Source organism: Mycobacterium heckeshornense (genome assembly GCF_016592155.1).
Taxonomy (GTDB): domain Bacteria; phylum Actinomycetota; class Actinomycetes; order Mycobacteriales; family Mycobacteriaceae; genus Mycobacterium; species Mycobacterium heckeshornense.
The window spans coordinates 4,066,387-4,121,917 of the sequence record NZ_AP024237.1 but is presented as its reverse complement, the minus strand read 5'-3'; the positions used below and the strand labels follow the sequence as shown (position 1 = coordinate 4,121,917).

General features: G+C 66.0%; 64 protein-coding genes (2 of these 64 running past the window's edge). 50 read left to right on the top strand and 14 right to left on the bottom strand.

Annotation, left to right across the window (positions count from 1 at the left end):
* The 5 genes from fusA to MHEC_RS19895 all read left to right on the top strand — a co-directional run.
* A protein-coding gene (gene fusA, locus MHEC_RS19915) for an elongation factor G (protein ID WP_048890282.1) crosses the window boundary here: on the top strand, positions 1-999 show its 3' end. 1,107 nt of this gene lie to the left of the window's left edge; the window shows 999 of its 2,106 coding nt (coding positions 1,108-2,106); the start codon falls outside the window, past its left edge; its stop codon occupies positions 997-999.
* A gap of 81 nt (positions 1,000-1,080) precedes the next feature.
* Positions 1,081-2,271, top strand: a complete 1,191-nt coding sequence (tuf, locus tag MHEC_RS19910) for an elongation factor Tu (RefSeq protein ID WP_003923354.1) — start codon at positions 1,081-1,083, stop codon at positions 2,269-2,271.
* 116 nt (positions 2,272-2,387) lie between these two features.
* On the top strand, positions 2,388-3,212 hold the full coding sequence (locus MHEC_RS19905; RefSeq protein WP_048890370.1) for an SHOCT domain-containing protein: 825 nt from the start codon (positions 2,388-2,390) through the stop codon (positions 3,210-3,212).
* A 69-nt stretch (positions 3,213-3,281) separates the two neighbouring features.
* Positions 3,282-4,109 carry a mycofactocin-coupled SDR family oxidoreductase gene (locus MHEC_RS19900; RefSeq protein ID WP_048890281.1) on the top strand — a complete coding sequence of 276 codons (828 nt, stop codon included), beginning with the start codon at positions 3,282-3,284 and terminating at the stop codon, positions 4,107-4,109.
* Positions 4,110-4,160: 51 nt separating this feature from the next.
* A complete protein-coding gene (locus MHEC_RS19895; protein ID WP_048890280.1) occupies positions 4,161-5,351 on the top strand; it encodes an NAD(P)/FAD-dependent oxidoreductase in 1,191 nt (396 codons plus the stop codon).
* On the opposite strand, the gene MHEC_RS19890 is transcribed toward MHEC_RS19895, so the two are convergent.
* The 4 genes from MHEC_RS19890 to mftR all read right to left on the bottom strand — a co-directional run bounded on the left by MHEC_RS19890 (position 5,348) and on the right by mftR (position 8,859).
* Entirely contained in the window at positions 5,348-6,634 is a 1,287-nt protein-coding gene (locus MHEC_RS19890) for a VOC family protein (RefSeq protein ID WP_048890279.1), read from the bottom strand. The genes MHEC_RS19895 and MHEC_RS19890 overlap by 4 nt on opposite strands.
* Positions 6,631-7,152, bottom strand: a complete 522-nt coding sequence (locus MHEC_RS19885; protein ID WP_048890278.1) for an RNA polymerase sigma factor — start codon at positions 7,150-7,152, stop codon at positions 6,631-6,633. The genes MHEC_RS19890 and MHEC_RS19885 overlap by 4 nt, the downstream gene beginning before the upstream one ends.
* 64 nt (positions 7,153-7,216) lie before the next feature.
* Positions 7,217-8,266: a DUF2332 domain-containing protein gene (locus MHEC_RS19880; RefSeq protein ID WP_048890277.1), complete on the bottom strand. Its 1,050-nt coding sequence runs from the start codon at positions 8,264-8,266 to the stop codon at positions 7,217-7,219.
* Complete coding sequence (gene mftR, locus MHEC_RS19875) at positions 8,263-8,859, bottom strand: mycofactocin system transcriptional regulator (protein ID WP_048890276.1); 597 nt, start codon at positions 8,857-8,859, stop codon at positions 8,263-8,265. The genes MHEC_RS19880 and mftR overlap by 4 nt, the downstream gene beginning before the upstream one ends.
* A 98-nt stretch (positions 8,860-8,957) precedes the next feature.
* On the opposite strand from mftR, the gene mftA reads away from it, so the two are divergent.
* From mftA to mftG, 7 genes are all read left to right on the top strand, one after another.
* Entirely contained in the window at positions 8,958-9,047 is a 90-nt protein-coding gene (gene mftA / locus MHEC_RS19870; RefSeq protein WP_039891439.1) for a mycofactocin precursor MftA, read from the top strand.
* Positions 9,032-9,349 carry a mycofactocin biosynthesis chaperone MftB gene (gene mftB / locus MHEC_RS19865; protein ID WP_048890275.1) on the top strand — a complete coding sequence of 106 codons (318 nt, stop codon included), beginning with the start codon at positions 9,032-9,034 and terminating at the stop codon, positions 9,347-9,349. The genes mftA and mftB overlap by 16 nt, the downstream gene beginning before the upstream one ends.
* A complete protein-coding gene (mftC, locus tag MHEC_RS19860) occupies positions 9,346-10,515 on the top strand; it encodes a mycofactocin radical SAM maturase (RefSeq protein WP_048890274.1) in 1,170 nt (389 codons plus the stop codon). Before mftB ends, mftC begins: the two co-directional genes overlap by 4 nt.
* Before the next feature lie 3 nt (positions 10,516-10,518).
* Positions 10,519-11,712, top strand: a complete 1,194-nt coding sequence (gene mftD / locus MHEC_RS19855; protein WP_048890273.1) for a pre-mycofactocin synthase MftD — start codon at positions 10,519-10,521, stop codon at positions 11,710-11,712.
* Positions 11,713-11,842: 130 nt separating this feature from the next.
* The gene (gene mftE / locus MHEC_RS19850) at positions 11,843-12,595 is read left to right on the top strand and encodes a mycofactocin biosynthesis peptidyl-dipeptidase MftE (protein ID WP_048890272.1); all 753 of its coding nucleotides are present in this window, start codon (positions 11,843-11,845) and stop codon (positions 12,593-12,595) included.
* On the top strand, positions 12,592-14,004 hold the full coding sequence (gene mftF / locus MHEC_RS19845) for a mycofactocin biosynthesis glycosyltransferase MftF (RefSeq protein WP_048890271.1): 1,413 nt from the start codon (positions 12,592-12,594) through the stop codon (positions 14,002-14,004). The genes mftE and mftF overlap by 4 nt, the downstream gene beginning before the upstream one ends.
* A gap of 8 nt (positions 14,005-14,012) precedes the next feature.
* Positions 14,013-15,458, top strand: coding sequence for a mycofactocin dehydrogenase MftG (gene mftG, locus MHEC_RS19840; RefSeq protein WP_048890270.1), 1,446 nt, complete (start codon positions 14,013-14,015; stop codon positions 15,456-15,458).
* Here the strand turns inward: mftG and MHEC_RS19835 are convergent.
* Positions 15,375-17,042 carry an MFS transporter gene (locus MHEC_RS19835; protein ID WP_048890269.1) on the bottom strand — a complete coding sequence of 556 codons (1,668 nt, stop codon included), beginning with the start codon at positions 17,040-17,042 and terminating at the stop codon, positions 15,375-15,377. The genes mftG and MHEC_RS19835 overlap by 84 nt on opposite strands.
* Before the next feature lie 190 nt (positions 17,043-17,232).
* Here MHEC_RS19835 and MHEC_RS19830 point away from each other — a divergent pair, with 190 nt between their 5' ends.
* Positions 17,233-17,814, top strand: a complete 582-nt coding sequence (locus MHEC_RS19830) for a TetR/AcrR family transcriptional regulator (protein WP_235434747.1) — start codon at positions 17,233-17,235, stop codon at positions 17,812-17,814.
* Here the strand turns inward: MHEC_RS19830 and MHEC_RS19825 are convergent.
* A complete protein-coding gene (locus MHEC_RS19825; RefSeq protein WP_048890268.1) occupies positions 17,753-19,003 on the bottom strand; it encodes a cytochrome P450 in 1,251 nt (416 codons plus the stop codon). The two genes, MHEC_RS19830 and MHEC_RS19825, sit on opposite strands and share 62 nt — an antisense overlap.
* A gap of 168 nt (positions 19,004-19,171) precedes the next feature.
* Here MHEC_RS19825 and MHEC_RS19820 point away from each other — a divergent pair, with 168 nt between their 5' ends.
* From MHEC_RS19820 to sppA, 28 genes are all read left to right on the top strand, one after another.
* A complete protein-coding gene (locus MHEC_RS19820) occupies positions 19,172-20,749 on the top strand; it encodes a carboxylesterase/lipase family protein (RefSeq protein WP_071700286.1) in 1,578 nt (525 codons plus the stop codon).
* Positions 20,750-21,132: 383 nt separating this feature from the next.
* Complete coding sequence (gene rpsJ, locus MHEC_RS19815) at positions 21,133-21,438, top strand: 30S ribosomal protein S10 (RefSeq protein ID WP_003873519.1); 306 nt, start codon at positions 21,133-21,135, stop codon at positions 21,436-21,438.
* Between the two features lie 15 nt (positions 21,439-21,453).
* Positions 21,454-22,107 (top strand): 50S ribosomal protein L3, encoded by a 654-nt coding sequence (gene rplC / locus MHEC_RS19810; protein ID WP_048890267.1) that lies wholly within the window; start codon positions 21,454-21,456, stop codon positions 22,105-22,107.
* Complete coding sequence (rplD, locus tag MHEC_RS19805) at positions 22,107-22,763, top strand: 50S ribosomal protein L4 (protein WP_048890266.1); 657 nt, start codon at positions 22,107-22,109, stop codon at positions 22,761-22,763. Before rplC ends, rplD begins: the two co-directional genes overlap by 1 nt.
* Complete coding sequence (rplW, locus tag MHEC_RS19800) at positions 22,763-23,065, top strand: 50S ribosomal protein L23 (protein ID WP_003923377.1); 303 nt, start codon at positions 22,763-22,765, stop codon at positions 23,063-23,065. The genes rplD and rplW overlap by 1 nt, the downstream gene beginning before the upstream one ends.
* Positions 23,066-23,094: 29 nt before the next feature.
* Entirely contained in the window at positions 23,095-23,937 is an 843-nt protein-coding gene (rplB, locus tag MHEC_RS19795; protein WP_048890265.1) for a 50S ribosomal protein L2, read from the top strand.
* Positions 23,938-24,004: 67 nt separating this feature from the next.
* Positions 24,005-24,286, top strand: a complete 282-nt coding sequence (rpsS, locus tag MHEC_RS19790) for a 30S ribosomal protein S19 (protein WP_003923380.1) — start codon at positions 24,005-24,007, stop codon at positions 24,284-24,286.
* Complete coding sequence (gene rplV, locus MHEC_RS19785) at positions 24,283-24,858, top strand: 50S ribosomal protein L22 (protein WP_048890264.1); 576 nt, start codon at positions 24,283-24,285, stop codon at positions 24,856-24,858. Before rpsS ends, rplV begins: the two co-directional genes overlap by 4 nt.
* The gene (gene rpsC, locus MHEC_RS19780; RefSeq protein WP_048890263.1) at positions 24,858-25,688 is read left to right on the top strand and encodes a 30S ribosomal protein S3; all 831 of its coding nucleotides are present in this window, start codon (positions 24,858-24,860) and stop codon (positions 25,686-25,688) included. The genes rplV and rpsC overlap by 1 nt, the downstream gene beginning before the upstream one ends.
* Before the next feature lie 3 nt (positions 25,689-25,691).
* Entirely contained in the window at positions 25,692-26,108 is a 417-nt protein-coding gene (gene rplP, locus MHEC_RS19775) for a 50S ribosomal protein L16 (RefSeq protein ID WP_003923384.1), read from the top strand.
* Positions 26,108-26,341, top strand: coding sequence for a 50S ribosomal protein L29 (gene rpmC, locus MHEC_RS19770; protein WP_048890262.1), 234 nt, complete (start codon positions 26,108-26,110; stop codon positions 26,339-26,341). The genes rplP and rpmC overlap by 1 nt, the downstream gene beginning before the upstream one ends.
* Entirely contained in the window at positions 26,338-26,721 is a 384-nt protein-coding gene (rpsQ, locus tag MHEC_RS19765) for a 30S ribosomal protein S17 (RefSeq protein ID WP_099868723.1), read from the top strand. Before rpmC ends, rpsQ begins: the two co-directional genes overlap by 4 nt.
* A 39-nt stretch (positions 26,722-26,760) precedes the next feature.
* On the top strand, positions 26,761-27,327 hold the full coding sequence (locus tag MHEC_RS19760) for an MBL fold metallo-hydrolase (protein WP_048890260.1): 567 nt from the start codon (positions 26,761-26,763) through the stop codon (positions 27,325-27,327).
* 74 nt (positions 27,328-27,401) lie between these two features.
* Positions 27,402-29,753, top strand: coding sequence for an arylsulfatase (locus MHEC_RS19755; RefSeq protein ID WP_048890259.1), 2,352 nt, complete (start codon positions 27,402-27,404; stop codon positions 29,751-29,753).
* A gap of 244 nt (positions 29,754-29,997) precedes the next feature.
* Positions 29,998-30,423, top strand: coding sequence for a hypothetical protein (locus tag MHEC_RS19750; protein WP_235434741.1), 426 nt, complete (start codon positions 29,998-30,000; stop codon positions 30,421-30,423).
* Between the two features lie 4 nt (positions 30,424-30,427).
* Positions 30,428-31,303, top strand: a complete 876-nt coding sequence (locus MHEC_RS19745) for a formylglycine-generating enzyme family protein (protein WP_048890258.1) — start codon at positions 30,428-30,430, stop codon at positions 31,301-31,303.
* 55 nt (positions 31,304-31,358) lie between these two features.
* The gene (locus MHEC_RS19740) at positions 31,359-32,885 is read left to right on the top strand and encodes an HNH endonuclease signature motif containing protein (protein WP_048890257.1); all 1,527 of its coding nucleotides are present in this window, start codon (positions 31,359-31,361) and stop codon (positions 32,883-32,885) included.
* A 272-nt stretch (positions 32,886-33,157) separates the two neighbouring features.
* Positions 33,158-33,526 (top strand): 50S ribosomal protein L14, encoded by a 369-nt coding sequence (gene rplN, locus MHEC_RS19735; protein WP_003920623.1) that lies wholly within the window; start codon positions 33,158-33,160, stop codon positions 33,524-33,526.
* Positions 33,527-33,844, top strand: coding sequence for a 50S ribosomal protein L24 (gene rplX, locus MHEC_RS19730; protein ID WP_003920621.1), 318 nt, complete (start codon positions 33,527-33,529; stop codon positions 33,842-33,844).
* Positions 33,844-34,407: a 50S ribosomal protein L5 gene (gene rplE / locus MHEC_RS19725; RefSeq protein WP_048890256.1), complete on the top strand. Its 564-nt coding sequence runs from the start codon at positions 33,844-33,846 to the stop codon at positions 34,405-34,407. The genes rplX and rplE overlap by 1 nt, the downstream gene beginning before the upstream one ends.
* A gap of 4 nt (positions 34,408-34,411) precedes the next feature.
* Complete coding sequence (locus MHEC_RS19720; RefSeq protein ID WP_003920619.1) at positions 34,412-34,597, top strand: type Z 30S ribosomal protein S14; 186 nt, start codon at positions 34,412-34,414, stop codon at positions 34,595-34,597.
* A 51-nt stretch (positions 34,598-34,648) separates the two neighbouring features.
* Positions 34,649-35,047 carry a 30S ribosomal protein S8 gene (rpsH, locus tag MHEC_RS19715; protein WP_048890255.1) on the top strand — a complete coding sequence of 133 codons (399 nt, stop codon included), beginning with the start codon at positions 34,649-34,651 and terminating at the stop codon, positions 35,045-35,047.
* A 15-nt stretch (positions 35,048-35,062) separates the two neighbouring features.
* On the top strand, positions 35,063-35,602 hold the full coding sequence (gene rplF, locus MHEC_RS19710; protein WP_048890254.1) for a 50S ribosomal protein L6: 540 nt from the start codon (positions 35,063-35,065) through the stop codon (positions 35,600-35,602).
* Between the two features lie 41 nt (positions 35,603-35,643).
* Complete coding sequence (gene rplR / locus MHEC_RS19705; protein WP_003920616.1) at positions 35,644-36,012, top strand: 50S ribosomal protein L18; 369 nt, start codon at positions 35,644-35,646, stop codon at positions 36,010-36,012.
* 38 nt (positions 36,013-36,050) lie between these two features.
* A complete protein-coding gene (rpsE, locus tag MHEC_RS19700) occupies positions 36,051-36,731 on the top strand; it encodes a 30S ribosomal protein S5 (RefSeq protein ID WP_048890252.1) in 681 nt (226 codons plus the stop codon).
* Between the two features lie 2 nt (positions 36,732-36,733).
* Complete coding sequence (rpmD, locus tag MHEC_RS19695) at positions 36,734-36,940, top strand: 50S ribosomal protein L30 (protein ID WP_048890251.1); 207 nt, start codon at positions 36,734-36,736, stop codon at positions 36,938-36,940.
* Positions 36,937-37,377 (top strand): 50S ribosomal protein L15, encoded by a 441-nt coding sequence (gene rplO / locus MHEC_RS19690; protein ID WP_048890250.1) that lies wholly within the window; start codon positions 36,937-36,939, stop codon positions 37,375-37,377. Before rpmD ends, rplO begins: the two co-directional genes overlap by 4 nt.
* A 174-nt stretch (positions 37,378-37,551) precedes the next feature.
* Positions 37,552-39,351: a signal peptide peptidase SppA gene (gene sppA / locus MHEC_RS19685; RefSeq protein WP_048890366.1), complete on the top strand. Its 1,800-nt coding sequence runs from the start codon at positions 37,552-37,554 to the stop codon at positions 39,349-39,351.
* Here sppA and MHEC_RS19680 read toward each other — a convergent pair.
* Complete coding sequence (locus MHEC_RS19680; protein ID WP_048890365.1) at positions 39,348-40,256, bottom strand: SAM-dependent methyltransferase; 909 nt, start codon at positions 40,254-40,256, stop codon at positions 39,348-39,350. The two genes, sppA and MHEC_RS19680, sit on opposite strands and share 4 nt — an antisense overlap.
* A gap of 8 nt (positions 40,257-40,264) precedes the next feature.
* Positions 40,265-41,179, bottom strand: a complete 915-nt coding sequence (locus MHEC_RS19675) for a class I SAM-dependent methyltransferase (protein ID WP_082169625.1) — start codon at positions 41,177-41,179, stop codon at positions 40,265-40,267.
* A gap of 101 nt (positions 41,180-41,280) precedes the next feature.
* Between MHEC_RS19675 and MHEC_RS19670 the strand changes: the two genes are divergently transcribed.
* Both MHEC_RS19670 and MHEC_RS19665 read left to right on the top strand, forming a co-directional pair.
* On the top strand, positions 41,281-42,045 hold the full coding sequence (locus MHEC_RS19670) for an SDR family NAD(P)-dependent oxidoreductase (protein WP_048890364.1): 765 nt from the start codon (positions 41,281-41,283) through the stop codon (positions 42,043-42,045).
* A complete protein-coding gene (locus MHEC_RS19665; protein ID WP_048890248.1) occupies positions 42,042-43,256 on the top strand; it encodes a zinc-dependent alcohol dehydrogenase in 1,215 nt (404 codons plus the stop codon). The genes MHEC_RS19670 and MHEC_RS19665 overlap by 4 nt, the downstream gene beginning before the upstream one ends.
* Here the strand turns inward: MHEC_RS19665 and MHEC_RS19660 are convergent.
* Positions 43,253-43,930 carry a class I SAM-dependent methyltransferase gene (locus MHEC_RS19660; RefSeq protein WP_048890247.1) on the bottom strand — a complete coding sequence of 226 codons (678 nt, stop codon included), beginning with the start codon at positions 43,928-43,930 and terminating at the stop codon, positions 43,253-43,255. The genes MHEC_RS19665 and MHEC_RS19660 overlap by 4 nt on opposite strands.
* A gap of 73 nt (positions 43,931-44,003) precedes the next feature.
* On the opposite strand from MHEC_RS19660, the gene MHEC_RS19655 reads away from it, so the two are divergent.
* A complete protein-coding gene (locus MHEC_RS19655; protein WP_048890246.1) occupies positions 44,004-44,852 on the top strand; it encodes a helix-turn-helix transcriptional regulator in 849 nt (282 codons plus the stop codon).
* Positions 44,853-44,859: 7 nt separating this feature from the next.
* On the opposite strand, the gene MHEC_RS19650 is transcribed toward MHEC_RS19655, so the two are convergent.
* Both MHEC_RS19650 and MHEC_RS19645 read right to left on the bottom strand, forming a co-directional pair.
* Positions 44,860-45,516, bottom strand: a complete 657-nt coding sequence (locus tag MHEC_RS19650) for an L-fuculose-phosphate aldolase (protein ID WP_048890363.1) — start codon at positions 45,514-45,516, stop codon at positions 44,860-44,862.
* Positions 45,513-46,502, bottom strand: coding sequence for an NAD(P)-dependent oxidoreductase (locus MHEC_RS19645; RefSeq protein ID WP_048890245.1), 990 nt, complete (start codon positions 46,500-46,502; stop codon positions 45,513-45,515). Before MHEC_RS19645 ends, MHEC_RS19650 begins: the two co-directional genes overlap by 4 nt.
* 21 nt (positions 46,503-46,523) lie before the next feature.
* Between MHEC_RS19645 and MHEC_RS19640 the strand changes: the two genes are divergently transcribed.
* On the top strand, positions 46,524-47,888 hold the full coding sequence (locus tag MHEC_RS19640) for a xylulokinase (RefSeq protein WP_048890362.1): 1,365 nt from the start codon (positions 46,524-46,526) through the stop codon (positions 47,886-47,888).
* On the opposite strand, the gene MHEC_RS19635 is transcribed toward MHEC_RS19640, so the two are convergent.
* The gene (locus MHEC_RS19635) at positions 47,869-48,768 is read right to left on the bottom strand and encodes a class I SAM-dependent methyltransferase (RefSeq protein WP_048890244.1); all 900 of its coding nucleotides are present in this window, start codon (positions 48,766-48,768) and stop codon (positions 47,869-47,871) included. The two genes, MHEC_RS19640 and MHEC_RS19635, sit on opposite strands and share 20 nt — an antisense overlap.
* A gap of 265 nt (positions 48,769-49,033) precedes the next feature.
* Positions 49,034-49,969: a class I SAM-dependent methyltransferase gene (locus tag MHEC_RS19630; protein ID WP_048890243.1), complete on the bottom strand. Its 936-nt coding sequence runs from the start codon at positions 49,967-49,969 to the stop codon at positions 49,034-49,036.
* A gap of 245 nt (positions 49,970-50,214) precedes the next feature.
* On the opposite strand from MHEC_RS19630, the gene secY reads away from it, so the two are divergent.
* The 5 genes from secY (at position 50,215) to MHEC_RS19605 (ending at position 54,309) form a co-directional block, all read left to right on the top strand.
* Positions 50,215-51,540 carry a preprotein translocase subunit SecY gene (secY, locus tag MHEC_RS19625; protein ID WP_048890242.1) on the top strand — a complete coding sequence of 442 codons (1,326 nt, stop codon included), beginning with the start codon at positions 50,215-50,217 and terminating at the stop codon, positions 51,538-51,540.
* Positions 51,537-52,088 carry an adenylate kinase gene (locus MHEC_RS19620; protein WP_048890241.1) on the top strand — a complete coding sequence of 184 codons (552 nt, stop codon included), beginning with the start codon at positions 51,537-51,539 and terminating at the stop codon, positions 52,086-52,088. The genes secY and MHEC_RS19620 overlap by 4 nt, the downstream gene beginning before the upstream one ends.
* Before the next feature lie 2 nt (positions 52,089-52,090).
* Positions 52,091-52,891 (top strand): type I methionyl aminopeptidase, encoded by an 801-nt coding sequence (map, locus tag MHEC_RS19615; protein WP_048890240.1) that lies wholly within the window; start codon positions 52,091-52,093, stop codon positions 52,889-52,891.
* Between the two features lie 67 nt (positions 52,892-52,958).
* Entirely contained in the window at positions 52,959-53,486 is a 528-nt protein-coding gene (locus MHEC_RS19610) for a sigma-70 family RNA polymerase sigma factor (RefSeq protein ID WP_264016418.1), read from the top strand.
* 70 nt (positions 53,487-53,556) lie between these two features.
* On the top strand, positions 53,557-54,309 hold the full coding sequence (locus MHEC_RS19605; RefSeq protein WP_048890238.1) for an anti-sigma factor family protein: 753 nt from the start codon (positions 53,557-53,559) through the stop codon (positions 54,307-54,309).
* A 7-nt stretch (positions 54,310-54,316) separates the two neighbouring features.
* Here MHEC_RS19605 and MHEC_RS19600 read toward each other — a convergent pair whose 3' ends face one another.
* On the bottom strand, positions 54,317-55,531 hold the 3' portion of the coding sequence (locus MHEC_RS19600) for an FAD-binding oxidoreductase (protein ID WP_048890237.1). 126 nt of this gene lie beyond the right edge of the window; the window shows 1,215 of its 1,341 coding nt (coding positions 127-1,341); the start codon falls outside the window, past its right edge; its stop codon occupies positions 54,317-54,319.

Sequence of the window (55,531 nt, the reverse complement as noted above, 5' to 3'; positions counted from 1 at the left end):
CCGGTCGAAAGGGCTAGTGCGGGCCACATCTACGCGGTGATCGGTCTCAAGGACACCACGACCGGCGACACCCTGAGCGACCCGAACGACCAGATCGTGCTGGAGTCGATGACGTTCCCCGACCCGGTGATCGAGGTGGCCATCGAACCCAAGACCAAGAGCGACCAGGAGAAGCTCTCCGCGTCGATCCAGAAGCTGGCCGAGGAGGACCCGACCTTCAAGGTGCACCTGGACTCCGAGACCGGCCAGACCGTGATCGGCGGCATGGGTGAGCTGCATCTTGACATCCTGGTCGACCGCATGCGCCGCGAATTCAAGGTTGAGGCCAACGTCGGCAAGCCGCAGGTGGCGTACAAGGAGACGATCCGCCGCAAGGTGGAGCACGTCGAGTACACCCACAAGAAGCAGACCGGTGGCTCCGGCCAGTACGCCAAGGTCATCATCACCGTCGAGCCGTTCAAAGGCGAGGACGGTGCCACCTACGAGTTCGAGAACAAGGTCACCGGGGGGCGCATCCCGCGCGAGTACATCCCATCGGTGGACGCCGGCGCCCAGGACGCCATGCAATATGGTGTGCTGGCCGGCTACCCGCTGGTGAACCTCAAGGTGACGCTGGAAGACGGCGCCTTCCACGAGGTGGACTCCTCGGAAATGGCGTTCAAGATCGCCGGCGCGCAGGCGCTGAAGAAGGCCGCCGCCGCGGCGCAGCCGGTGATCCTCGAGCCGATCATGGCCGTCGAGGTCCTCACCCCCGAGGACTACATGGGCGACGTGATCGGCGACCTGAACTCCCGCCGTGGTCAGATCCAGGCCATGGAGGAGCGGGCGGGCACACGCGTCGTCAAGGCGCACGTGCCGCTGTCGGAGATGTTCGGCTACGTCGGCGACCTGAGGTCCAAGACCCAAGGCCGGGCGAACTACTCCATGGTGTTCGATTCCTACGCCGAAGTACCGGCGCAGGTGTCGAAGGAAATCATCGCGAAGGCGACGGGCCAGTAAGGTTCCGTCTCGTACCGCGGCACAACTGAAAACATCCACACTGCTTTAACAAGCACCAACAAGTCCAGGAGGACACTGAAAGTGGCGAAGGCGAAGTTCCAGCGGACGAAGCCGCACGTCAACATCGGGACCATCGGTCACATTGACCACGGCAAGACTACGCTGACCGCGGCGATCACCAAGGTTCTGCACGACAAGTTTCCCGACGTGAACGAGACGAAGGCGTTCGACCAGATCGACAACGCGCCCGAGGAGCGTCAGCGCGGCATCACCATCAACATCGCGCACGTGGAGTACCAGACCGAAAAGCGCCACTACGCTCACGTCGACGCGCCCGGCCACGCCGACTACATCAAGAACATGATCACCGGCGCCGCCCAGATGGACGGGGCCATCCTGGTGGTCGCGGCCAACGACGGCCCGATGCCGCAGACCCGCGAGCACGTGCTGCTGGCCCGCCAGGTCGGTGTCCCCTACATCCTGGTCGCGCTGAACAAGGCCGACATGGTCGAGGACGAGGAGCTGCTCGAGCTCGTCGAGATGGAGGTCCGTGAGCTGCTGGCGGCTCAGGAGTTCGACGAGGACGCGCCGGTTGTGCGGGTTTCCGCGCTGAAGGCGCTCGAGGGCGACCCGAAGTGGGTCGCGAGTATCGAGGAACTGATGCAGGCTGTCGACGAGTCGATCCCTGACCCGGTCCGCGACATCGACAAGCCATTCCTGATGCCGATCGAAGACGTCTTCACCATCACCGGCCGCGGCACCGTGGTCACCGGCCGGGTTGAGCGCGGCGTGATCAATGTCAACGAGGAGGTCGAGATCGTCGGCATCCGTCCGTCGACGACGAAGACCACCGTCACCGGCGTGGAGATGTTCCGCAAGCTGCTCGACCAGGGTCAGGCGGGCGACAACGTCGGTCTGCTGCTGCGCGGCGTCAAGCGTGAGGAAGTCGAGCGCGGCCAGGTGGTCACCAAGCCCGGGACCATCACCCCGCACACCGAGTTCGAGGGCCAGGTCTACGTGTTGTCCAAGGACGAGGGCGGTCGGCACACGCCGTTCTTCAACAACTACCGTCCGCAGTTCTACTTCCGCACCACCGACGTGACCGGTGTGGTGACGCTGCCGGAAGGCACCGAGATGGTGATGCCCGGTGACAACACCAACATCAAGGTCAAGCTGATCCAGCCGGTCGCCATGGACGAAGGGCTGCGGTTCGCTATCCGCGAGGGCGGCCGCACCGTCGGCGCCGGCCGGGTGACCAAGATCATCAAGTAGTTTCCTGCGCGAGCAGACGCTGAGGCCCCGAAATCTGGTGATTTCGGGGGCCTCAGCGTCTGCTCGGCGTAATACTCGCCTGAACGCGATTAGGCCCTAACGACAGGAGCATGGCGATGTTGTGGCGATACGTGAAATGTCAACTCATGGTCCTGCTCTGCGGCGGCCTGGTTGGTCCCATCTTCTTGTTCACCTATTTCGGTCTGGGCCAGAGCAGCCTCATCAAGTGGATGTTCTACGCGGGCCTGCTGATCACCGCGGCCGACGTGCTGATCGCACTGGCGCTGGCCAACTATGGTGCGAAATCGTCGGCCAAGGCCGCCGCGCTCGAACGGAGCGGGGTGTTGGCGTTGGCCCAGATCATGGGCGTCACCGAGACCGGGACTCGCATCAACGAGCAGCCGCTGGTCAAGTTGGACTTGCGCATCTCTGGAGCGGGCTTCGAGCCATTCGACAGTCAAGACCGGGTGATCGCCAGCGTCAGCCGGTTGGGCAACATCACGTCGCGCAAGCTGGTGGTACTTGTCGACCCCGCGACCCGCGACTACCGGATCGACTGGGAGCGAAGCGCTTTGGTCAACGGTCTGGTTCCCGCGCAGTTCACGGTGGCTGAAGACAACCAGACATATGACTTGAGCGGGCAGGCCGGGCCACTGATGGAGATCCTGCAGATCCTCAAGGCCAACAACGTTCCGTTGAACAGGATGGTCGACGTACGGTCGAATCCGGTGTTGCGCCAACAGATTCAGGAGGTGGTGCGGCGGGCGGCGGCCCAGCAGGCGCAGACTGCGCCGGCTGCGGTGGGCCAGGCGCCGGCCGGTGCGCCGCCGGCGCAGACCGTTGGCCAGCGGCTCCAGGAGTTGGAAACACTGCATGCGTCGGGTGCGCTGACAGACCAGGAATACGCCAGCAAGCGGGCCCAGATCATCGCCGAGCTCTAACCACCCCGCCCTTAGAACACGTTTCAGTTTCGCTGCTAGCCTGATCGCTGACCGACGAAAGGACGGGCGATGGCTGGCGGCAGCGGCACGCTGCACGGACGAGTGGCGTTTATCACCGGCGCCGCCCGCGGCCAGGGACGCGCGCACACGGTGCGGCTGGCCCGCGAAGGCGCCGACATCATCGCGCTGGATATCTGCGCACCGGTATCGGACACCATCACCTACCCGGCGGCCACCGTCGAGGATCTCGCTGAGACGGTGCGTGCCGTCGAAGCCGAGGGGCGCAAGGTGTTGGCGCGCAAGGTCGATATCCGTGACGACGAGGCCCTGCGCCAACTGGTGGCCGACGGGGTCGAGCAGTTCGGCCGGCTCGACATCCTGGTGGCCAATGCCGGGGTGTTGGGCTGGGGCCGGCTCTGGGAGCTGACCGACGAACAGTGGGACACGGTCATCGGGGTCAACTTGACGGGGACTTGGCGTACCCTGCGTGCGGTGGTGCCCGCGATGATCGCAGCGGGCAACGGCGGCTCGATCGTGGTGGTCAGCTCGGCCGCCGGGGTAAAGGCCACACCGGGCAACGGTCATTACTCGGCCGCCAAATACGGACTCGTCGGGCTGACCAACACGCTGGCGCTTGAGCTCGGCGAGTTCGGCATCCGCGTCAACTCCATTCACCCCTATTCGGTCGACACCCCGATGATCGAGACCGACGCGCTGATCCAGCTGCTCGCCAAGCATCCCGGCTATGCGCACAGCTTTCCGCCAATGCCATTGCAGCCCAAAGGATTTATGACCCCCGAAGAGGTCTCCGATGTGGTCGTGTGGCTGGCCGGTGACGGGTCGGCGACGTTGTCGGGCGCGCAGATACCCGTCGACAAGGGCGTGTTGAAGTACTGACCGCGCCGACTGTATTGCGGGCCGGCCACCGGCCTGCCGTCGCCATCGTGTATGAAGCTTCACGTGACCGGAAGCGCAAACGGGGTAGTGATCGTGGGCGGTGGCCTTGCTGCGGTCCGCACCGCCGAGCAACTGCGCCGGGCCAACTACACGGGTCCCATCACCATCGTCAGCGACGAGGTTCATCTGCCCTACGATCGGCCTCCGCTGTCCAAGGAGGTGTTGCGCAGCGAAGTCGACGACGTGACCCTCAAGCCGCGCGAGTTCTACGACGAGTACCGCATCACCCTGCGGCTGGGTTCGGCCGCCACCGGCCTGGACACCACCGAACAGACGGTGACCCTCGACGACGGGACCGTGCTCGGTTATGACCAGCTTGTCATCGCGACCGGCCTGGTGCCGCGGCGCATCCCGTCGTTTCCGGACCTGGTCGGCATCCGGGTGCTGAGGTCTTACGACGAGAGCATCGCGCTGCGTCGGCACGCCCTGCGAGCCCGACACGCCGTGGTGGTCGGGGCCGGCTTCATCGGCTGCGAAGTGGCCGCCAGCCTGCGCGGCCTGGGGGTAGGCGTGGTGCTGGTGGAGCCGCAGCCGGCCCCGCTGGCCGGGGCGCTCGGCGCGCAGATCGGTGAATTGGTGGCGCGACTGCACCGGTCCGAGGGCGTCGAGGTGCGGACCGAGGTCGCGGTGGCCGAGGTGCGCGGTGCCGGCCACGTCGATTCCGTGGTGCTCACCGACGGCGCCGAGCTGACAGCCGACCTGGTGGTGGTCGGCGTCGGGTCGCGGCCGGCCACGGAGTGGCTGAACGGCAGCGGAATCAAGGTCGACGACGGTGTGATCTGCGACGAGGCGGGACACACCAGCGCGCCCAACGTGTGGGCGCTGGGCGACGTCGCCTCCTGGCGCAATCCGATGGGACACCAAGTGCGCGTGGAGCATTGGAGCAACGTCGCCGAACAGGCCAGGGTCGTCGTGCCCGCGATGCTCGGCCAGCAGGCGCCGTCGCACGTGGTCGTCCCCTACTTTTGGAGCGACCAGTACGACATCAAAATCCAGTGTCTCGGCGAGCCGCAGGCCACCGACATCGTGCACCTGGTCGAAGACGACGGCCGCAGGTTCCTGGCCTACTACGAGCGCGACGGCGTCGTGGCCGGGGTCGTCGGCGGCGGCATGGCCGGCAAGGTCATGAAGACGCGCGCCAAAATCGCTGCCGCCGCACCGATCTCGGAAGTGCTGGGTTAAAACTCACCCAAGTAGAAACGACCGCCCTGGTCATCGAGGCACTCGGCGCTGATCCCGTAGGGTTGCCGCGCCGGCTCCTGCGGCACGGTGCCGCCAGCCTCACGCACCCGCGCGACCGCGGCGTCGATGTCGGCCACCGTCCACATCGGCACCGTTGTCGGACGCGCGGCGCCGCCCGCCACGCCGGCCATCGGATGCACCGGGGTGATTTGCCAGCCGTCGTCGACGCGACCGGGCTCGAACACCCATCCCAGCACTCGGCCGTAGAAGTCGCGGAATACCGCGGAATCCGGCACTTCGTATGTGACATAGGACAATTCACCAGGCCCAGAGCCGTTCAGCTCCGGTCGCTTCTGGCTGTCAGCCGGCTGGTAGACCGCGAATGCGACCCCGTGCGGGTCGGTGGCGTCCAGCACCATCCCGTACTCGAACTCGCGCGGCTCACCCGGCACACCGCCCGCCGCGGCGATCGCTTCCCGAGCGGCGTTCACGTCGGCCACCGCATAGCAGCAGAACAGCGTGGGAGGCCCGTCGACGGCGAAAATGCCCGTCGGCATGTCGGTGTTGGTGACGTGGTGTGTCGCCGGGTCGTAGGTCCAGCCCAGGACGTGGCCGTAGAACGCGGCCGCGCGGTCGGCGTCGGGACTCCACACCGACACATATCCGATGTCGCCGTGCTGGATGGTGGCGACCGTACCGCTCACCGGGCCGCTGAGTATCCACCGGTGACCGAACGGATCGACGATGGTCGCGTTGCGCGCACCGTAGTTCTCGTAGACCTCACGCTCGACGGTGGCTCCGCGTTGCCGCGCTCGCTGCAGCGCCGCATCGGTGTCGGCAACATGCACCATGAGACTGACCGAAACCGCGCCCCGCTCAGGAGCTGTCAACCCAAGCTCGGGATACTCGTCGGCCAGATAGAGCACCCCGCCCGCAATGGCGAGTTCGGCGTGCCCAATTCGGCCGTCGTCCATCACAATCGGCTCACCGACCACCGTGCCCTCGAAGGCGTCGGTATACCAGGCGATCGCGGCGCGGGCGTCGGGCACGCACAGATAGGGGATCGCCGCGGCGCGCGGCACAGCGGGAACCGCTTGCGCAGACGGCTCAGCCAGTTCGGAAATCGCTGCAGCTGTACCACTCATGACGACTCCTTTTGTTGCGCCGGGCAAGGACAGCGCCGATTCGAGGCGAGCGCGCAGCCGCGCGGCGAACACCGGATCCGGCTGCACCGGAAGGTCATCGGCGCGCAGCACGTACAGTGGGTCATTTGGCCGACTCATGGCGTGCCTCCTTCCGGGTAGTGCTGTCTGAAGGCCCGGCGAGCACGGACCAGAAGGGCTTCGGTGGCATGGACGGTGCGCCCGATCAGCTCGGCGCATTCGGGCACCGAGCAGTCGTCCATGTAGCGCAGCACCAGCACCATGCGGTGCGACTCGGACAGCCGGGCCAAGACGCTTTCGGCGACCAGGCGATCGAGTTCGGCGTCCCAGTCGTCGTCGGCCGCGTCGACTGGTTCGCGAAGTTCGGCGAGCGGGACGGCGAACCGGTCGCGCCGGCGGCGGTAGTGGTCGGCGAGCTTATGGCGGGCCACCCCCAGCAGCCAGGGCATCCCGATCGGCGGCGGGTTGTCGTTACGGGCGGCGTCCATGGCCGCCAAAAACGTTTCCGACGTCAGGTCCTCGGCGGTTCCGCGATCGCCGCATCGCCGGACGAAATACCCGTAGACGACCGGCAGCGCCCGGTCGTAAAGCGCCAACAGCGCACGCGCAGCATCGCTGCGGTCCGGTTGGGCGCTCACATCCTTATCGTCGCGGCGGCGCGGTGAACTCCGACGCCTTTGCGGCGAAGATTTGCCGCCCACCTCATTCCCAGATCACTGGCGGGCCGTGCGGCGCGCATTCGGCCAGGATCCGGTCGTCGCCGCCCGGCCAGCTGCGAACTCGCAGCAAGAAGGCGTGCGCGGCGCCGGGGGTGCGGCGTTGCGGCTCGAGCATGAGGTGGGCAAACGGAGCGGGGGTTCTCGCGTGGGCCGCGACGGCGTCGATACCGGCACGGGCCGCGGCCTGTTCGTCAGCGGAAAGGTATTGCCAGGTAATCGAATGCCACAACACGGTTAGCGCGCCGTCGGCGACAGTCAGCCCGGCGACCGCCTCGGCTGCGGTGCTGCGCTGCAGCCGCGCCGGCACGTGCCGGGCGACGCTGATCGCCCCACGCAGCCGGTCCATGCGGACGGTCATGTCGGGCCAGACGTAACTCAACAACGTGAGTTCGCCCTCGGAGTTGGTGGCGTCGATCGGCGCGATGTCATAGCCGTGCCGCTCAACGATTCGCACATCGTTGGTGGGGGGCAGCCTGCCGCGCCAGGCGTCGTCGATGCTCACCGGCGAGTCGGTGGGGCCCCACTGGCCGCCGGGATAGCGGTAGCGGTAGTGATCGGCGCGCAGGTTCAGCCCGGCGCTGGATCCGATTTCGAAAAGCCTTACCGGAAGCCGGAATTGACGTGTAAGGATCAACAGGGCGCCGATGAGTGCAGCCGATCTGCCCACCTCGTTGGTCTGCGGCGGTTGGTCGAGGGCAGCGCGCAGCGCGTCGGTATGGTCGGCCGCGACTTGTGCAATGACAGGCCAGGCCGCCGGGCCGTCCCAGCTGCCACCGGTGCTCGGGTACCAGCGGCGCAACGCCGGTGCACGGCCATCCAGTACCAGCCGGTGCAGTCCGCCGAGCAGTCGCAGCGGCACCGCGAACCGACCCGGGTCGTTTTCGTGACCGGACAACACCGCCGCGAAGACGCCGCCGGCTTGGACGTCGGCGGCCACACGGTCGAGCAGTTCGGCATACATCGGCGAACCGAACGCCGCGCAGGCCCGAGCCTGCGACCGCAGGGAGCGCAGCAGGCGCTCGGTGCCGCTCACCGCTTCAGCCGGTCCAATCCGTCGCGGACGGCGTCGAACGCGTCGCCGAGCGCCTGGGGCAGCGAGACCGATTCGTCGTCGAGCCAGTGCTCGTAGGCGCTCAACGCCACGCCGAGCAGCATCCAGGCGACGGTCTGCGGCAACAAATCGGTGGTCCGGCTGCCCGTTCGCCGGGCCACAAACGCGGCGATCACCTCCCGCCACCCGGCATACATCGTCATCGAGTAGGCCTGTAATTCGGCGGTCTGCAAGATCACCCGCATGCGCTGCCGGTGCCGGCGGGTCTCCGACTCGTCGAACGTGTTGAACGCCAACAGCGCCGCACGCAGGGCCTCGCCCAGCGGCACATCCGGGCCAACCTGGTCGAGCAGCTCGCGCAGGTGCCGCAGGTGTGCGTCGAAGTCCCCCCACGGGATGGCATTCTTGGACGGGTAATAACGAAAGAGCGTGCGGCGGGCGATCCCGGCGGCGTGCGCGACGTCGTCGACGCTGACGTTCTCGAATCCCCGGGCGGCGAACAGCTGCAGCGCGACGTCGGTGATGTGATGCGGTGTCGTCGAGCGGCGCCGGCCCACCCGGGACTCAGGCAGCATATACCCCGCCCTTCCATTACGGCACTCGATGCCATATTCTGTCTATGATTGTGGCCAGTTCGACCCCGACTTGTCGAGTCTGCAAGAAAGGCGGCTTCATGGAACACGAAACCGACACCGACACCGAGCTCGTCACCGAAACCCTGGTGGAAGAGGTGTCCATCGACGGCATGTGCGGGGTCTACTGACCGTGGCCGTTCCCGCGCCGGCTGAGGCGCGATTCGACCCCGAGCTGGGCTGGCGACTGCATCCGCAGGTGGCGGTGCGACCGGAGCCATTCGGCGCGCTGCTGTACCACTTCGGCACCCGAAAGCTGTCGTTTCTCAAAAACCGGACGATCCTCGCGGTGGTGCAATCGCTGGATCACCATCCAGATGCCCGATCAGCCTGTCGCGCAGCAGGACTCGACGACACCCAACTCGCGCCGTACCTGAAGGCCCTCGGCGTGCTCGCCGCGTCGAACATGGTCGTGCCACGGGAGGGCCCATGACAGCGGCTGTCCCTGGCCTCGTCGAGCAGTTCGAGCGCGGGCTAGCCGCGCCGATCTGCCTGACCTGGGAACTGACCTACGCCTGCAACCTGGCGTGCGTGCACTGTCTGTCGTCCTCGGGCAAACGCGACCCGCGAGAGCTTTCCACACGGCAATGCAAGGACATCATCGATGAGCTGGAACGCATGCAGGTGTTCTATGTCAATATCGGTGGTGGCGAACCGACTGTGCGACGGGATTTTTGGGATCTACTTGACTACGCCACCGCACACCACGTAGGCGTGAAATTCTCCACCAACGGGGTTCGGATCACTCCGGAAGTGGCCGCGCGGCTCGCCGCCAGCGATTATGTCGACGTCCAGATTTCACTCGACGGCGCCACCGCTGAAGTCAACGACGCCATCCGCGGACCAGGATCGTACGCCATGGCGGTGCGCGCACTGGAAAACCTGGCGGCCGCCGGCTTTTCCGACGCCAAAATTTCTGTGGTGGCGACCCGTCATAACATCGACCAATTGGACGAATTCGCCACGCTTGCAACCCGTTACGGTGCGACACTGCGAATTACCCGCCTGCGGCCCTCGGGCCGCGGGGCAGATGTCTGGGACGAGCTACATCCGACGCCCGAGCAACAAATCCTGCTTTACAACTGGCTGGTCGCCAAGGGCGAACAGGTGTTGACGGGTGATTCGTTCTTTCATCTCTCCGGACTGGGCACACCCGGTGCGCTGGCCGGCTTGAACATGTGCGGAGCCGGCCGGGTGGTGTGCCTGATCGACCCGGTGGGCGACGTGTACGCGTGCCCGTTCGCCATTCATGAGCGCTTCCTCGCCGGAAATGTGCTGCGCGACGGTGGCTTTGACAATATCTGGAAGAATGCTCCGCTGTTTCACCAGCTGCGCGAGCCGCAGTCGGCGGGCGCGTGCGCTAGTTGCGGCCACTACGACAGCTGCCGCGGCGGGTGCATGGCGGCGAAGTTCTTCACCGGCTTGCCGATCGACGGCCCCGATCCGGAGTGCGTGCAAGGCCACGGGGTTTCGGCGCTGGCCAATGGACGCGTCAAACCGAGACCGGCCGGCGACCACTCTCACGGGCGGCGAACCACGGTGCCGCTGACCTTGTCCACCCGTCCACCCAAACGCCTTTGCAGCGAGAGCCCGCTGTAGACCATGGCCCGCGATCTTTGGTTTGAGACGGTCGCGATCGCCCAGCGGCGAGCCAAGCGTCGGCTTCCCAAGTCGGTCTATTCCTCGCTGGTTGCCGCCAGCGAAAAGGGTGTGACCGTGTCCGACAACGTCGAGGCGTTCAGCGAACTCGGCTTCGCACCGCATGTGGTAGGTGCTATCGACAAGCGGGATCTTTCCACAACGGTTATGGGGCAACAAATTTCGCTGCCCGTGATCATCTCGCCCACGGGTGTCCAAGCGGTCCATCCGGACGGCGAAGTCGCGGTGGCGCGTGCCGCGGCGGCGCGCGGCACGGCGATGGGCTTGTCGTCGTTCGCCAGCAAACCGATCGAGGAAGTCGTCGCCGTTAATGACAAGGTGTTCTTCCAGATCTACTGGCTCGGTAGTCGTGATTCGATCGCCGAGCGGGTTGAACGGGCCCGCCAAGCCGGGGCGGTGGGCCTGATCGTCACCACCGATTGGACGTTTTCCCACGGACGCGATTGGGGTAGCCCCAAGATTCCGGAAGCGATGAACCTGCGCACCATGCTGCGGTTGTCCCCGGAAGCGATCACCCGCCCGGGCTGGCTGTGGCAGTATGCCCGGACCCTGCGCCCGCCGAACTTGCGGGTTCCCAACCAGGGCAAGCCGGGCGAGCCCGGCCCGCCCTTCTTCGCCGCTTACGGTGAATGGATGGCGACACCCCCGCCCAGTTGGGCCGACATTGCGTGGCTGCGCGAAATGTGGGGCGGTCCGTTCATGCTCAAAGGCATTGTGCGGGTCGACGACGCGAAAAGAGCTGTGGATGCGGGAGTTTCGGCGATCTCAGTGTCCAACCACGGCGGCAACAACCTGGACGGTACGCCGGCCACCATCCGTGCGCTGCCCGCCGTAGCCGATGCGGTCGGCGACCAGGTCGAGGTTTTGCTGGACGGCGGCATCCGGCGTGGCGGCGATGTGGTCAAGGCGCTGGCATTGGGTGCGCGGGCAGTGATGATCGGCCGGGCCTACCTGTGGGGGCTGGCCGCGGCCGGCCAGCGTGGCGTGGAAAACGTTCTCGACATCCTGCGGTCGGGGATCGACTGCGCGTTGATGGGCCTTGGCCATGCCTCGGTGCACGACCTTGGCCCCGACGACGTCGTGATACCCCCTGGCTTTACCCGTCCGCTCGGCGTGCCCGCCGCCCGGACGGGGTAGGCGTTTCGCAGTGGTGCCGAGAACCCTGATACTGACGTGGCAGCCGTGGCTGAGGTGACCGGGTCGGGCGCTCTCAGGAAGCAGCGCCAAAAAAAAATCGTCCAGAGAACCAACAACCGCTGCACCACAGGTGAATTCGTCCTACCATCGGCAAGTGGCTGTCTTGGCCGAACTTGGGGGCTCGACGTCGAGCCAGCTACAAAACATGTCGCCAGCAGTACTTATCCCGGTGGGGTCCACTGAGCAGCATGGGCCGCACCTCCCGCTGGACACCGACACGCGCATCGCCACCGCGGTCGCAGGCGCGGTGGCGGCGCGCCTCGGCGCACACCGCTCGGAGGATGTGGGGCGCTGGCTGGTGGCGCCGGCCATCGCCTACGGCGACAGCGGCGAGCACCAGAGCTTCGCCGGAACGATCTCTATCGGCACGCACGCGCTGACAACGTTGCTGGTGGAGTACGGCAGGTCGGCAAGTTGCTGGGCCGGTCGGCTCGCCTTTGTCAACGGCCACGGCGGCAATGTCACCGCGCTGCGACAGGCAGTCACGTTGCTGCGCGCCGAAGGGCGCGACGTCGGATGGTGTGCGTGCGCCGCACAAGACGGCGACGCTCACGCGGGCCACACCGAAACCTCGGTGCTGCTACATCTTTCGCCGTTCGACGTGCTGACAGATCAGTGGTGCGCGGGCAATGGCACACCGTTGAGCGAGCTGCTGCCGTCGATGCGCCGGGGCGGGATGGCCGCGGTGTCTGAAGTCGGGGTGCTCGGCGACCCCACCACGGCGACCGCCGAGGAAGGCGAGCGGATCTTTGCTGAAATGGTCGATAGCTGCGTGCAGCGCGTGGCACGGTGGGTTCCAGGCATCGACGGGATGCTGCGATGACCCCTAGCCGGCTGCCGGACGGTTTCGCTGTGCAAGTCGACCGCCGCGTGCGGGTGCTCGGCGAGGGGTCGGCTCTGCTCGGTGGGTCTCCGACCCGGCTGCTGCGGTTGGCGCCGGCGGCCCGCGAGATGCTCGACGGTGGACGCCTGAAGGTCCATGACGCGGTCAGCGCGGAACTGGCTCGCACTCTATTGGATGCGACTGTTGCTCATCCCCGGCCGGCGGGCGGCCCGTCCCACCGTGACGTCACTGTGGTAATCCCAGTGCGGGACAACTCTTCTGGTTTGCAGCGGTTGTTGACATCGTTGCGTGGGCTGCGCATCGTCGTCGTTGACGACGGCTCGGTTGTCCCGGTCGAGCGGGACGACTTTGCGGGGACGCACTGCGACATCGAGGTGCTGCGCCACGTTCGCAGCAGGGGGCCGGCGGCTGCTCGCAACACCGGCCTTGCCGCTTGCTCCACCGATTTTGTGGCGTTCTTGGATTCTGACGTGGTGCCACGCCGCGGTTGGTTGGAAGCTCTACTCGGCCATTTTTGCGACCCCGCGGTCGCGCTGGTTGCCCCGCGCATCGTCGGTTTGCCGCAAAGTGACCATCTGCTTGCGCGTTACGAGGCGGTGCGCTCCTCGCTGGACTTGGGTCAGCGTGAGGCCCCGGTCGTACCCTACGGGCCGGTGTCGTATGTTCCAAGTGCAGCGATCATCTGCCGCACCAAGGCATTGCGTGACGTCGGCGGATTCGACGAGACGCTGCGGGCGGGCGAGGATGTCGACCTGTGTTGGCGGCTGGTGGAAGCCGGCGCCAGGCTGCGCTACGAACCCATTGCGTTGGTGGCGCATGACCACCGCACCGAACTGCGCGATTGGCTTGCGCGCAAAGCGTTTTACGGCAGCTCGGCGGCCCCACTGTCGGCACGTCACCCCGACAAGACAGCACCGCTCGTGATCTCGGGCTCGGCGCTGGCAATGTGGATCCTGATGTCGATCGGATCGGCAATCGGCTACCTGGCGTCGCTGGCCGTCGCCGGTTTGACCGGCCGGCGAATCGCCCGCAAGATGCAGGGCCCCGAAACTCAGCTGCGGGACGTCGTGGCCGTCCTGGCACGCGGCTTGTGGTCAGCCGCACTGCAATTGGCGTCGGCGATTTGTCGACATTACTGGCCTGTCGCATTGGCCGCTGCCATCGTGTCCCGGCATTGCCGACGCGCGGTGATCATCGCCGCGATCGTCGACGGCGTCGTGGATTGGGTCAATCACAGGGCTGACACCGACGACGAAACCAGGCCCATCGGACTGCTGCCCTACCTGATGCTTAAACGCCTTGATGACCTGGTCTACGGCCTCGGCGTGTGGGGCGGGGTAGTGCGAGAGCGCAACCTCGGACCGCTCAAGCCGCAAATCCGGACCTGACAGTCCCGTTGACCACAGCGGGGCCGCGTAGCGATGTGCTGATCATCGGTGCGGGAAGCGCTGGATCCGTAGTGGCGGAACGGCTTTCCTCCGATCCACGCTGTGTGGTGACGGTGTTGGAGGCCGGCCTGGGGCTCGCTGATCCAGAATTACTGGCTCAGACCGCGAACGGGTTGCAGCTGCCGATCGGTGCCGCAAGCCCCTTGGTCCAGCGCTACGATGCGCAACTCACCGAGCAGCCAGCTCGCCGGATGCCGATCGTGCGCGGGGCAACCGTCGGTGGTTCGGGCGCGGTCAACGGTGGCTACTTCTGCCGCGGCTTGCCACGCGACTTCGACAGGATCGAGGCACCGGGATGGGCATGGACCGACGTCCTGGACCACTTTCGCGCGATCGAAACGGACCTGGATTTCGACGGCCCGGCACACGGCCGCGACGGCCCAATCCCGGTGCAACGTACGCGCGAAATGGTCGGTGCCACAAAAGCGTTCGTTGACGCAGCGCAGGGAGCCGGTTTTGCGTGGATCGCCGATCTCAACGACGTCGGCGGGGGGTATGGCATGCCGGCAGGCGTGGGTGCTGTCCCGCTGAACATTGTCAATGGCGTGCGCACCGGGTCAGGTGCGGGCTATCTGCTGCCCGCGCTGTGTCGGCCTAACCTGACTCTGCTGGCCCGGACGCGGGCGCTGCGGCTGCGATTTTCCGGAACCCGTGTCTTCGGTGTCGACGCGATCGGGCCGGACGGGCCTGTCACCGCGCTAGCTGACCGAATCGTTTTGTGTGCCGGGGCAATTGAATCAGCTCACCTCTTGATGCTGTCGGGTGTCGGCGACGAAGCGATGTTGCGGGCGGCCGGTGTGGATGTGGTGATGCCGTTGCCCGTGGGGATGCGTTGCAGTGACCACCCGGAATGGGTGCTGCCGACCAACTGGGCGGTGGTTCCGCGTCGTCCGGTGCTCGAAGTGATATTGAGCACCGCCGACGACATCGAGATCCGGCCATACACCGGCGGTTTCGTCGCAATGGTGGGTGACGGCAGCCCGGGCCACCCGGATTGGCCGCACATCGGGGTTGCCCTCATGCAACCCCGCGCGCGGGGCCGCGTCACGCTGGTCTCCCGCGATCCGCTGGTGCCGCCGCGTATCGAGCTGCGCTACGACAGCGAGCCCGACGACGTCGCGACCTTGCGCCGTGGCAGCGAGCTGGCGCGTGAATTGGCGGGCGCCGTCGCCGAGGTCGGGACACCGTCGTGGTCAACGTCGCAACATTTGTGCGGCACTGCGCCCATGGGGACCGAACACGACCCCGTCGCCGTGGTCGACCATCGCTGCCGGGTGCGTGGCATCGAAGGCTTGTGGGTGGTGGACGGCTCAATCCTGCCGGTCATCACCAGCCGGGGTCCGCACGCCACCATCGTGATGCTGGCCCACCGGGCCGCCGAGTTCATCGAATGACGTGCCCACCGGCCGGGCGGTGAGGCGACGCACCCAGCGCAATTGTTGTCCGTTACGTCCCGGTGCCCACAGGCCGATGAGTACCGCAGCTACCGCGATAATCACCGCCAGAACCAGAAACGACGATTCCATCGCCTCGAGAAAGGCACTGCGGCTGAGCTCGGCGAGCTGCAGACCTTGGGCGCCAAGATTTCTGGCGACTTCAAGGGCCTGAGCCAGCGAATGGGAGGCAGGTCCGCGGAGTGGTTGCGGAAACGCGGCAAGGTGCGACGCGACCAGATGGCCGTACCTGGCCGCCAGGATCGATCCCGCCAACGCGATCCCCAGCGCCGCACCCACTTCTCGGGTGGTGTCGTTGACCGCCGACGCCACGCCCTGCTTCTCGTCAGGTACGGCCGCCATGATGGCCGAGGTGGTCGGCGCAGTGCAGAAGCCGATCCCGCTGCTTATCACCAGCAGCGGCCAAACCATGTCCCAATACGGCGAGTCGACTTCGAGCACACGCGTCCACAGAAAGCCGGCCGATATGAGTAGCAAGCCGGTGACCACCACCAGTCGCAGCCCAAGCCGAGGCACATACCATTGGGAAAGCACAGAAAACGTCAGCATCGGAAGCATCAATGGGCTGAATGCCAAGGCGGTCTTGATCGGGCTGTAACCCATCACCAACTGGACGTATTGCATCATCGCGTAGAAGAAACCGAACATCGCCATGAAAAAGACCGTGATGGTCGCGGCGCCGGTGGCGAAATCCGGTTTGCCGAACAACCGAACGTCCAGCAGCGGGTGCCGACGTCGCACCTCGACGAATCCGAAGGCTGCCGCCAGCACGACACCGGCACCAAGCGAACCGCAGATCAGCGGGTCAGTCCAGCCACGCGCGGGCGCTTGAATCACACCGAAGACGAAAACCGCGACGGCAAACCCGATCAATGCCGCACCCGGCCAGTCCAGCGGAGTGGCTTGGGCGTCGCGCGAGGAGGACACCGTGCATGCGAGCACGAAGATCAGCGCCGCGCCAGCCGCGAAAGCCCAGAAGATCGACTGCCACGGCCAGAAATACAGCAGTCCTCCGGATCCGAGCATGCCGATGACCGCGCCGCAGCCGGCGACGCCTGCCCAGATGCCCACCGCCTTCATCCGTTCGTCATTGCGGTGCGCGGCGGTCAACAGCGACAGCGTGGCGGGCATGATGAACGCGGCCCCAGCGCCGGCTACCGCGCGGGCCACGATGATCGGCAGCGGGCTGGCGAATACCGTGGGCACCACTGACGCAATCGCGAAAATCGCCAGGCCCGCCAACAAGGCTCCGCGCCGCCCGTAGCGGTCGCCGATGGCTCCGGCGGGCAACAGAAGACACGCCAACGTCACGGTGTAGCCGTCGACGATCCAGGTCAGCTGCGACTGGGCAGCCGAAGTCGCCACCGCGATATCACCGAGTGCCGTGTTCAGCGCGACCATCGACGCGATCACCAAGGAGACGCCCAGGCAGGCCACAACCATCGTCCAGATTCGTGCGCGGCCGGACCCACCAAGTGGCACCGCACCCGCATGTTGGTCGGGCCGAATGAGAAGATCGACCATAACGGTTGCGTCTCCTTTCGGCGGGCAAGCACTTTCGAGACTAACAGTCTCGTAGATAGACGGGTAGTCTTCTTCTGGACGGGAGGTGGCACACATCACCGGTGGCAGTACCGATCCTCGACCAGCGCGTTCGCGCGCGCGGCTGCTGGAAGCCGCGACCGCGCTGCTGCGCTCCGGAGGCCCCAGCGCGGTGACCATCGATGCGGTCACCCGCGGCGCCAACGTAGCCCGGGCGACTTTGTACCGCCACTTTCCGAGCGCAAATGATTTGCTCGCAGCGGCGTTCAACAGTCTGCTACCGCCGGCGCCGATGCCGCCGGCACAAGGCTCGCTACGCGAGCGGCTCATCGCGTTGGTGCTGGCCGAGGCCGAATTGATCGCAGAGGCACCCGGCATGCTGACCGCGATGTCATGGATGGCGCTGGGCGGAGACCTCCAACAGCTGCCGGAACCCCGCCACACCGACAGCCCCGCGCTCAGCACGCTGCGCGAGCGGATCGCCCAGCAGTACGCGGCGCCGTTCGACGCCATTTTCGACAGCCCGGAGGCCGCCGAGCTGGGCGAGATCGACCGCTCGCGGGCGATCGCGCTGCTGATCGGCCCGCTGGTGCTGGGCCGGTTATCCACCTTGCCTGATTTCGACTACCGCGAGTGTGCCCGCGCCGCGGTGGACGGATTCCTGCACGTGCAGCGCAAGCAAAGCAAGAGCATCACCGCAACTCGTAGCGGATCGGCAGGTGCTTCAACCCGCCGACAAACACCGTCGCAATGAGTTCCGGCTCGCCATTCAGTTCAATCGATTTCAGCCGCGGCAGCAGTTCGGTAAAGAAGCTATTTACCTCCATGCGGGCCAGCGCGGCGCCCAGACAGAAGTGCACGCCGTATCCAAAAGCCAAGTGCTTGTTGGGATCACGACCAACGTCGAAGCGGAACGGGTCGTCGAACACCTCCTCGTCGCGGTTGCCGGACACGTAGGACAAATACACCGACTCACCTTTGGCGATCGGCACTTCGCGGACGACGGTGTCCTCGGTCGCGGTGCGCATGAATTCCTTGACCGGCGTGACCCAGCGGATCATCTCCTCGGTGGCCAGCGGCATCAGGTCCAGGTTGTCGGTGAGTCGCTGTCGTTGGTCGGGGTTTTCGATCAGCGCCTGCAGGCCGCCGGCAATGGTCGCGCTGGTGGTGTCGTGACCCGCGGTGGCGATGATCACGTAGTACGACGCGGTCTCGACGTCCGACAGCGGTTCGCCATCCACGCGGGCGTTGGCAATCGCCGACGCCAGATCCTCGGTTGGGTGCTCGCGCCGAGTCGCGGTAAGAGCGTTGAAATAGCCGAAGAAGTCGAGCAATACCTGGAGCTGTTCTTCGGGGGTGTTGCCGCGCTTGAACTCGGCGTCATCGCCGCCGAACAGCTCCTGGGTGAGCTTGAGCATCCGCGGGAAATCCGATTCCGGCAGGCCCAGCAGCGACATGATGACGTACAGCGGGTAGTTCACGGCAACCTCTTGCACGAAGTCGCATTCGCCGCCGGCGGCCATCATCTTGTCGACGTAGATCTTGGCCAGCTCGTCGACGCGGACCTTCAGCGCGCGCATCGCCTTGGGCCGAAACCAGTCTGCGCCGATCGCCCGGACCACGCGGTGCTGCGGGTCGTCCATATGGATCAGCGTGCGCAGTCCCATCCCCGCTTCCAGCTGGGCCCGGGCGATGTCGTCGTTTTGTGCCGTCTGTAGCAGCGGTCGCGGTTCGTTGATCCACAAGTTGTTGTCCCGCTCGATTTCCATGATGTCGGCGTGTTTGGTGATCGCCCAGAACGGTCGGTAGGGCGGACAGTCCACCAGCGACACCGGTGCGTGGGCGCGCAGATGGCTCAGCGCCGCGTGCAGGCGTGGTTCGTCGGTGTAGGCGGTCGGGTCGGCAAATACTTTCGCCGCTTCGTCAATGATTGGGACGCTCATCTGACTCCTCGGGTGGCCGGGCCATCGTGGCCAGCACCAGTGTCGGTGATCGGCGGCCAAGCGGGAAGCGATTTGCGTCGATCCGCCAGCTCGGCCTTGTCTTAGGCTCGGGTCGTGGTGATCGCACTGCCGCTACGGCCACGCGCGGGCGCCGCCGCGTTCTTGGCGATGGCGCTGTTGGTTACCGCGTGCGGTCACGGCGGCGTCCTGCTGCGGCAAAAATCGCCTCCGGATCGCGCCGGCTCCGCAGACGCCGGGGTGGTGCGCACCGCGACGGGCCTGGTGCGCGGTCAGGTGGCCGCGGATTACCGGCTGTTCCAAGGCATTCCATATGCGGCACCTCCCGTTGGGCCGTTGCGCTGGCAGCCGCCGAGACCTCCGGCGCCATGGCGCGGAATGCGGGATGCCAGTAAGCCGGGCCCGCAGTGTATGCAGGAAAGCCGTGGCCGCAAGCCGACGAGCGAGGACTGCCTGACGCTGAACGTGTGGACTCCACCGCTCGGCGCGACGGCCGAAAAGCACCCGGTGATGGTGTGGATTCACGGTGGCGGCTTCGTCAACGGCAGCGGTGACCTGTACAACTCGCGATGGTTGGTCGCGCAGGGCCATATCGTCGTGGTCACCATCAACTACCGCCTGGGCGCGCTCGGCTTTCTGGCCCATCCCTCGCTGGGCGCCGGCAATCGTGTCGGCAACTACGGCCTGGCCGACCAGCAGGCCGCGCTGCGCTGGGTTCGAGACAACATCGCCAGCTTCGGCGGGGATCCGACCCGAGTGACCATCGCCGGCGAATCGGCGGGTGCCATGTCGGTGTGCGACCATCTGGTGGCACCCGGTTCGGCAGGGCTGTTTCGGGCGGCCATCGTGCAGAGCGGTCCGTGCCAGGCGCAGGCCGACCTGGTAAGTGCACAGCGCACCAGCCTCGACTACGCGGCCTCGATGGGATGCGCCGACCCCGCAACCGCCGCACAGTGCTTGCGGGCGTTGCCGGCCGCGAAGCTGGCCCGGCCGCCGTGGTATTCGCGCATCGGCGATTCGGACTCGCTGTCCGGCCCGGTGACCGGGACGGCGACGCTGCCGGTCGACCCTGTCGCAGCGTTCGCCGCCGGCCACGCGGCGAAGGTTCCGGTGCTGATCGGCACCAACCAGGACGAATTCACCATGTTCACCGCACTGCGTTACCTGCGGCTGGGCCGGACCATGACGGCCGCGGAGTATCCGCGCGTGCTGGCCGATATCTTCGGTCCCGACGGTCGGGCGGTGGGGGCCCATTATCCGCCGGACCGCTACGGCGGCGACGTGTCGCTCGGCTACGCCGCCGCAGTTACCGACGGCGTATTCGCCTGTGTCGCCGACCGCATCGGTGAAGCGCTGCGCCGGGGAGCACCCGTGTATGCCTACGAGTTCGACGACCGCGGCGCTCCTGCGCCCGAGCCGTTGCGCCGCGCGCCATTCCCGCTGGGCGCCAGCCACTCCCTGGAGTTGCGCTACCTGTTCGCCGTCGGTGGGGCTCCTCCGCTCAGCCCGGCGCAGCGCGCGCTGTCCAGCCAGATGGTGAGCTACTGGAGTCGGTTCGTCACCACCGGCGCACCGAAAGCGGCCGGCCAACCGGCCTGGCCCGCGTTGGGTGGCGATCCGGTCCACAGCCCCCGGATGTCCCTGCGGCCCGAGGGCAGCAGGGTGACGACCAACTTTGCCGAATCCCACCAATGCCGGTTCTGGTCGAGCTTGAAAGGAAAGCGCTAAAGCGCCGACGGCGGTCCGTGGTCGACGCGCATGGCGACCCGCAACGGCCGGCCCGCGTCGTCTCGAGCCTGTCACCGGATTTGGCCGCTACCATGATTTGGGGCATACTGTTCAGGTTGCCTTGCGCCGGGTTCGCGCCTGGCCGGGCATCCGACCGGCGCCCAAACGGGCGCGTCCGGTCCCATCCTCGGAGCGCGACGAATTTCGAACGTGAAATCAGCGCGCCGAGGCTGCGTGTCGGCGACACACCCGATCGCGGGGACCGGTGGACCAGGACAGGTAAACAGCGGCGCAGGCATCCGGCGCGACGCTGGATCGACCCAGGTCGATCGGCGCGGCGGGCACACCGGGTCCGGACATGGGAACAGCGAGGTAGCACAAGCGTGGCGGGACAGAAGATCCGCATCAGGCTCAAGGCCTACGACCACGAGGCCATCGATGCCTCTGCGCGCAAGATCGTCGAGACGGTGGTGCGGACAGGTGCCAGCGTGGTGGGTCCGGTGCCGCTGCCGACCGAGAAGAATGTCTACTGCGTCATTCGCTCGCCGCACAAATACAAGGACTCGCGGGAGCACTTCGAAATGCGCACCCACAAACGGCTGATCGACATCCTCGATCCGACGCCGAAGACGGTGGATGCGTTGATGCGCATCGACCTCCCCGCCAGCGTCGACGTCAATATCCAGTAGGAGATCGGTGGACCGATGGCACGAAAAGGCATCCTGGGCACCAAGCTGGGTATGACGCAGGTGTTCGACGAGAACAACCGGGTGGTCCCGGTCACAGTGGTCAAGGCCGGACCGAACGTGGTGACCCGAATCCGCACACCCGAGCGTGACGGCTACAGCGCGATCCAGCTGGCCTACGGCGAGATCAGTCCCCGCAAGGTCAACAAGCCGTTGGCCGGTCAGTACAACGCGGCGGGTGTCAACCCGCGCCGGCACCTGGCCGAGCTGCGGCTCGACGACCCGGAAGCGGCCGCCGAGTATCAGGTCGGTCAGGAGTTGACCGCCGACATCTTCACCGACGGCAGCTACGTCGACGTGACCGGCACCTCGAAGGGCAAGGGCTTTGCCGGCACCATGAAGCGCCACGGATTCCGCGGGCAGGGTGCCAGCCACGGCGCTCAGGCCGTGCACCGACGCCCCGGTTCGATCGGGGGCTGCGCCACACCGGCCCGGGTGTTCAAGGGGACCCGGATGGCCGGGCGGATGGGTAACGATCGGGTGACGACGCAGAACCTGCTGGTGCACAAGGTTGATGCCGAAAACGGCGTGCTGCTGATCAAGGGCGCGATACCAGGACGCCGGGGCGGGCTGGTAATGGTGCGCAGCGCGATCAAAAAAGGTGAAAAGTAATGGCAGGCATCAAAATTGACGTCAAATCGCCGGCCGGTAAGACGGAAGGCTCTATCGAGTTGCCGGCCGAGTTATTCGATGTCGAAGCGAATATCCCCTTGATGCACCAGGTAGTCACCGCCCAGCGGGCGGCGGCCCGTCAAGGTACCCACTCGACGAAGACCCGCGGCGAGGTGCGCGGCGGCGGTCGAAAACCATACCGGCAGAAGGGTACCGGCCGCGCTCGCCAGGGCTCGGTTCGGGCTCCGCAGTTCACCGGCGGGGGCACCGTGCACGGCCCCAAACCTCGTGACTACAGCCAGCGCACCCCGAAGAAGATGATCGCGGCGGCGCTGCGCGGTGCGCTGTCGGATCGAGCCCGCAACGGCCGAATCCATGCTGTCACCGAACTGGTGTCGGGCCAGACCCCGTCGACCAAAAGCGCCAAGGCGTTTCTGGCCACGCTGACGGACCGCAGGCAGCTGCTGGTGGTCATCGAACGCAGTGACGAAACGAGCGCCAAGAGCGCGCGCAATCTGCCCGGCGTGCACATCCTGGCACCCGACCAGCTCAACACCTATGACGTGCTGCGGGCTGACGATGTGGTGTTTTCCGTTGCGGCACTCAACGCCTACATCGCCGCCAATACCAAAGCCGCCGAGGAGGTTTCGGCCTGATGGCGACCGTCACCGACCCCCGCGACATCATCCTGGCGCCGGTCATCTCGGAGAAGTCCTACGGGCTGATCGACGACAACGTCTACACATTTTTGGTGCACCCCGACTCCAACAAGACGCAAATCAAGATCGCTGTCGAGAAGATCTTCTCCGTCAAGGTGGCGTCGGTGAACACTGCGAACCGGCAGGGCAAACGCAAGCGCACCAGGACCGGCTACGGCAAGCGGAAGAACACCAAGCGCGCCATCGTCACGCTGGCGCCGGGCAGCAAGCCGATCGACCTGTTCGGCACACCGACATAGCCGAGGATAGATAGAAAGACTTAGCAGAGATGGGAATTCGCAAGTACAAGCCGACGTCTCCCGGCCGTCGCGGTGGCAGCGTCTCCGATTTCGCCGAGATCACCCGCTCGAAGCCGGAGAAGTCGTTGGTGCGCCCGCTGCACGGCCATGGTGGGCGCAACACGCATGGCCGGATCACCACCCGCCACAGGGGCGGTGGCCACAAGCGCGCATACCGCATTATCGACTTCCGTCGCAACGACAAGGACGGCATCAACGCGAAGGTCGCCCACATCGAGTACGACCCCAACCGCACCGCCAACATCGCGCTGCTGCACTACCTGGATGGCGAGAAGCGTTACATCATTGCTCCGCAAGGACTTTCGCAGGGCGATATGGTTGAGTCAGGGCCCAACGCAGACATCAAACCCGGTAACAATTTGCCGTTACGCAATATCCCTGCCGGTACCCTGGTCCACGCGGTGGAGCTGCGCCCAGGCGGTGGCGCCAAACTGGCGCGCTCGGCCGGGTCGAGCATTCAGCTGCTCGGCAAAGAGGGCAGCTACGCCTCGCTGCGCATGCCCAGCGGTGAGATCCGCCGCGTCGACGTCCGGTGCCGCGCCACGGTCGGTGAGGTTGGCAACGCCGAGCAGGCCAACATCAATTGGGGCAAGGCCGGCCGGATGCGATGGAAGGGCAAGCGGCCGTCGGTGCGTGGTGTGGTGATGAACCCGGTGGACCACCCGCACGGTGGTGGCGAGGGCAAGTCCTCGGGTGGCCGTCACCCGGTCAGCCCGTGGGGCAAGCCCGAGGGCCGCACCCGTCGCCGCCACAAGCTCAGCGACAAGCTCATCGTCCGACGCCGGCGCACCGGCAAGAAACACTCGCGCTAGCGCGGCGACGATACGGAGCGCGGAGTGCGATGAGGAGGAGCCGGGCAATGAGAGTTAGGAGTAGCCGATGCCACGCAGCCTGAAGAAGGGTCCGTTCGTCGACGACCATCTGCTCAAGAAGGTCGACGCGCAGAACGAGAAGAACACCAAGCAGGTCATCAAGACATGGTCGCGGCGGTCAACCATCATTCCGGACTTCGTCGGTCACACGTTCGCCGTCCACGACGGGCGCAAGCACGTGCCGGTCTTTATCACTGAGGCGATGGTGGGCCACAAGCTGGGTGAGTTCGCGCCGACGCGGACCTTCAAGGGACACATCAAAGATGACCGGAAGGCTAAGCGTCGATGACCACGGCTACCGAATTCCCGTCTGCGGTCGCGAAAGCCCGGTTCGTTCGGGTGTCGCCGAGAAAGGCGCGCCGGGTAATCGACCTCGTGCGCGGCAAGCCGGTAGCGGAAGCGCTCGACATCTTGCGGTGGGCGCCGCAGGCGGCCAGCCAGCCGGTGGCGAAAGTGATTGCCAGCGCTGCGGCCAACGCGCAGAACAACAATGGTCTCGATCCGGCCACGCTGGTGGTGGCCACCGTCTACGCCGACAACGGCCCGACCGCCAAGCGGATTCGTCCCCGCGCTCAAGGGCGCGCGTTCCGGATTCGTCGGCGCACGAGCCACATCACCGTAGTGGTCGAAAGCCGGCCGGCCAAGGACCAGCGGGCGTCCCAGTCGTCGAGGTCTCGCCGCGCCCAGGCCAGCAAGGCCGCCGCAACCAAACAGGCGCCCGCCAAGAAGGCGCCCGCCAAAGTAACGGCTGCCAAGAAGGCGCCCGCTAAGAAGACAGCTTCCGAGAAGGAGACACCCGCCGCCAAGGCGCCGGCGAAGAAGACGTCCCCGCAGTCCACCGCGAAGGGAGGCTCGCCGTAGTGGGCCAGAAGATCAATCCGCACGGCTTCCGGCTTGGCATCACGACAGACTGGAAGTCGCGCTGGTACGCCGACAAGCAGTACGCCGAATACGTCAAGGAGGACGTCGCGATTCGGCGCCTGCTGTCCAGCGGCCTGGAACGCGCGGGTATCGCCGACGTGGAGATCGAACGAACGCGTGACCGGGTCCGAGTCGACATCCACACCGCGCGGCCGGGCATCGTCATCGGACGTCGCGGCACCGAGGCCGACCGGATCCGTGCCGACCTGGAAAAGCTCACCGGCAAGCAGGTTCAGCTCAACATTCTCGAGGTGAAAAACCCTGAGTCCCAAGCACAATTGGTGGCTCAAGGTGTTGCTGAGCAGTTGAGCAACCGGGTGGCGTTTCGCCGGGCGATGCGCAAGGCCATTCAGTCGGCCATGCGTCAGCCCAACGTCAAGGGAATTCGGGTACAGTGCTCTGGCCGCCTCGGCGGTGCGGAGATGAGCCGCTCGGAGTTCTACCGCGAGGGCCGAGTCCCGCTGCACACCCTACGGGCCGACATCGACTACGGATTGTATGAAGCCAAAACCACTTTCGGCCGCATTGGGGTCAAGGTGTGGATCTATAAGGGCGACATCGTCGGCGGGAAACGCGAGTTGGTCGCCCCCGCTGGCGCAGGTGCCGAACGTCCCCGTCGCGAGCGCCCGTCGGGTACCCGGCCGCGGCGCAGCGGCGCTGCTGGAACGACCGGCGCGACCACCGAAGCCGGACGGGCGGCAGGGGCTGAGGAGGCCACAGCTTCGGCGGGCGCCGACCCGGCTTTGGAGACGCAGAGTACAGAGAGCTGAATCATGTTGATTCCCCGGAAAGTCAAGCATCGCAAACAGCACCATCCGCGCCAGCGCGGCATCGCCAGCGGCGGCACGACGGTCAGCTTCGGCGACTACGGCATCCAGGCGTTGGAGCATGCCTACATCACCAACCGGCAGATCGAGTCCGCCCGTATTGCCATCAACCGACACATCAAACGTGGCGGCAAGGTGTGGATCAACATCTTCCCGGACCGTCCGCTGACCAAAAAGCCCGCGGAGACCCGAATGGGTTCGGGGAAGGGCTCGCCGGAGTGGTGGGTGGCCAACGTTAAACCGGGCCGGGTGCTGTTCGAGCTGAGCTACCCCAATGAAGCGGTTGCGCGGGCCGCGCTGACCAGGGCAATTCACAAGTTGCCGATCAAGGCACGCATTGTTACCCGAGAGGAGCAGTTCTGATGGCACTGGGTGTTTCCGCCGGCGAACTGCGGGAGCTCACCGACGAGGAGCTGGTCGACCGTCTGCGCGAATCCAAGGAGGAGTTGTTCAATCTGCGCTTCCAGATGGCTACCGGCCAGCTCAGCAACAATCGCCGACTCCGTACCGTGCGTCGGGAGATTGCACGCATCTATACCGTGCTGCGCGAACGTGAACTGGGCCTGGCGTCCGGGCCTGAGGGTGAGGAATCCTGATGGCAGAGGCTAAGACCGCAGCGAAAAAGACAACCAGCAAGGCGTCGAAGGCGGCGGCGAAGAAGGCGGCTGCAAAAGATGCCGCACCAAAAGAGAAGGGCCCCAAGCACACTCCACCCACCCCAAAGCCGCGGGGTCGGCGCAAGACCGCGATCGGCTACGTCGTCAGCGACAAGATGCAGAAGACGATCGTGGTCGAGCTCGAGGACCGGGTGCGGCATCCGCTGTACGGCAAGATCATTCGCACCACCAAGAAAGTTAAGGCGCACGACGAGAACAGCATTGCAGGCATCGGCGACCGGGTGTCGTTGATGGAGACGCGTCCACTGTCGGCGACCAAACGCTGGCGGCTGGTCGAGATCTTGGAGAAGGCCAAGTAAGGGCGAACGCTGCGGCTGGTTCTGGTCGGTGCCGGGGCGATGAATTCGCCCCGCTATCGCCCGGCCGGGCTGCTGCTGGCCTGGGGCGGTCACCGTGTCATGCTGGACGGTGGGGATTCCGCCGATCCTGGATCGCGGCTGGATGCCTGGCTGGTCTGCGATGAGCATGCGGAGTTGATGCCGCGGATCCGTCGGCGGGCCGCCGAACTGGGCGTGCGTCCGGCTGTCGGGTCGTTCGGCGCGGGCACGGTGCGGCTGCGACCGTTACCGGTGCGTCACACGTCCCATCCGACCGGCGGTTACCTGATCGAGACGGCATACCAGCGGGCCGTGTGGGCACCCGAGTTCTGGGAATTCCCGCAATGGGCGCGCGAATCCGATCTGATGTTCGCCGACGCCGCCGGGTGGAACCACCCGATCCGGTTCGCCCGCGGTGTGGGCGGGCACGCCTGCGTTAGGGACGTGGCCGCGGCAGCGCGCGACGCGGGCGTGCGTCAATTGGTGTTCGCTCACATCGGGCGAGCGACCATTCGCGCGATCGATCGGGGTGAGCGCGCGCCATTCGGTCAGTGGGGCCTCGAAGGCGCGGTATTCCGGCTGCGCTGACCCGTCACCGATTCCCGCAGTATTTGACACGTGACGGGTATAGGCTCGCGGCACCGACAAGAACGGAGCCGCTGATGGCAACACAGTTTCAAGGCAGGATCGAGCTGGATATCCGTGACTCCGAGCCGGATTGGGGCCCCTACGCCGCACCCACGGCTCCGGAAGGCTCACCCAACATTTTGTACGTGGTGTGGGACGACGTCGGAATCGGGACCTGGGATTGCTTCGGCGGACTAGTCGAGATGCCGACCATGACTCGCATCGCAGAACGGGGCGTTCGGCTGTCGCAGTTTCACACCACGGCCCTGTGCTCACCCACCCGGGCGTCATTGCTGACCGGCCGGAACGCGACGACTGTGGGTATGGCCACCATCGAAGAGTTCACCGACGGATTCCCCAACTGCAACGGGCGCATTCCGGCCGAGACCGCGCTGATTTCGGAAGTACTAGCCGAGCGCGGCTACAACACCTACTGCATCGGCAAGTGGCACTTGACGCCGTTGGAGGAGTCGAATTTGGCTTCATCCAAGCGGCATTGGCCGCTGTCACGTGGCTTCGAACGGTTCTACGGGTTCATGGGCGGCGAAACCGACCAATGGTATCCAGACCTGGTGTACGACAACCATCCGGTGTCACCACCAGCGACGCCTGAGGACGGCTACCACTTGTCGAAGGACATCGCCGACAAGACGATCGAGTTCATCCGTGACGCCAAGGTGATTGCGCCGGACAAGCCGTGGTTTGCGTATGTGTGCCCTGGTGCGGGGCATGCCCCGCACCATGTGTTCACCGAATGGGCCGACAAATACACCGGCCGCTTCGACATGGGCTACGAGCGCTACCGCGACGTGGTGCTGGAAAATCAGAAGTCGATGGGGATAGTGCCCCCGGATACCGAGCTGTCACCGATGAATCCCTATCTGGATGCGAAGGGACCGAATGACCAGTCGTGGCCGCTGCAGGACACGGTGCGTCCCTGGGACTCACTGAGCGGCGACGAGATGAGGCTGTTTTGCCGGATGGCCGAGGTATTCGCCGGCTTTCTCAGCTATACCGACGCCCAAATCGGCCGGATATTGGACTATCTTGACGAATCCGGCCAACTCGACGACACGTTGATCGTGGTGATCTCCGACAACGGCGCCAGCGGCGAGGGCGGGCCGAACGGGTCGGTAAATGAGACGAAGTTCTTCAACGGTTACATCGACACCGTCGAAGAGAGCCTGAAGCACCTTGACTGGTTGGGCGGACCGCAGACCTATAATCACTACCCGATTGGATGGGCGATGGCGTTCAACACGCCGTATAAGCTGTTCAAACGCTACGCCTCCCACGAAGGTGGCATCGCTGATGCGGCGATCATCTCCTGGCCCGACAGGATTGCCGCACGCGGGGAGGTGCGCGATAACTACGTCAACGTCTGCGACATTACCCCGACCGTCTATGACCTGGTCGGGATCGCGGCACCGCAGACGGTAAAGGGCATCGCGCAGAAGCCACTGGATGGTGTGAGTTTCAAAGCGGCAATAGAAGATCCGAGTGCCGACACCGGCAAGCGCACCCAGTTCTACACCATGCTGGGAACCCGGGGCATTTGGCATGAGGGCTGGTTCGCCAACACCGTTCACGCCGCAGCACCCGCCGGTTGGTCGCACTTCGACTCCGACCGCTGGGAGCTGTTCCACATCGCGGTTGACCGCACCCAATGTCACGACCTGTCCGCCCAGCGTCCCGACAAGCTCGAGGAGCTGAAGGCGCTGTGGTTTTCTGAAGCGGCCAAATACAACGGGCTGCCGCTGGCCGACCTCAACCTGCTGGAAACAATGTCACGGTGGCGGCCCTACCTGGCTGGCGAACGCTCCACCTACACTTACTATCCCGATACCGCCGACGTCGGCATGGGCGCCGGGGTCGAGATCCGCGGGCGGTCATTCTCGGTGGTGGCCGACGTGAGCGTCGAAACCACGGGTGCTGAAGGCGTGCTGTTCAAGCAGGGTGGCGCCCACGGTGGTCACACTTTGTTTATCCAGGACGGACGGCTGCACTATGTCTACAACTTCCTCGGTGAGCAGGAGCAGATGATCTCCGCGACCAATACGGTGCCGTTGGGCCGGCACCTCTTTGGTGTCCAATACGCCCGCACCGGGACCGTGGAAAACAGCCATACCCCGTTGGGTGAAGCCACTCTCTACATCGACGACACCGCGGTTGGCGTGTTGGCCGAGATGAAGACACACCCCGGCACGTTCGGGTTGGCCGGAGCCGCCATCAGCGTGGGACGCAACAGCGGTTCGGCAGTGTCCGCCCGCTACACGGCACCATTCACGTTCACCGGTGGAGCCATCGCCCGCGTCACCGTCGACGTTTCCGGTGCACCATATCAGGACCTGAAAACCAAACTAGCCCTGGCCTTTTCGCGGGACTGAAATGACATGGCGTTTATGCGCTGCGATCTGTTCGGCGTTTCTGGCGGGCGGGTGCAGCAACACCACGGGAGGAATTGCGATTCCGGTGCCGACGTCGTCGACGACGGCAGTTTTGCATCAACCACCGTCGGATCCGCTCGCCGATGTCCCCGGTGTCGAAACGACACTGCCAGATCACCTACCGCCCGACGCGCTGGTCTGCTTCCCGCCGCCAAGCGTGGTGGGCAGGCCAGCCACTGCCACGGTGTCCGACCCGGCCGCGCCGAAAATCACCATCAATGTCCCAGACGGCTGGACGTCGACAGCCGGAGATGGTGACGTGGCGATGGTGTTGGCAGGACCGGACGGCATGACCGGAAGGGTCACCATCGCGTCGACGAGCCTCACACCGGCCGCAGCCCTCGCCCATTACGACGCAATGGCGCGATCGGCAGCGGGCGCCGAGGTGACCATCACCGCGGCTCCTTTCTGTGGGTACAGCAGCCAGCAGCTGACCGGCACGTACCGAGGACCGTCCGGTGCAATCGCGTTTGCCGACCGGATTGCCCATATCTGGACAAACACAAAGGGTTATCTCGTCGCCATCCACCAGGAAGGGCCGGCCGGACTGCTGGGCTTTGACGCCGCGAAAGTTGCTCTGATGGCAGACTTCGCGGTCGTCATACCCTGAAAGCATGCTGACCGAGCTCGTTGAGCTGCCCGGCGGAGCGTTTCGCATGGGATCGGCGAGCTTCTACCCCGAGGAAGCTCCGATCCATACCGCGATGGTGGGCCCGTTCGCGGTCGAGCGACATCCGGTGACCAATGCGCAATTTGCCGAATTCGTTGCCGCCACAGGGTATGTGACGGTCGCCGAACAACCCATCGACCCTGCGCAGTATCCGGGAGCGAACCCAGATGACCTGGTTCCGGGCGCGCTGGTTTTCCGCCCGACAGCCGGTCCGGTCGACCTGCGCGACTGGCGGCAGTGGTGGCATTGGATACCTGGCGCGTGTTGGCGGCACCCGTTCGGACCCGACAGCGACGTCGCCGACAAGGCCGACCACCCGGTGGTGCAGGTCGCCTATCCGGACGCGGTGGCCTACGCGCGCTGGGCAGGGCGGCGGCTGCCCACCGAGGCGGAGTGGGAGTACGCGGCCCGCGGCGGAACCACCACCACCTACCCCTGGGGCGACGAGGAGAAGCCGGGCGGACAGTTGATGGCCAACACCTGGCAGGGCCGATTCCCATACCGCAACCACGGCGCCCTGGGCTGGACGGGAACATCGCCGGTGGGAACCTTCCCACCTAATCGGTTTGGGTTACTGGACATGATCGGCAACGTCTGGGAGTGGACGACCACCGAATTCAGCGCACACCACCGGCCCGATCAGCCTCCCAAAGCATGCTGTACACCACCCGGACCTGCGGATCCGGGTGTCAACCAGACGCTGAAGGGCGGTTCCCACTTGTGCGCGCCGGAATACTGCCACCGGTACCGGCCGGCGGCGCGCTCCCCGCAATCGCAGGACACCGCAACCACTCATATCGGGTTCCGGTGCGTGGCCTGAGCGCCCGTCAACTGCGAGCGTTAACTTGTCGGACCGCGCTGCCATACTCGTACTTATGTTCGATGACGCGCGCGGTATGGTGCCCTCGCCGGAGGAGATCGCCCGGCTGGAGGAGATGTGGGAGCGCCATCATCCCTCGACCACCGCGGAGTCGACGGTGTTGGTGGACCGGGTTTGCGCGGCCTCGCGGGCGGAGAACCGGGCGGCGGCCGCGCAGCTGGCCGCGATCGGGGAGTTGTTCGGTTACCGGCTTTCGCGCTGCTCGGAAACCGAGGAATGGGCGATCGACACCGAGGAGGCGGTGGCCGCCGAGGTCGCGGCGGCGTTGCGGATCAGCCGCGCATTAGCGAGCAGCCGGCTGCGCTATGCCCGGGCAATGCGCGAACGGCTGCCTAAGACCGCTGAGGTGTTTCGGGCCGGCGATATTGGGCTGCGGTTGTTTCAGACCCTCGTGTATCGCACCGAGCTGATCACCGACCCCGATGTGCTGGCCGCGGTCGATGCCCGGCTGGCGCAGGCCGTGCCGCGCTGGCCGTCGCTGACCCAGGGCCGGCTGGCGGCGATGATCGACAAGATCGTGGTTCGCGCTGATGCCGACGCGGTGCGCCGGCGCAAGCAGCACCAGGACGATCGGGAGGTGTGGATCGGTGATTTGGCCGAGGGCGGGATATCGGAAATCCATGGCAGTCTGTTCACCACCGATGCGCATGCGCTGGATAAGCGGTTGGATGCGTTGGCGGCCACGGTGTGTGCGCATGACCCACGCACCCGAGCGCAGCGTCGTGCTGATGCGCTGGGGGCATTGGCGGTCGGGGCCGATCGGCTGGGGTGCCGGTGCAGGCGGCCCGACTGCGCGCCCGATGCGGGACAGGCGGGCCCGTCCGTCGTTGTTCATGTAATCGCCGAGCAGGCCACCATCGACGGGACCGCTAGTGAGCCGGGATCGCTGGTGGGAGCCGATGGCCTCCTCCCACCCGAACTGGTCGAGGAATTGGCTCAGTCGGCCACGCTGATACCGCTGGTGCACCCCGGCGATGCCCCGCCCGAGCGGGGCTGTGTGCCGTCGAAGGCGTTGGCCGATTTCGTGCGCTGCCGGGATGTGACGTGCCGCTGGCCCGGTTGTGAGCGCCCGGCGTTCGACTGCGACATCGATCACGCGATTCCCTACGCCCAGGGCGGGCCCACGCACGCGTCGAACCTCAAATGTTATTGCCGCACACATCATTTGGTGAAAACGTTTTGGGGCTGGCGGGAAAAGCAGTTGGTGGACGGGACGCTGATTTTGACCGCGCCGACGGGACATACCTATGTCACCACCCCGGGCAGCGCGCTGCTGTTTCCCGGCCTGTGCCGGCCCACCGGCGAGCTCGCCGCCCCGCCCGCCGACCCGCCGGTCGACTACTGCTCCGAGCGCACCGCGATGATGCCCAAGCGCCGCCGCACCCGCGCCCAAGACCGCGCACACCGCATCGCCACCGAACGCCGCCACAACCGCCAAGCACGCCGCGCCCGGCACGAAAAACGCCTCAGCTACTTCAACCTGCCCCCGCCGCGCGCCGACGACGAGCCACCACCGTTTTAGCTGGCGGAGGACCGCGTCATCACCCGGTTACCGGGCGATATACGCAGAATCGGCAGTGCCTCGGCAAACCAGCCAAAATTTGGCGCTGAGCAGGTCGTCACCTAGACTCTAGGGGTTGCCGTGGGCAGACCTCGGCCGGCGCCAGGTGACGGCCCCGCGTGCCTTTCGGCGACGAAGACCACGCACGACAGAGTTCCTCCGGCGTGCATACGTTAGCCAGGCGGTTGGCGCGCACGAGTTCCAACGACCAGGCACAGGATTGAGGAGATCTGGTGATTCAGCAGGAATCGCGTCTGAAGGTTGCCGACAACACCGGCGCCAAGGAGATCTTGTGCATCCGTGTGCTCGGCGGCTCCGGGCGGCGCTACGCCGGGATCGGCGACGTCATCGTGGCGACGGTCAAGGACGCGATCCCCGGCGGCAACGTCAAGCGCGGTGACGTGGTCAAGGCGGTGGTCGTGCGCACCGCCAAGGAGCGCCGTCGCCCCGACGGCAGCTACATCAAGTTCGACGAGAACGCGGCGGTGATCATCAAGCCGGACAATGACCCGCGGGGGACCCGTATTTTCGGTCCGGTCGGCCGAGAGTTGCGGGAGAAGCGGTTCATGAAGATCATTTCGCTGGCCCCGGAGGTGTTATAGATGAAGGTCCACAAGGGCGACACCGTGCTGGTCATCTCCGGTAAAGACAAGGGCGCCAAGGGTAAGGTGCTCAAGGCGTACCCGGCCAAAAACAAGGTGCTCGTCGAGGGCGTCAACCGGATAAAGAAGCACACGCCGATCTCGACGACCCAGCGCGGCGCGCGGTCGGGCGGGATCGTCACGCAGGAAGCCCCGATCCACGTCTCCAACGTCATGGTTGTCGACTCCGACGGCAAGCCGACCCGGGTCGGGTACCGCATCGACGAGGAGACCGGCAAGAAGGTCCGCATCTCCAAGCGCAACGGCAAGGACATCTGATGACGACCGCAGAGAAGGTTCAGCCGCGGCTGAAAGTGCGCTACCGCGAACAGATCCGTGACGCGCTGCAAAAACAATTCGGGTACCGCAACGTGATGCAGATCCCGACGGTGGTCAAGGTCGTCGTCAACATGGGCATCGGAGAGGCGGCCCGCGACGCGAAGATGATCAACGGTGCGGTCAACGACCTCGCGATGATCACCGGACAGCGACCAGAGATCCGCCGGGCGCGTAAATCCATCGCGCAGTTCAAGCTTCGTGAAGGCATGCCGATCGGTGTGCGAGCAACCCTGCGCGGTGATCGCATGTGGGAGTTTCTCGACCGACTGGTTTCCATTGCCCTGCCACGTATCCGCGACTTCCGCGGGTTGTCGCCGACGCAGTTCGACGGCGCCGGCAACTACTCGCTCGGGCTGGCCGAGCAGACGGTGTTCCACGAGGTCGACGTGGACTCCATCGACCGGACCCGTGGCATGAACATCAGCGTCGTCACCTCGGCAGCGACCGACGAGGAAGGACGCGCGCTGTTGCGGGCCCTCGGCTTCCCGTTCAAGGAGAACTGAACACATGGCGAAGAAGGCACTGGTCAACAAAGCCCAGCGGAAACCGAAGTTCAAGGTGCGGGCGTACACCCGCTGCAGCAAGTGCGGCCGCCCGCACGCGGTCTACCGCAAGTTCGGGCTGTGCCGGATTTGCCTGCGCGAGATGGCGCACGCGGGCGAGCTGCCGGGCGTGCAGAAGAGCAGTTGGTGAACGCAGCAGGCCCGACCCGGGAACCACTGCGAGAAAGGTGACACGGCACCGATGACAATGACGGACCCAATCGCGGACTTCCTGACGCGTCTGCGCAACGCCAACGCGGCCTACCACGACGAGGTGAGGCTGCCCCACTCGAAGATCAAGGCCAACATCGCCGAGATCCTCAAAAACGAGGGGTACATTGCCGATTACCGCGTCGAAGACGCTCGGGTGGGCAAAGCGCTCGTCATTCAACTCAAGTACGGGCCAAACCGCGAACGCAGCCTGGCGGGTCTGCGCCGGGTGTCCAAGCCGGGACTGCGGGTCTACGCGAAATCCACCAACCTGCCGCGGGTCCTCGGCGGCCTGGGTGTGGCGATCATTTCGACGTCCTCGGGCCTGCTTACCGACCGTCAGGCGGCCAGAGAGGGCGTGGGCGGCGAAGTCCTCGCATACGTGTGGTGAGGGGAAGTTAACGCTATGTCGCGTATTGGTAAGCAACCGATTCCGGTGCCCGCGGGCGTGGACGTGACAATCGACGGCCAAAACGTGTCGGTGAAAGGCCCGAAGGGCACACTGTCGTTAACCGTCGCGGAACCGATCACGGTGTCGCGCAACGAAGACGGCGCGATCGTGGTCAGCCGCCCCAACGACGAGCGACGCAGCCGCTCACTGCACGGGCTGTCGCGCACCCTGGTATCCAATTTGGTCACTGGTGTGACGCAGGGCTACACGACGAAAATGGAGATCTTCGGAGTGGGTTACCGCGTCCAACTGCGCGGCAACAACCTGGAATTCGCGCTGGGCTATAGCCACCCCGTGGTAGTCGAGGCGCCCGAAGGCATCACATTCGCCGTCGAATCGCCCACCAAATTCTCGATCTCCGGGATCGACAAGCAGAAGGTCGGCCAAATCTCTGCGAACATCCGCCGGTTGCGTCGCCCCGACCCGTACAAGGGCAAGGGTGTGCGCTACGAGGGCGAGCAGGTGCGCCGCAAGGTCGGAAAGACAGGGAAGTAGTCATGGCTGCAACACAATCGGGGAAGGCGCCCGGAAAGCCGGTGGGGCAGAGCGTCGCTGCAGCCCGGCGAGCCGCACGGCTACGCCGGCACGCGCGGCTGCGCAAAAAGATTTCGGGCACCCCGGAACGTCCGCGGCTGGTGGTTCACCGGTCCGCGCGGCACATCCACGTGCAGCTAGTCAACGACCTGAACGGCACCACCCTGGCGGCCGCCTCCTCGATCGAGCCCGACGTGCGCGGCGTGCAGGGTGACAAGAAGGCCCGCAGCGTGCGGGTCGGACAGCTGATTGCCGAGCGGGCCAAGGCCGCTGGGATCGAAACCGTGGTATTCGACCGCGGCGGGTACAAATACGGTGGTCGGATTGCGGCGCTGGCCGACGCGGCGCGGGAAAGCGGGTTGAAGTTCTAAATGGCTGACTTTGTGAACGAGACTGGAAGGACTGCATCATGACGGAGCAGCCGACTTCGGGGGGTGGCGCTCCGGACACCGGCGGCGCGACCCGTGGCGAAGGACGAGCCGAAGGGCGCGAGAGCCGCAGGAGCCGCGAGAGCGGCCGGGCGCGCGAGCGGGACGGCGACAAAACCAACTACCTGGAACGAGTCGTCGCCATCAACCGCGTCTCCAAGGTGGTCAAGGGGGGTCGGCGGTTCAGCTTCACCGCACTGGTCATCGTCGGCGACGGCAACGGGATGGTCGGGGTCGGTTACGGCAAGGCCAAAGAAGTCCCCGCCGCGATCGCCAAAGGGGTCGAAGAGGCGCGCAAAAACTTCTTCCGGGTGCCGCTCATCGCCGGCACCATCACCCATCCCGTGCAGGGTGAGGCCGCCGCCGGGGTAGTGCTGCTGCGCCCCGCCAGCCCCGGTACCGGTGTGATCGCCGGGGGCGCCGCCCGGGCGGTACTGGAATGTGCTGGTGTACGGGACATTTTGGCCAAGTCACTGGGCAGCGATAATGCAATCAATGTGGTGCACGCCACGGTGGCCGCACTGAAGATGCTGCAGCGGCCCGAGGAGGTCGCCGCTCGCCGCGGGCTGCCGATCGAAGACGTCGCACCGTCCCGCATGCTCAAGGCGCGCCGCGAAAGCGAAGCATTGGCAGCGAGCGCGCCACGTGAGGGAACGGCATAGCCATGGCTCAGCTAAAGATCACACAGGTACGCAGCGCTATCGGCGCCCGCTGGAAGCAGCGGGAAAGCTTGCGCACCTTGGGCTTACGGCGGATCCGCCATTCGGTGATCCGCGACGATAACCCGCAGACCCGGGGGCTGATCGCGGTGGTGCGTCACCTCGTCGAGGTACAGCCCGTCGAGGTGACAGGCGGAGGTAAGAAGAAATGACGATCAAACTTCACGACCTGCGGCCTGCTCCGGGGGCGAAAACCAAACGAACCCGCGTCGGTCGCGGCGACGGCTCCAAGGGCAAGACCGCCGGGCGCGGCACCAAGGGCACCAAGGCCCGTAAGAAGGTGGCCGTCACCTTCGAGGGCGGCCAGATGCCCATCCACATGCGGCTACCGAAGTTGAGGGGCTTCCGTAACCGCTTTCGCACCGAATACGAGATCGTCAACGTCGGTGACATCAACCGGCTCTTCCCAGAGGGCGGCGCCATCGGGGTCGACGACCTCGTGGCAAAAGGAGCCGTTCGCAAGAACTCGCTGGTGAAAGTGCTCGGTGACGGCAAGCTGACCGTGAAGGTCGACGTGACCGCACACAAATTCAGCGGCAGCGCCCGTGAGAAGATCACGGCCGCGGGTGGTTCGGTTACCGAACTCTAGCGCGAGCAGACGCGTCGGACCGGCTGCCTTGCAGCCCTTCGGTGAAAGACATCCGGTTGCCCAGGGCTGTGCACGCCAGTGGAATCAGCCCGGGAATCGAGGCCGGGAACCTCACCCTGCCACCGTATGGGCGATCAACGGCGGAGCCGCAGCGGGCATCGGTACGCTCGATTCATGTTAAGTTTTCTGCCTGGCGTTCCCGGCATCGATGACGTGCGGGCTTTGGCTCGCCGCGTCGATACCGTCCGCCACCACGGGGTGCCGAATGGCTGCGTGCTGGAATTCGACCTGCAATCTGTGCCGCCCGAAACCGGGGGCTTCGACCCGCTGACGGTTATTACCGGAAGTGGCCGGCCGCTGACCCTTCGCGAAGCCGTGGACGCGATCCACCGTGCCGCCGAGGACCGGCGAATAGCAGGATTGATTGCGCGCGTTCAGCTTCCACCCGCCCCAGCCGGCCCGGTTCAAGAGTTGCGGGAGGCCATCGCGGCCTTCACCGCGGTAAAGCCATCGGTGGCGTGGGCTGAGACCTATCCCGGAACGTTGTCCTACTATCTGGCATCGGCGTTCAGCGAAGTCTGGATGCAATCGTCGGGGACAGTCGGGCTAGTCGGCTTCGCCACCAATGCCCTCTTTCTGCGGGACGCCCTGGAGAAGGCCGGTATCGAGGCGCAGGTCGTCGCCAGGGGCGAATACAAGGCTGCGGCGAACCGTTTTACCCAAGACGGTTACACCGCTGCTCATCGTGAAGCCGACGCCCGGCTGATCGAGAGCTTGTATGGTCAGGTGCGACAGGCGGTCGCCGCGTCGCGCAAGCTCGAGCCCGAAGCCGTCGACGCATTAGCCGACCGGGCGCCGCTGTTGCGTGACGACGCGGTAGCCGCGGGTCTGGTCGACCGTATCGGCTTCCGCGACGAGGCGTATGCCCGTATCGCTCAACTCGTTGGTGCAGAGGGGATTTCACCGGAAACCGGAGATGCCGACACGGACGAAAAAGCACCGCCGCGGCTGTATCTGGCGCGCTATGCCCGTGCGAGCGGGCCGCGGCTGACCCCTCCGGCGCCACCGATTCCCGGCCGCAAACCCAAGCCCATCGTTGCCGTCGTCACCGTGTCCGGTCACATCCTCAGCGGGCGCGGCGGCCCTGGGCTGTTGCCCTGGGGTCCCTCCACCGCCGGCGCCGACGCCATCGCCGCCGCGCTTCGGGAGGCGGCGGCGGCTGATTCGGTATCGGCGATAGTGCTGCGAGTCGACAGCCCCGGCGGCACGGTCCATGCGGCGGAAACCATCTGGCGCGCGGTGGGCAAGGCCCGGGAGCGGGGCAAGCCCGTCGTGGCATCCATGGGCGCGGTCGCGGCCTCCGGCGGGTACTACATTTCGACCGCCGCCGACGCGATCGTGGCCAACCCGGGCACCATCACCGGTTCGATCGGCGTGATGGCCGGAAAGCTGGTGGCCCGCGACCTGAAGAACAGGCTGGGCCTTAGAACCGACGCCGTACGCACCAACGCCAATGCCGACGCCGAGTCGATCGACACACCGTTTACTCCCGAACAACGCGCCAAGGTCGAGGCCGAAGCCGACCTGTGCTACACCGACTTCGTGCAGCGTGTGGCCGAGGGCCGCAAGATGAGCACAGCGGCGGTGGATGCCGTTGCGCAGGGCCGGATCTGGACTGGCGAAGACGCGCTTGAGCGGGGCTTGGTCGACGAACTCGGCGGGCTACGAACGGCGTTGCGGCGCGCCAAGATCCTGTCCGGCCTCGATGAGGACGCCGACGTGCGTGTCGTCAGCTACCCGGGCTCGGCGCTGTGGGAATTTCTGCGGCCGCGTCCGTCGTCGCAGCCGGCAGCGGTGTCGCTGGCGGACACGGTCGCCACACTGCTGAGCCGGTCGGTGGCCCGGGTCATCGAGCAAAGTGAGCGCGCGCTGAGCGGTGCCAACGCGCTGTGGCTGGGAGAAACACGGTTCTAGGCCCGCAGTCTGCCGCTTACGAAAATGATTTCGCCGAGCGGATCGTCGTCTTCGGCCGCGGGGACATCGAATCCGTCGCGCACAAACAGTTGCGTGCGGGACACGCTGCTCATGTCCCATCCCTTGCCCTCGAGGTAGTCGACGACGTGACTGCGTTCGCCGGCGTACACCAGCGACGGCATGTCGATGTCGACGCCGTGGTCACGAAGCGGGCGGGACAGCTCGCGGGCCCGGTCGGGGTCGAAATCCTTGATGCCAGGGACATATTCGGTGGCGATAGTGCTCCCCGGCACACTGAGTGCGGTGATGTTGTCGAACAGTCGGTCCTGGGCCTGAGCAGGCAAATAGATCAGCAGACCCTCGGCGAGCCAAACGGTGGGCACCGTGGGATCCAGGCCGGCCGCCCGCAACGCAGCAGGCCAATCTGACCGTAAGTCGATACCGACGGTGCGCCGCGTCGCTGTCGGCTTGGCACCGAGACCGGCCAGCGTGGCCGTCTTGAAGTCGATCACTTGCGGCTGGTCGACCTCGTAGACCACTGTGTCCACGGGCCAGGCCAGCCGGTAGGCGCGTGCATCGAGCCCCGCGGCCAGAATCACCGCCTGACGCACGCCGGCGTTCATGGCTTCGATGACATGGCCGTCGAAATACCTCGTGCGCACTGCGATCCCGTCGATCATGGCCTGCATCCGCGCGGGCGAGGCGTCCTCGATCTCCGACAAGTCGAGCACGCCGTCGATCATCTTGACGAAGAACTCCAAGCCCACCGCGCGCACGAGTGGCGCGGCGAACGGATCATCGATGAGACCGCTGTTGGTGGCCAGCGCGCGTCCCGCCGCGATCATCGTCGCGGTTGCGCCGACGCTGGAAGCCAGATCCCACGTATCGTCATCTGTTCGTGCCACCGGCACACCTACCCGAGCGTGCCGCTGACGTAGTGCCGGTCGGCAAACGGTATGTCGTTGTCGTCGACGGGCGGAAGCCCGTTGGCGGCGAACAGATCCCGGATGCTGGTCCCGGTTAGCTGCCAGCCGTGGTCGGCCAGGTACTGGGCGGCCTCGTTGCGGTCGCCGAAGTAGATCAGCTCGGTCATATCGAGGTCCAGGCCGTGTTCACGCCAGCGCTGGGAAATGGTTCGCATCCGCTCCTTCATCCGCTCCACGGCAGCCGGATCCCGGTTAGGCCCGCTTTCGGTGGCAATCCGGCTGCCGGGCGCGCTGAGCGTGGTGATCGTGTCCAACAGACGGTCCTGGGCTTCGGGCGGCAAGTAGCCCAGCAACCCCTCGGCGCTCCAGGCCGTCGGCTTGTCCGGGTCGAAGCCCGCCGCGCGCAGCGCCGTCGGCCAGTCGTCGCGCAAATCGATCGCGACCGCGCGCCGAAACGCCGTGGGTTTGACGCCCAGCTCGGCAAGGGTCCGGGATTTGAACTCGATGACCTGTGGCTGGTCGATCTCGTACACCGTGGTGCCGGCCGGCCAGGGCAGTCGGTAGGCCCGCGAGTCCAATCCGGCAGCCAGGATCACCGCCTGCGTGATGCCGGCGTTGGTCGCGTCGAGGAAGAACTCGTCGAAGAACTTGGTGCGGACCGCCATGTTGTCGGCCATGCGGTTGGCGCCCGCGCCGTCCTCGAGATCGGCGGGGGTCAACTCGCCGCTGGCCAGCCGGGTGAACAGATCGATGCCCACAGCGCGGACCAGCGGCTCGGCGAACGGATCGTTGATCAGCGGACGGTCCGCCTTTGTCGCCATCGCGCGGCCAGTCGCGACCATCGTCGCGGTTGCGCCCACGCTCGAGGCCAGGTCCCAGGTGTCATTGTCGGTGCGCGTCATCATTCAACCTCCCATCGTTACTTAGCCAATATAACAAACTTGGGCCGTTACTGCTTGCCATGGCCGCTCGGGCGCGCCAGGCTGTGGCCATGGCGTACGCGGTGGCGGGCAAGCGGGTACTGCTCACCGGCGCCTCGTCCGGTGTGGGGGCCGCGCTGGCCCGGCGGTTGGCAGCCCGCGGCGCGGTGGTCGGGCTGATCGCCCGCCGCTCTCGGCGTCTCGCCGAGGTCCTGGCCGACTGCCGCAGGACGTCGGCTGCGTCGACGATGTGGGTGGCCGATCTGGCCGAGACCACCAAGGTCGGCCAGCTGGCCCTGGAGGCGTGGGAGACCCTCGGCGGTATCGACGTGTTGGTCAACAACGCCGCAATTCCCAAGCGGCGCGTCGTCACCGTCTTGGACCCCGCCGAGGTGGAGGCCGTCATGCGGGTCAACTTCTTCGCGCCGATGCGGCTCAGCCTGGCCGTGCTGCCGCGGATGCTGGAGCGTGGGACAGGCGTGATCGTCAACGTGGCCAGCGTGGGCGGCCGGCTCGGGATAGTCCACGAAGCCGCCTACTGCGCAAGCAAGTTCGCGCTCTGCGGGTGGAGCGAGTCAATGGCCGTCGATCTGCAGGGGACCGGGGTAACAGTCAAGCTGATTCAGCCCGGACCGGTCGACACCGAGATCTGGGACCAGCCCGGCAACGAAGAACCGCTCTATCACGGCCCGAAGGTTCTGGCCGATGAGGTGGCGGACGGGATTATCGCCGCGCTGGGCAGCGACCGCTTCGAGCACTATCTGCCCGACATGAAGGCGGTGGTTGACGCCAAAAACGCCGACGTCGACGCGTACCTCGCCGGTGCAGCCGCAATGGCACGCCGATGAAGGCACTGGTTTTCGGCGTTTCGCCGGCGCCGTTCGACGGGTCCGACGACGCGCTCGCGCGCAGTCCTGTTGCGCTGCAAGACATTCCAGATCCTCGGCTGCTGCACGATGACTGGGTAATCACTCGGCCGAGGCTGACCGGGATCTGCGGGTCCGATGCCAAGCAGATCCTGCTCGACTTCGGCGAAGGTGATACCGACAACGCGTTGGCCGCTTTCTGCTCGTTCCCGCAAGTTATGGGCCACGAGGTGGTGGCCGACGTGGTGGCGGTCGGGCCGAAGGCGTGCGGCCTGGACGTCGGTCAACGCGTGGTGCTGAACCCGTGGCTATCCTGCGGCCCGCGCGGCGTCGAACCACCGTGCCCGGCGTGTCAAGCCGGCGACTACAGCCTGTGCTGGAGTTTCTGCGACGGCGACATCAAACCGGGTATCCACACCGGGGTATCGGCCGACGTGACCGGCGGCTACGCCGAGCTCATGCCTGCTCACGACAGCATGCTGTTTGCGGTGCCCGACTCGGTGCCCGATGAGCTGGCCGTGTTCGCTGACCCGTGTTCGGTGTCGCTGCACGCGATTACCCGCCATCCGCCGCCTTCGTCTGGCCGGGTCCTGGTGTATGGCGCCGGTTCGCTGGGGTTGTGCGCCGTCGCCCTGTTGCGGGCGCTCTACCCCGACGTGGCGGTGGCGGTGGTGGCGCGTTTCGACGCCCAGGCAGAACTGGCCCGCCGGTTCGGCGCCGCCAAAGTGCTGGCTCACGAGCCACGACTGGCCGTGATCGAGGAGCTGGTGGCATGGGGAGGTGGTCGGCTGCACCAGCCCCTGCAAGGCCTGCCGATGGCGTTTCCCGGAGCCGTCGACGTCGTCTACGACACCGTCGGCAAACCGGAGACTTTCGAAGTCGGGGTCCGCGTGCTGAGGGCGCGCGGAACGTTGGTGAAGGCGGGCGTGCATGCGCCAGGCCGCTGGGAGTGGAGCCCTCTGTATTTCAAGGAGATCAGCTGGGTGGGTTCCAACGCCTTCGGCATCGAGGAGCTCGGCGGCGAACGCAAGCACGCGATCGCGCACTATCTCGACCTGGCCGCCGCAGGCCGTATCGACTTGCGGCCCATGCTTACTCACACGTTTCGGCTCGAGCAGTGGCGCGAAGCCTTCCTGGCGATCGCGAACCAAGGCGAAAGCCGCGCGGTCAAGGTCGCTTTCGACCAGCGCTAGGAGTTACGGGTCGCCCGATAGTAGGTGAGGCGTCCGACGAAGCGTTGTCGATGGGTGGCGACCTCGGCGCAGTCGAACCCGGCCGTGCGCAGCAGCCGGGGAATCGAGTCGCCGAGGTTGCCGGCGACGTGGCGGCTGCGCAACATCTTGCGGGCCGCCAGGCCATCGCGGGCGGTCATATCGCCGCCGACGTCCACCAGATGCAGTCTGCCGCCGGGGCGCAGGACCCGGAATACCTCAGCTGCCGCATCGGCTTTCACGTCGTCGTCCAGATGGTGCAGCATCATTGACGACAGCACCCGGTCGAACTCGCCGTCGGCGTAGGGCAGGCTTTGGGCATAGGCACGGTCGAAGCTAATCCCGCTGAGGCCGCGTGCTTTTCGTCGCGCCCTGGCGAGGGCTAGCGGGTCAGGGTCGCAGCCGACGAGTTCTATCGCAGGATGACCTCGTTTGGCCCGGATACTGACATTTCCTGTGCCGCAGCCGATTTCCAGGACGCGGTGAGCATCGCCGAGTTCAGCCTGGGAGATGAGGGCGTCGTAAACCGGATTCATGCCGAATAGGCGAGCTATGAGGTCGTAGCCCGGCAACAGCAGGTCGTGGCCGGCGCCGGGAACGTAATCGTGCTGGCCGCCGATCGCCCGGATGGCGGAATGCAGACGATGTTCGGTCATAGCATGATGGTGAATGACTAGTGCCCAAAGTGATTGGGTAATCGTTCGTGAAACTAGGACTATCTTTGGCATAATGACGCAAGCAGCCCGATTGGTGCGCCATCGCGGGGGCGTACCCGTGTATGGGTACCGCAGTGACGTGGATACACCTCCGGTGTCGGTGTTCCGGGAGGGCCGCGACGACGTGCGTGAACGTGGTCGCCACATTCACGACTTCCCGGCGTTGTGGTACGCGCGGCCGGCTGGCCTGGTGTATGTCGTGGCGCCAGGCGAAGTGATCGACCCCGCACAGGTGGGCCCGGCGGACGGTGGGGTGGCGGTGTCGTTCGATCCCGCGGCGTTGGGCGGCGATGGGCGATCGCCGTGGCCGGCGTGGCGGGCGCACCCGCTGCTGTTCCCGTTCCTGCACGGACGGTCTGGCGGGCTGCTTTGTCTGGAGGTGCCCGCGGAGCGGCGACCGGCATGGGACACGACGATCGGGTCGATCGAAGCGGAACTGGCCATGCGGCAAGAGGGCTACCGACAGGCGGCGCTGGCGCATCTCACATTGCTGCTCATTGAGCTGGCACGGTTGGCCGCTGACGTGGTGGGCGATCTGCGACGCAGCGGCGAACCACTGCTGGCCGACGTGTTCGCTGTGATCGACCGCCGCCATGCCGAGCCGCTGTCGCTGCGCGATGTGGCGCACGAAATCGGCATGACACCCGGGCACTTGACGACCGTGGTGCGCCGGCGCACCGGGCGCACCGTGCAAGAGTGGATCATCGAGCGCCGCATGGCCGAAGCCCGCAAGCTTCTGACGGATACCGATCTGCCCGTCAGCGAGGTGGCCCGACGGGTCGGCATCGCAGATCCAGGCTATTTCAGCAGACTGTTCCGCCGCACCCACGGCGCTTCGCCGCGCAATTGGCGACGTCGATGAGACCTGGCTACATCGGGTTGGCCCGCAAATAGCCGTAGATCCCGGCAAATCCGGCGTTGACATCCTCAGGTATAGGCACTGGCCCGCCGAGAGCCCTTGCACCCCAGACGATTTGCGCTGTCCGCTCCACCAAAGCGGTGACGTGCAGCACGCGGTCTGGGCGGGGGCCGACCGCCACCAGACCATGATTGGCGATCAGCGCGGCCGCGCGGCCTTCCAGTGCCTTGACGGCATTCTGACCGACTTCGGGCGTGCCCGACGCGGCGTACTCCGTACAGCGGATGTCCCCGCCGCAGTAGACAGCGAACTCGTCGATACACGCGGGAATCGATTGATGGGCAATCGCGAACATCGTCGCCCACACCGGATGACTGTGGATCACACTGCCGATGTCGTCGAAAGCCTTGTAGCAGGCCAGGTGCAACTTCATCTCCGTCGACGGCGAGCGGCCGTCGGCCGCCTGCAGCACACCCCCGTCAGGGTCGACGACGACCAAATCGTCCAGCGTCATCTCCGCGTAGTCGACCGACGACGGCGTGATAACCAGATTTCCGTCCTCGCGGCGGGCCGAGATGTTGCCCGCGGTCCCCTCGACCAGCCCGCGCCGCAGCATGTCCTTGGCGGCGGCCAGCACCGCGGCCTCCGGATTGTCCACAAATTTCACCGACCCCATGGCCCCAGCACCTCCGGGTTGACGATATGCGCGGGTTTACGGCCTGACAGCAGCGCCTCCAGGTCGTCGGCCACCATCTGCGCCTGTCGCGCCTCAGTGTTCCACGTCGCTCCGCCAATGTGCGGCGTGAGCACGACATTGGGCATGCCCACCAGCGGGTGATCAACCGGCAGCCACTCACCGGCGAAGTGGTCCAAGCCGGCGGCCGCGACTTTACCGGTGCGCAGTGCGTCCACGAGCGCGTCGGTGTCGTGCAACTGTGCCCGCGCGGTGTTGAGGAACACCACACCGTCGCGCATCGCAGCGAACTGCTTGGCGCCGATCATGCCCACGGTCTCGTCGGTGACCGGTGCGTGCAACGACACGATGTCGGCCTCGGCGAGCAGTTCGTCGAGGCCGTGACAGGCCTCGTCGTTGTAGGGGTCGCAGGCGATCACTCGTACGCCCAGCCCTGACAGCCGCCACTTCACCGCTCGGCCCACCGCGCCCAGGCCGACGAGGCCTGCGGTCAAGCCGGCAATCTCCCACGCCCGAAACCGCTGATACGGGATGGTGCCGTCGCGGAACACCTGGCCGGCGCGCACGTCGGCGTCGGCGGCCAGCACGTGGCGGGTGGCGGCGAACAGCAGCGCCAGCGTCAGCTCGGCGACCCCCTCCGCGTTGCGGCCGGGAGTGAACAGCACCGGAACACCGGCCGCGGTGGCGCCGGGCACGTCGACATTGTTGGGATCCCCGCGGGTGGAGGCGATGGCGCGCAACCCTAGTTCGAACACCGGGCCACTGACCGAATCACTCTCCACCACAACGACATCGGCGCCCACCGAGGAGATCCGCTCGGCCAGTTGCTCGGCGGTGTAGATGCGCAGCGGCTTCTGGTCGATCCACGGGTCGTACACCACGTCGGCCAGCCGCCGCAACTTTTCGAACCCGTCGCCGCGCAACGGCGCTGTCACCAAAGCCCGAGTCACGATTGCCAATGCTGGCGTACGGTGACGCCCGTGTCACGCAAAGAGGTCACAATCGGCATCGACGTCGGCAGCACCGCAGTCAAAGCGGTGGCCGCCGACGCGGACGGCCGGGTGGTGGCCCGGACCCGGGTGCCGCACCAGCTGCGAGTGCCGGCACCCGACCGGCTAGAGCACGACGCCGACGAGGCCTGGCGGCGGGGTCCGCTGACCGCGCTGACTCGGCTGGCCCGCCCCGACGCGCGCGCGGTGGCCGTCTCGGCAATGGTGCCGTCGCTGACCGCGGTCGACTCGGCCGGCCGGCCGATTACGCCGGGACTGCTGTACGGCGACAGTCGGGGCCGGGTCCCCGCGGCTGCCGACCAGCCCTTCCCGCCGGTGGGCGAAGCGGCGGAGTTTTTGCGCTGGACCGCCGCCGCAGCACCGGACGCGGCCGGGTACTGGCCGGCACCCGCGGTCGCCAACTACGCCCTGGCCGGTGAAGCGGTGGTCGACTACGCGACCGCGTACACGACCGTTCCGCTGTTCGACGGCACGGGCTGGAGCGCCGACGCCTGCGACGAATGCGGTGTCGCGGTTGAGCGTATGCCCCTGGTCGAGGCGACCGGGGCGGCGGCGGGCCGCGTACGCGGCGGCGATGCCGTATTGGCCGTCGGCGCCATCGATGCGTTGTGTGAGCAGATCGTGGCCGGCGCCGACCAGGACGGCGACGTGCTGGTGCTGTGCGGCACGACCCTGATCGTGTGGACCACGATTCCCGAAGCCCGCCAAGTTCCGGGCCTGTGGACCATCCCCCACACGGCTGCCGGCAAGAGCCAGATCGGGGGCGCCAGCAACGCCGGCGGACTGTTCCTCGGCTGGGTGGATCGCCTTGTGGGACCGGGGGATCCGTCGACGGTCGATCCGCATCGGGTGCCAGTGTGGTCGCCGTATGTGCGCGGCGAACGCACCCCGCTGCACGATCCCGACCGCCGCTGCGTGCTCGACGGCCTAGACCTCACACACGACGCGGCCGCACTGCGGCGGGCAGCCTACGAGGCCTCGGCGTTCGTGGTCCGCCAGATCATCGACCTCGGTGGAGCGGCCACTGGGCGCATCGTGGCCGCCGGTGGCGGCACCCGGGTCCAGCCGTGGATGCAGGCCATCGCCGACGCCACCGGACGGCCGGTGCAGGTGTCGGCGGTCGCCGAGGGGGCGGCGCTGGGAGCGGCATTCCTGGCCCGGCTGGCCGTCGGCCTGGAGTCGTCGATAACCGACGCCGCGCGGTGGGCCGCCATCGAGCGCGTCGTCGAGCCCGATCCGGCGTGGGCCGCCGAGATCGAAGCCCGCTACCTCCGGTTTTTGGAGCTGGCCGACAAGCCGTCGCGGCCCAGCCGGTCTAGCGCAGTTCCGCGCTGACGTAGCTCATTTCACCGAACGCGGCCAGCACATCTTCGGGAAATTCGAAGCCGTTGCGCTCGTATAACTCTCGCGCCGGATATGCGGTCACCTGCCAGCCGTGACCAGTCAAGTAGTCCATCACGATGCTCCGTTCGCCCAGATAGAACAACTCGGACATGTCGATCTCCAGGCCGAGACGGTGCCACTGTTCGCTGAGACGTTGTGCCCGCTCGTCGGAGAAGGCGTTGCGTTCCGGGAAATGTTCGGTGGCCAGCCTGCTTCCGGGCGCGCTGAGCGTGGTGATGTTGTCGAAGAGCCGGTCCTGGGCCTCGGGCGGCAGATAGGGCAGTAGCCCTTCGGCGCTCCATGCGGCGGGCTGACTTGCGTCAAAACCGCTCTGCCGCAACGCGGTCGGCCAGTCGTCACGCAAGTCGATGCCCACCGTACGGCGCTCGGCGGTCGGCGTGGCGCCCAGATCGGCCAGGGTTCGCGTCTTGAACTCGATGACCTGCGGCTGGTCGATCTCGTAGACGACCGTGCCCGTCGGCCATCCCAGCCGATAGGCCCTGGTGTCCAACCCGGAGGCCAAAATCACGGCCTGGCGCACACCCGCTTCGGCGGCAGCACCGAAGAAGTCGTCGAAAAACCTTGTCCTGACGGCAATCCGTTCACACCTCGTCCTGCGGTTCATCAGCGGGTCATCGTCGACATCGAGCTCGCCGTCGATCAGGCGAACAAAGGGTTCGAGGCCGACCGCACGGACCAGCGGGTCGGCAAAAGGATCGTCGAGCAGCCGATCACGACCCTGCGAAGCCATCGCCCGCGAGGCGGCGACCAGGGTCGCGGTCACCCCCACGCTGGAGGCCAGGTCCCAACTGTCGTTTTCAGTGCGTGCCATCCGATACTCCTATTTGCTATTTGCGCAGTGCGGTGACGGCGGCCATGGTGCGCAATGCCGCCGCCTCGTCGTCGGGGAACACCCCGAAGCCTGCGACTCACCCGACAGCCGTGGTCGAGCAAGCCCGCGGCGCTCCAGGATGCGCCGCAAGGTTTTTGGCCAGTCCTCTCGCAAGTCGATGCCGACCGTTCGCGGCGCCGCGGCACGAGCAGCATCCACACTGGAGGCCAGATCCCAGCCGTCCCTGTCGCTGCGGGTCATCGCCTTAATCCAGCTCCGCGCTGAGGTAGAGCACCTCGCCGAAGGGGGCGTCGTCGGCGTCGATCGGCGGCAGTCCGTGCTCGGCCAGCAGGTCGGTGGCGCTGGTGCTGACGGTCTTCCAGCCCAGATCGGCCAGGTACGTGCCGGCGTCGGTGCGGTCGTCGAAATACACCAGGGCGGCCATGTCGAGCTCGAAGCCGTGGCTGCGCCACCTGTCGGACTGGCGCTGCATGCGCCGCCGCAATTCGTGTTCGCTGAGCTTGTTGACGTCGAGCAGGCCTTCGGTGGCGAAGCGGCTGCCCGGCGTGCTCAGCGCCGTGATCCGGTCGAGCAGCCGATTCTGGGCTTCGGCGGTCAGATAGCCCAGCAGGCCCTCGGCAATCCAGGCGGTCGGCCGGCCCGGGTCGAAGCCGGCGTCCGCAAGCGCCGTCGGCCAGTCGCCGCGCAAATCGATCGCCACCGCGCGCCGGTCCGCCGTCGGCTGCGCACCCAACTGGGCCAGCGTCGCCGTCTTGAAGGCGATTACCTGCGGCTGGTCGACTTCGAACACCACGGTGCCCGCCGGCCAGGGCAGCCGGTAGGGGCGGGAATCCAAGCCGGACGCCAAAATCACCGCCTGGCGGATATCGGCCGCGGTGGCGTCGAGAAAGAAGTTGTCGAAGTACTCGGTGCGGATGGCCATCGCGTCGGCGAATCGGCGCAGCCCCTTGGCTGCATCGTCATCGAGATCGTGCGGACTTAGCTCGCCGCTGGCCATGCGCGTGAAGAAATCAACGCCCACTGCGCGCACCAGCGGCTCGGCGAACTGGTCGTTGATCAGTGGGTCAGGGCCTCGGGTGGCCACCGCCCGCGCTGCGGCCACCATTGTTGCCGTCACCCCGACACTGGATGCCAAATCCCAGGTGTCGCCTTCGAAGCGTGCGCTACCCGTGCGCGTCATCGACCGTCCCTTCGCCGCACCGATCCCTACCGGCCTTGATACTTAGTCAAGTTAATGACCTACCAGAAACTGTACGCCTGGTTGCCAGCAATCACTGCGCGCGCTGTTACTCTCGTAGACTGTTTGGCGCGCGACTCCGCACGTCGGGATCGGCGGGTGCTCGGCGCGTGACGCAGGTTTAGCAGAGCTGGTCAACAGGCTTCCGGCCAGTCTTGCCGTGTTAGCCCGGCTGCGCAGGAGGAAGAGTGCTTTCGGCTTTCATCTCGTCGCTGCGGACAGTCGACCTCCGACGGAAAATCCTGTTCACGCTGGGCATTGTCATCCTCTACCGGGTGGGCGCCTCGATACCGTCGCCCGGTGTCGACTACCCGAACGTGCAGAAGTGCATCGCGCAGGTCAGCGGTGGCGAAGCGGCGCAGATCTACTCGCTGATCAACCTGTTCTCCGGCGGCGCGCTGTTGCAGCTGACCGTGTTCGCCGTCGGTGTCATGCCCTACATCACCGCCAGCATCATCGTCCAGCTGCTCACCGTGGTCATCCCGCGGTTCGAGGAACTGCGCAAGGAAGGCCAATCCGGCCAGGCCAAGATGACCCAGTACACCCGCTACCTGGCGATCGCGCTGGCCATCCTGCAGGCCACCAGCATCGTGGCGCTGGCGGCCAACGGCGGCCTGCTGCAGGGCTGCAGCCTGGACATCATCGCCGACCAAAGCATCTTCACGCTGGTGGTGATCGTGCTGGTGATGACGGCGGGCGCCGGGCTGGTGATGTGGATGGGCGAGCTGATCACCGAGCGCGGTATCGGTAACGGCATGTCGCTGCTGATCTTCGTCGGCATCGCCGCGCGCATCCCGGTGGAAGGAAAGCAAATCCTGGACAGCCGCGGCGGGGTGGTCTTCGCCTCGGTGTGCGTGGCCGCGCTGATCATCATCGTCGGGGTGGTGTTCGTCGAGCAGGGCCAGCGCCGCATCCCGGTGCAATACGCCAAGCGCATGGTGGGCCGGCGCATGTACGGCGGCACGTCGACGTATCTGCCGCTGAAGGTCAACCAGGCCGGGGTTATCCCGGTCATTTTCGCCTCGTCGCTGATCTATATCCCGCATCTGATCACCCAGTTGGTCCGTAGCGGCACCGGCGGCATGGGTAACACGTGGTGGGACAAATTCGTCGGCAATTACCTGTCGAACCCGGCCGACCCGGTCTACATCGCGATCTATTTCAGCTTGATCATCTTCTTTACCTACTTCTATGTGTCGATCACGTTCAACCCCGACGAACGTGCCGACGAGATGAAGAAGTTCGGCGGCTTTATTCCCGGCATCCGCCCGGGCCGGCCGACCGCCGATTACCTGCGCTTTGTGCTCAGCCGCATCACCCTACCGGGCTCGATTTACCTCGGCGTGATCTCGGTGCTGCCCAACCTGTTCCTGCAGATCGGCAATACCGGGACGGTTCAGAACCTGCCGTTCGGCGGAACCGCGGTTTTGATCATGATCGGTGTCGGTTTGGATACGGTCAAACAGATCGAGAGCCAGCTGATGCAGCGCAACTACGAAGGGTTTCTGAAGTGAGAGTTGTTTTGCTGGGGCCGCCGGGGGCCGGCAAGGGCACGCAGGCTGTCAAGCTGGCCGACAAACTGGGAGTCCCGCACCTCTCCACCGGAGAACTGTTCCGCCGCAATATCGAAAACGGCACCGAATTGGGTGTGGAGGCAAAGCGCTATCTCGACGCCGGCGATCTGGTGCCCTCCGATCTAACCAACAAGCTCGTCGAAGACCGTCTGAGCAAACCTGACGTGGCCGCCGGCTTTATCCTGGACGGCTATCCGCGCTCCCTGGAACAGGCGAAGGCACTGCACGACATGCTGGAACGCCGGGGAGTCAAGCTCGACGCGGTGCTGGAGTTGCGCGTGCCCGACGAGGTGCTGCTCGAGCGGCTCCGGGGGCGGGGTCGCGACGACGACAACGACGAGGTCATTCTCAACCGGATGACGGTCTACCGCGACCAGACCGCGCCGTTGTTGGAGTACTACCAGCACGAACACGAACTGCAAACCGTCGACGCCGTCGGCACTGTCGACGAGGTGTTTGCTCGCGCGTTGCGGGCTTTGGGAAAGTAGCGATGATCGCCCTGGCGGGATTGCGCAGTCGCAAGGTTGTGCCGCAACGCAGCGCCGCTGAACTCGACGCCATGGCAGCGGCCGGCGCGGTGGTGGCTGCGGCGTTGCGCGCGGTCCGGGAGGCCGCGGTTCCCGGGGCGTCGACGTTAAGTCTCGACAGCATCGCCGAAGCGGTGATCCGCGAGGCCGGCGCCAGACCGTCGTTTCTGGGCTACCACGGCTATCCGGCATCGATTTGCGCGTCGGTCAACGACCGCGTGGTGCATGGCATCCCGTCCGCCGCCGAGATCTTGGCGCCCGGTGATCTGGTGTCCGTCGATTGCGGCGCGATCCTCGATGGCTGGCACGGTGACGCCGCGATCACGTTCGGCGTCGGAACACTGGACCCCGCCGATGAAGCGCTGTGCCAGGCGACCAAAGAATCGTTGGAAGCCGGCATCGCGGCAATGACACCCGGCAACCGGTTGACTGATGTATCGCATGCCATCGAGACCGGCACCCACGCGGCCGAGGCCCGCTACGGGCGCACGTTCGGCATCGTCGAGGGATACGGCGGTCATGGCATCGGCCGGCAAATGCACATGGACCCGTTCCTGCCCAACGAGGGACCCCCCGGCCGTGGCCCGCTCCTGGCCCCCGGGTCGGTGCTGGCGATCGAACCGATGCTCACGCTGGGAACCCGGAAAACCCTGGTCCTCGACGATCAATGGACGGTTACTACCGTCGACGGCTCGCGTGCGGCACACTGGGAGCACACCGTGGCGGCGACCGAGGACGGACCGCGCATCTTGACTCTCGGCTAACCGTGGCTGGTGTGCCGGTTCTCGAACCGGACGGGCGCTTCACTCGTGTCACCTCCAGGAGGTGCAAGTGCCTACTGTCGCCAGCCCGGCGGCTCCCGAAGCCGCCTTGATGAAGGCGCTTTACGACGAGCACGCCGCGGCCTTATGGCGATATGCGCTGAGGCTGACCGGTGACCGCGCGCGCGCCGAAGACGTCGTGCAGGAGACGCTGCTGCGAGCCTGGCAGCATCCTGAGGTCGTCGGCGACACCGAGCGTTCGGCGCGGGCCTGGTTGTTCACCGTCGCCCGCAACCTGATCATCGACGAGAGCCGCAGCGCACGGGCTCGCTCCGAGGTCAACTCGCTGGATAAAGCACCCGAGCCGGCGGGCCCGGACGAGGTCAATGCCGCGCTGGACCGGCTGCTGATCGCCGACGCGTTCGCACAGCTTTCCGCCGAACACCGCGCCGTGGTTTGCCGCTCGTACTACCGGGGATGGAGCACCGCGCAAATCGCCGCCGATCTTGGAATCGCTGAAGGCACCGTGAAGTCGCGTCTGCACTACGCCCTGCGGGCCCTGCGGCTCACGTTGCAAGAGATGGGGGTGACCCGATGACGGCGCGACGTGCAATCCGCGCGGAGGTCGGCTCCGAATACTCGATGAAGCCTAAGATGGGGGTTACACGATGAAGACTTTATGGGGCGCTAACCCCCCTGGTGACGGTGCGCAGTTCGGGCGCGACGACCACGAGTATGCGACGTGGGACGCCGCCTATGTGCTGGGTTCCCTGTCGGCCTCGGATCGGCGCGAATTCGAAGCGCACATGGATGTTTGCCCGGCGTGCCGCAGCGCCGTCGCCGAACTCAGCGGCATGCCGGCATTGCTCTCGCAGCTGGACCGTGACGAGCTGGCGGCCATCGACGAGGCCGACCGTACCGGCGGTGCGCCGCCGGTGCCTGCCGAACTGCTGCCGTCACTGCTGGCCAGGGTCGGCTGGCGACGGCGCCGCTCCCGCGTACTGACCTGGGCGGCCGGAGCCGCTGCCGCCGTGGTGCTGGCGATCGGTGTGTTCGTCGGCATCCAAGGCCATTCCTCAACGCCAGCGACCACGCCGCCGCAAGCCAGCGTCTCGTCGCTGCCGATGGCGCAAGTCGGTACCAAAAATTTGGCCTCGACGGTCTCGCTGTCCGCCGAGCAGTGGGGAACCTACATCTCGATGAAATGCGTTTGCCTGGCGCCCATTAACGCCCACCATGACACGCTGGCGATGGTCGTGGTGCGCCGCGACGGCAGCCGCAGCCAGCTGGCAACCTGGGTGGCAGAACCCGGTCACACCGCAACACCGGTGGGCAGCATTGCGACGCCGATGGATCAAATCTCAGCTGTGCAAGTGGTTTTGGCCGACAACGGACACGTACTACTGCAGCGTTCGCTTTAGTGGCCGATCAGCAGCGCGCCATCCAGCTGTGAAATCGACCCTCTGGGTCATAAGCTGAGCGCACTTCGTCCAGGCGAGCCATGTTCGGCTCGGTGATGAATCGAGCCGGGCGCCGACACAGATTCTCGTCGGCGAGCGAGATCCCCGTCGCCAGATGCGACATCGCCGCCATATTCGATGCTGCCCAGTTGCTGTAGCGGTCGTCGTCGGCCGGATCCTGCCAGATGGTGTAGAGGGCCAGGTAGATTTCATCCTCCAAGCCGTAGACCATGCCAGCTCGGGCCGGAGACGTTTTCCAGCCCGTGAAGATGAAATGCGACGGGTGCGGCGGCATCGTTTCGATGATTTTCCGGATGCCCGGCAGGAGCTCTTCGGCGGAAGCCGACGTGAACATATTGTCGGCGATATAGCGGTGCCCCGTCGGATAATTGGTCATCACGGCCCTGTACCAGTTGGCCAGGTTAGTCGGCGCATAGGGCAGGCTGACGATCGCCTTGTCAGCAACGGGGCAAGTCCCCAGCGGGGCAAGGGCTTTGGCCGCCTCGTCCTCTGAGTCGGCGAAAACCGGTGAAGCGATCGCGATGCCGGGCTGGTCGAGGCCGGCTCCGGGGAAGCTGCGTGCGGTCTGGATCTGAAGTTCGACCCGCTCGTCGAGCTCGGAACTGATTGCGCGTCCCCAGGTGAATACCTCGTCGGCGAGCTCGATCGGGTACACGTAGAGGCAGGTTCCCCACACCGGTGGCCGCGGGTGAACCCGCAGTTTGAACGAGGTGACCACGCCGAAAAACCCCGGTCCCGCCCCGCGGGCGGCCCAATACAGGTCAGCATGGTTTTCGGCATCGCAGTAGAGCCGTTCGCCATCGGCGGTGATCACCTCCAGACCCAGCACGCTCTCGCACGCCGGGCCGAGCATCGGGCTGTTCCAGCCGTATCCGCCCTGCAGCAGATAGCCGCCCAGGCAAATGCCCTCGCAATGGCCTGCGGGAAAGAACAACCCTTGGGAGTCCAGTTCGGCCGCGAACACGCTCGCCACCTTGCCCGGGCCGACGTCCGCGGTCATCCGGTCGGTGTCGACGCTGCAGTGGTCCAGGCGACTGACATCGAGCAGCAACCCGCCGTCGCGAAGGTGGCTGGCCGACCAATTGTGCCCGCCCGAGCACACACCGATGTGGTGGCCGTGGGCGCGCGCGTAGCAGATCGCCGCGACGACATGGTCGGTGTT

What these genes read in the sequence shown, in the direction of transcription:
- MHEC_RS19825 (WP_048890268.1), bottom strand. Translation starts at nt 19,003, where the DNA reads ATGAGCGTCCCAATCATTGACGAAGCGGCGAAAGTATTTGCCGACCCG.
- MHEC_RS19760 (WP_048890260.1), top strand. Translation starts at nt 26,761, where the DNA reads ATGAATTCGCCCCGCTATCGCCCGGCCGGGCTGCTGCTGGCCTGGGGC.
- MHEC_RS19755 (WP_048890259.1), top strand. Translation starts at nt 27,402, where the DNA reads ATGGCAACACAGTTTCAAGGCAGGATCGAGCTGGATATCCGTGACTCC.
- rpsS (WP_003923380.1), top strand. Translation starts at nt 24,005, where the DNA reads ATGCCACGCAGCCTGAAGAAGGGTCCGTTCGTCGACGACCATCTGCTC.
- rplD (WP_048890266.1), top strand. Translation starts at nt 22,107, where the DNA reads ATGGCAGGCATCAAAATTGACGTCAAATCGCCGGCCGGTAAGACGGAA.
- MHEC_RS19895 (WP_048890280.1), top strand. Translation starts at nt 4,161, where the DNA reads ATGAAGCTTCACGTGACCGGAAGCGCAAACGGGGTAGTGATCGTGGGC.
- mftD (WP_048890273.1), top strand. Translation starts at nt 10,519, where the DNA reads ATGGCCCGCGATCTTTGGTTTGAGACGGTCGCGATCGCCCAGCGGCGA.
- MHEC_RS19630 (WP_048890243.1), bottom strand. Translation starts at nt 49,969, where the DNA reads ATGACGCGCACGGGTAGCGCACGCTTCGAAGGCGACACCTGGGATTTG.
- MHEC_RS19835 (WP_048890269.1), bottom strand. Translation starts at nt 17,042, where the DNA reads ATGGTCGATCTTCTCATTCGGCCCGACCAACATGCGGGTGCGGTGCCA.
- rplW (WP_003923377.1), top strand. Translation starts at nt 22,763, where the DNA reads ATGGCGACCGTCACCGACCCCCGCGACATCATCCTGGCGCCGGTCATC.
- MHEC_RS19740 (WP_048890257.1), top strand. Translation starts at nt 31,359, where the DNA reads ATGTTCGATGACGCGCGCGGTATGGTGCCCTCGCCGGAGGAGATCGCC.
- mftC (WP_048890274.1), top strand. Translation starts at nt 9,346, where the DNA reads ATGACAGCGGCTGTCCCTGGCCTCGTCGAGCAGTTCGAGCGCGGGCTA.
- mftF (WP_048890271.1), top strand. Translation starts at nt 12,592, where the DNA reads ATGACCCCTAGCCGGCTGCCGGACGGTTTCGCTGTGCAAGTCGACCGC.
- rplE (WP_048890256.1), top strand. Translation starts at nt 33,844, where the DNA reads ATGACGACCGCAGAGAAGGTTCAGCCGCGGCTGAAAGTGCGCTACCGC.
- MHEC_RS19905 (WP_048890370.1), top strand. Translation starts at nt 2,388, where the DNA reads ATGTTGTGGCGATACGTGAAATGTCAACTCATGGTCCTGCTCTGCGGC.
- mftR (WP_048890276.1), bottom strand. Translation starts at nt 8,859, where the DNA reads ATGCTGCCTGAGTCCCGGGTGGGCCGGCGCCGCTCGACGACACCGCAT.
- rpsE (WP_048890252.1), top strand. Translation starts at nt 36,051, where the DNA reads ATGACGGAGCAGCCGACTTCGGGGGGTGGCGCTCCGGACACCGGCGGC.
- MHEC_RS19820 (WP_071700286.1), top strand. Translation starts at nt 19,172, where the DNA reads ATGGCGCTGTTGGTTACCGCGTGCGGTCACGGCGGCGTCCTGCTGCGG.
- MHEC_RS19635 (WP_048890244.1), bottom strand. Translation starts at nt 48,768, where the DNA reads ATGGCACGCACTGAAAACGACAGTTGGGACCTGGCCTCCAGCGTGGGG.
- rplV (WP_048890264.1), top strand. Translation starts at nt 24,283, where the DNA reads ATGACCACGGCTACCGAATTCCCGTCTGCGGTCGCGAAAGCCCGGTTC.
- mftA (WP_039891439.1), top strand. Translation starts at nt 8,958, where the DNA reads ATGGAACACGAAACCGACACCGACACCGAGCTCGTCACCGAAACCCTG.
- rplP (WP_003923384.1), top strand. Translation starts at nt 25,692, where the DNA reads ATGTTGATTCCCCGGAAAGTCAAGCATCGCAAACAGCACCATCCGCGC.
- MHEC_RS19665 (WP_048890248.1), top strand. Translation starts at nt 42,042, where the DNA reads ATGAAGGCACTGGTTTTCGGCGTTTCGCCGGCGCCGTTCGACGGGTCC.
- MHEC_RS19655 (WP_048890246.1), top strand. Translation starts at nt 44,004, where the DNA reads ATGACGCAAGCAGCCCGATTGGTGCGCCATCGCGGGGGCGTACCCGTG.
- rplX (WP_003920621.1), top strand. Translation starts at nt 33,527, where the DNA reads ATGAAGGTCCACAAGGGCGACACCGTGCTGGTCATCTCCGGTAAAGAC.
- MHEC_RS19720 (WP_003920619.1), top strand. Translation starts at nt 34,412, where the DNA reads ATGGCGAAGAAGGCACTGGTCAACAAAGCCCAGCGGAAACCGAAGTTC.
- rpsH (WP_048890255.1), top strand. Translation starts at nt 34,649, where the DNA reads ATGACAATGACGGACCCAATCGCGGACTTCCTGACGCGTCTGCGCAAC.
- MHEC_RS19900 (WP_048890281.1), top strand. Translation starts at nt 3,282, where the DNA reads ATGGCTGGCGGCAGCGGCACGCTGCACGGACGAGTGGCGTTTATCACC.
- map (WP_048890240.1), top strand. Translation starts at nt 52,091, where the DNA reads ATGATCGCCCTGGCGGGATTGCGCAGTCGCAAGGTTGTGCCGCAACGC.
- MHEC_RS19605 (WP_048890238.1), top strand. Translation starts at nt 53,557, where the DNA reads ATGAAGACTTTATGGGGCGCTAACCCCCCTGGTGACGGTGCGCAGTTC.
- MHEC_RS19890 (WP_048890279.1), bottom strand. Translation starts at nt 6,634, where the DNA reads ATGAGTCGGCCAAATGACCCACTGTACGTGCTGCGCGCCGATGACCTT.
- MHEC_RS19660 (WP_048890247.1), bottom strand. Translation starts at nt 43,930, where the DNA reads ATGACCGAACATCGTCTGCATTCCGCCATCCGGGCGATCGGCGGCCAG.
- rpmC (WP_048890262.1), top strand. Translation starts at nt 26,108, where the DNA reads ATGGCACTGGGTGTTTCCGCCGGCGAACTGCGGGAGCTCACCGACGAG.
- MHEC_RS19745 (WP_048890258.1), top strand. Translation starts at nt 30,428, where the DNA reads ATGCTGACCGAGCTCGTTGAGCTGCCCGGCGGAGCGTTTCGCATGGGA.
- rplF (WP_048890254.1), top strand. Translation starts at nt 35,063, where the DNA reads ATGTCGCGTATTGGTAAGCAACCGATTCCGGTGCCCGCGGGCGTGGAC.
- sppA (WP_048890366.1), top strand. Translation starts at nt 37,552, where the DNA reads ATGTTAAGTTTTCTGCCTGGCGTTCCCGGCATCGATGACGTGCGGGCT.
- rplC (WP_048890267.1), top strand. Translation starts at nt 21,454, where the DNA reads ATGGCACGAAAAGGCATCCTGGGCACCAAGCTGGGTATGACGCAGGTG.
- rpmD (WP_048890251.1), top strand. Translation starts at nt 36,734, where the DNA reads ATGGCTCAGCTAAAGATCACACAGGTACGCAGCGCTATCGGCGCCCGC.
- rplB (WP_048890265.1), top strand. Translation starts at nt 23,095, where the DNA reads ATGGGAATTCGCAAGTACAAGCCGACGTCTCCCGGCCGTCGCGGTGGC.
- rplO (WP_048890250.1), top strand. Translation starts at nt 36,937, where the DNA reads ATGACGATCAAACTTCACGACCTGCGGCCTGCTCCGGGGGCGAAAACC.
- MHEC_RS19675 (WP_082169625.1), bottom strand. Translation starts at nt 41,179, where the DNA reads ATGACGCGCACCGACAATGACACCTGGGACCTGGCCTCGAGCGTGGGC.